The organism is Aerococcus kribbianus (assembly GCF_026805545.1).
GTDB classification, from domain to species: Bacteria; Bacillota; Bacilli; order Lactobacillales; family Aerococcaceae; genus Aerococcus; species Aerococcus kribbianus.
The window spans coordinates 1-56,326 of sequence record NZ_JAPRFR010000004.1 but is presented as its reverse complement, the minus strand read 5'-3'; the positions used below and the strand labels follow the sequence as shown (position 1 = coordinate 56,326).

66 protein-coding genes (1 of these 66 cut by a window edge) are annotated in these 56,326 nt (G+C 38.4%); 56 read left to right on the top strand and 10 right to left on the bottom strand.

Annotated features, from left to right (window positions below):
* The 27 genes from rplP to OW157_RS07230 form a co-directional block, all read left to right on the top strand.
* Positions 1 to 9, top strand: partial view of a 50S ribosomal protein L16 gene (gene rplP, locus OW157_RS07360; RefSeq protein ID WP_268752678.1) — the 3' end only. The gene continues 420 nt to the left of window position 1, outside the view; the window shows 9 of its 429 coding nt (coding positions 421-429); the start codon falls outside the window, past its left edge; it ends in the stop codon at positions 7 to 9.
* On the top strand, positions 2 to 199 hold the full coding sequence (gene rpmC, locus OW157_RS07355) for a 50S ribosomal protein L29 (protein WP_268752679.1): 198 nt from the start codon (positions 2 to 4) through the stop codon (positions 197 to 199). Before rplP ends, rpmC begins: the two co-directional genes overlap by 8 nt.
* A gap of 24 nt (positions 200 to 223) precedes the next feature.
* Entirely contained in the window at positions 224 to 490 is a 267-nt protein-coding gene (rpsQ, locus tag OW157_RS07350; RefSeq protein WP_417882753.1) for a 30S ribosomal protein S17, read from the top strand.
* A gap of 27 nt (positions 491 to 517) precedes the next feature.
* Positions 518 to 886: a 50S ribosomal protein L14 gene (gene rplN, locus OW157_RS07345; protein ID WP_268752681.1), complete on the top strand. Its 369-nt coding sequence runs from the start codon at positions 518 to 520 to the stop codon at positions 884 to 886.
* A gap of 30 nt (positions 887 to 916) precedes the next feature.
* Positions 917 to 1,225 carry a 50S ribosomal protein L24 gene (rplX, locus tag OW157_RS07340; RefSeq protein ID WP_268752682.1) on the top strand — a complete coding sequence of 103 codons (309 nt, stop codon included), beginning with the start codon at positions 917 to 919 and terminating at the stop codon, positions 1,223 to 1,225.
* A 22-nt stretch (positions 1,226 to 1,247) separates the two neighbouring features.
* Entirely contained in the window at positions 1,248 to 1,790 is a 543-nt protein-coding gene (rplE, locus tag OW157_RS07335; protein WP_268752683.1) for a 50S ribosomal protein L5, read from the top strand.
* A 23-nt stretch (positions 1,791 to 1,813) separates the two neighbouring features.
* The gene (locus OW157_RS07330) at positions 1,814 to 1,999 is read left to right on the top strand and encodes a type Z 30S ribosomal protein S14 (protein ID WP_268752684.1); all 186 of its coding nucleotides are present in this window, start codon (positions 1,814 to 1,816) and stop codon (positions 1,997 to 1,999) included.
* A gap of 36 nt (positions 2,000 to 2,035) precedes the next feature.
* Positions 2,036 to 2,434, top strand: coding sequence for a 30S ribosomal protein S8 (gene rpsH / locus OW157_RS07325; protein ID WP_268752685.1), 399 nt, complete (start codon positions 2,036 to 2,038; stop codon positions 2,432 to 2,434).
* Between the two features lie 36 nt (positions 2,435 to 2,470).
* Positions 2,471 to 3,007, top strand: coding sequence for a 50S ribosomal protein L6 (gene rplF, locus OW157_RS07320; protein ID WP_268752686.1), 537 nt, complete (start codon positions 2,471 to 2,473; stop codon positions 3,005 to 3,007).
* 43 nt (positions 3,008 to 3,050) lie between these two features.
* Positions 3,051 to 3,407 carry a 50S ribosomal protein L18 gene (gene rplR, locus OW157_RS07315; RefSeq protein ID WP_268752687.1) on the top strand — a complete coding sequence of 119 codons (357 nt, stop codon included), beginning with the start codon at positions 3,051 to 3,053 and terminating at the stop codon, positions 3,405 to 3,407.
* Between the two features lie 20 nt (positions 3,408 to 3,427).
* Positions 3,428 to 3,940 (top strand): 30S ribosomal protein S5, encoded by a 513-nt coding sequence (gene rpsE, locus OW157_RS07310; RefSeq protein WP_268752688.1) that lies wholly within the window; start codon positions 3,428 to 3,430, stop codon positions 3,938 to 3,940.
* A gap of 13 nt (positions 3,941 to 3,953) precedes the next feature.
* Entirely contained in the window at positions 3,954 to 4,133 is a 180-nt protein-coding gene (gene rpmD, locus OW157_RS07305; RefSeq protein ID WP_268752689.1) for a 50S ribosomal protein L30, read from the top strand.
* Positions 4,134 to 4,164: 31 nt separating this feature from the next.
* Positions 4,165 to 4,605, top strand: coding sequence for a 50S ribosomal protein L15 (gene rplO / locus OW157_RS07300; RefSeq protein WP_268752690.1), 441 nt, complete (start codon positions 4,165 to 4,167; stop codon positions 4,603 to 4,605).
* Positions 4,605 to 5,903: a preprotein translocase subunit SecY gene (gene secY / locus OW157_RS07295; RefSeq protein WP_268752691.1), complete on the top strand. Its 1,299-nt coding sequence runs from the start codon at positions 4,605 to 4,607 to the stop codon at positions 5,901 to 5,903. The genes rplO and secY overlap by 1 nt, the downstream gene beginning before the upstream one ends.
* A gap of 24 nt (positions 5,904 to 5,927) precedes the next feature.
* Complete coding sequence (locus OW157_RS07290) at positions 5,928 to 6,575, top strand: adenylate kinase (RefSeq protein WP_268752692.1); 648 nt, start codon at positions 5,928 to 5,930, stop codon at positions 6,573 to 6,575.
* A gap of 104 nt (positions 6,576 to 6,679) precedes the next feature.
* Positions 6,680 to 6,898: a translation initiation factor IF-1 gene (infA, locus tag OW157_RS07285; RefSeq protein WP_268752693.1), complete on the top strand. Its 219-nt coding sequence runs from the start codon at positions 6,680 to 6,682 to the stop codon at positions 6,896 to 6,898.
* 26 nt (positions 6,899 to 6,924) lie between these two features.
* Positions 6,925 to 7,038 (top strand): 50S ribosomal protein L36, encoded by a 114-nt coding sequence (rpmJ, locus tag OW157_RS07280; RefSeq protein WP_268752694.1) that lies wholly within the window; start codon positions 6,925 to 6,927, stop codon positions 7,036 to 7,038.
* 25 nt (positions 7,039 to 7,063) lie between these two features.
* Complete coding sequence (gene rpsM / locus OW157_RS07275; protein ID WP_268752695.1) at positions 7,064 to 7,429, top strand: 30S ribosomal protein S13; 366 nt, start codon at positions 7,064 to 7,066, stop codon at positions 7,427 to 7,429.
* 24 nt (positions 7,430 to 7,453) lie between these two features.
* Positions 7,454 to 7,843 (top strand): 30S ribosomal protein S11, encoded by a 390-nt coding sequence (gene rpsK, locus OW157_RS07270; protein WP_268752696.1) that lies wholly within the window; start codon positions 7,454 to 7,456, stop codon positions 7,841 to 7,843.
* Between the two features lie 65 nt (positions 7,844 to 7,908).
* Positions 7,909 to 8,853 carry a DNA-directed RNA polymerase subunit alpha gene (locus tag OW157_RS07265; protein WP_268752697.1) on the top strand — a complete coding sequence of 315 codons (945 nt, stop codon included), beginning with the start codon at positions 7,909 to 7,911 and terminating at the stop codon, positions 8,851 to 8,853.
* Positions 8,854 to 8,877: 24 nt separating this feature from the next.
* The gene (rplQ, locus tag OW157_RS07260) at positions 8,878 to 9,258 is read left to right on the top strand and encodes a 50S ribosomal protein L17 (protein ID WP_268752698.1); all 381 of its coding nucleotides are present in this window, start codon (positions 8,878 to 8,880) and stop codon (positions 9,256 to 9,258) included.
* Between the two features lie 325 nt (positions 9,259 to 9,583).
* Positions 9,584 to 11,458: an acyltransferase family protein gene (locus OW157_RS07255; protein ID WP_268752699.1), complete on the top strand. Its 1,875-nt coding sequence runs from the start codon at positions 9,584 to 9,586 to the stop codon at positions 11,456 to 11,458.
* Positions 11,459 to 11,680: 222 nt separating this feature from the next.
* A complete protein-coding gene (locus OW157_RS07250) occupies positions 11,681 to 12,505 on the top strand; it encodes an energy-coupling factor ABC transporter ATP-binding protein (RefSeq protein ID WP_268752700.1) in 825 nt (274 codons plus the stop codon).
* Positions 12,496 to 13,383 carry an energy-coupling factor transporter ATPase gene (locus tag OW157_RS07245; RefSeq protein ID WP_268752701.1) on the top strand — a complete coding sequence of 296 codons (888 nt, stop codon included), beginning with the start codon at positions 12,496 to 12,498 and terminating at the stop codon, positions 13,381 to 13,383. Before OW157_RS07250 ends, OW157_RS07245 begins: the two co-directional genes overlap by 10 nt.
* Positions 13,373 to 14,173: an energy-coupling factor transporter transmembrane component T family protein gene (locus OW157_RS07240; protein ID WP_268752702.1), complete on the top strand. Its 801-nt coding sequence runs from the start codon at positions 13,373 to 13,375 to the stop codon at positions 14,171 to 14,173. The genes OW157_RS07245 and OW157_RS07240 overlap by 11 nt, the downstream gene beginning before the upstream one ends.
* A gap of 12 nt (positions 14,174 to 14,185) precedes the next feature.
* On the top strand, positions 14,186 to 14,998 hold the full coding sequence (truA, locus tag OW157_RS07235) for a tRNA pseudouridine(38-40) synthase TruA (RefSeq protein ID WP_268752703.1): 813 nt from the start codon (positions 14,186 to 14,188) through the stop codon (positions 14,996 to 14,998).
* A gap of 154 nt (positions 14,999 to 15,152) precedes the next feature.
* On the top strand, positions 15,153 to 16,388 hold the full coding sequence (locus OW157_RS07230) for a lipid II:glycine glycyltransferase FemX (protein WP_268752704.1): 1,236 nt from the start codon (positions 15,153 to 15,155) through the stop codon (positions 16,386 to 16,388).
* A 136-nt stretch (positions 16,389 to 16,524) separates the two neighbouring features.
* On the opposite strand, the gene OW157_RS07225 is transcribed toward OW157_RS07230, so the two are convergent.
* Positions 16,525 to 17,880, bottom strand: coding sequence for an FAD-dependent oxidoreductase (locus tag OW157_RS07225; RefSeq protein ID WP_268752705.1), 1,356 nt, complete (start codon positions 17,878 to 17,880; stop codon positions 16,525 to 16,527).
* Positions 17,881 to 18,309: 429 nt separating this feature from the next.
* Between OW157_RS07225 and pepF the strand changes: the two genes are divergently transcribed.
* From pepF to OW157_RS07205, 4 genes are all read left to right on the top strand, one after another.
* Positions 18,310 to 20,118, top strand: a complete 1,809-nt coding sequence (gene pepF, locus OW157_RS07220) for an oligoendopeptidase F (protein WP_268752706.1) — start codon at positions 18,310 to 18,312, stop codon at positions 20,116 to 20,118.
* A gap of 299 nt (positions 20,119 to 20,417) precedes the next feature.
* Positions 20,418 to 20,861 (top strand): 50S ribosomal protein L13, encoded by a 444-nt coding sequence (gene rplM / locus OW157_RS07215; RefSeq protein WP_268752707.1) that lies wholly within the window; start codon positions 20,418 to 20,420, stop codon positions 20,859 to 20,861.
* A 13-nt stretch (positions 20,862 to 20,874) separates the two neighbouring features.
* Positions 20,875 to 21,267, top strand: coding sequence for a 30S ribosomal protein S9 (rpsI, locus tag OW157_RS07210; RefSeq protein WP_268752708.1), 393 nt, complete (start codon positions 20,875 to 20,877; stop codon positions 21,265 to 21,267).
* A gap of 223 nt (positions 21,268 to 21,490) precedes the next feature.
* On the top strand, positions 21,491 to 22,870 hold the full coding sequence (locus tag OW157_RS07205) for a YjiH family protein (protein WP_268752709.1): 1,380 nt from the start codon (positions 21,491 to 21,493) through the stop codon (positions 22,868 to 22,870).
* Positions 22,871 to 22,933: 63 nt separating this feature from the next.
* Here the strand turns inward: OW157_RS07205 and OW157_RS07200 are convergent, their stop codons facing one another.
* A complete protein-coding gene (locus OW157_RS07200) occupies positions 22,934 to 24,304 on the bottom strand; it encodes an NAD-dependent succinate-semialdehyde dehydrogenase (RefSeq protein WP_268752710.1) in 1,371 nt (456 codons plus the stop codon).
* Between the two features lie 507 nt (positions 24,305 to 24,811).
* Between OW157_RS07200 and OW157_RS07195 the strand changes: the two genes are divergently transcribed.
* Genes OW157_RS07195 through OW157_RS07185 form a run of 3 tightly spaced genes read left to right on the top strand, consistent with a single transcriptional unit; the run spans position 24,812 to position 27,644 of the window.
* Entirely contained in the window at positions 24,812 to 25,855 is a 1,044-nt protein-coding gene (locus OW157_RS07195) for a TRAP transporter substrate-binding protein (RefSeq protein WP_268752790.1), read from the top strand.
* Positions 25,852 to 26,340 (top strand): TRAP transporter small permease, encoded by a 489-nt coding sequence (locus tag OW157_RS07190; protein ID WP_268752712.1) that lies wholly within the window; start codon positions 25,852 to 25,854, stop codon positions 26,338 to 26,340. The genes OW157_RS07195 and OW157_RS07190 overlap by 4 nt, the downstream gene beginning before the upstream one ends.
* Positions 26,340 to 27,644, top strand: a complete 1,305-nt coding sequence (locus OW157_RS07185) for a TRAP transporter large permease (RefSeq protein ID WP_268752713.1) — start codon at positions 26,340 to 26,342, stop codon at positions 27,642 to 27,644. Before OW157_RS07190 ends, OW157_RS07185 begins: the two co-directional genes overlap by 1 nt.
* Positions 27,645 to 27,843: 199 nt before the next feature.
* Here the strand turns inward: OW157_RS07185 and OW157_RS07180 are convergent, their stop codons facing one another.
* Positions 27,844 to 28,497, bottom strand: coding sequence for an HAD family hydrolase (locus OW157_RS07180; RefSeq protein WP_268752714.1), 654 nt, complete (start codon positions 28,495 to 28,497; stop codon positions 27,844 to 27,846).
* A 174-nt stretch (positions 28,498 to 28,671) separates the two neighbouring features.
* On the opposite strand from OW157_RS07180, the gene OW157_RS07175 reads away from it, so the two are divergent.
* From OW157_RS07175 to OW157_RS07160, 4 genes are all read left to right on the top strand, one after another.
* Entirely contained in the window at positions 28,672 to 29,604 is a 933-nt protein-coding gene (locus OW157_RS07175) for a metal ABC transporter solute-binding protein, Zn/Mn family (RefSeq protein WP_268752715.1), read from the top strand.
* Positions 29,605 to 29,701: 97 nt separating this feature from the next.
* Complete coding sequence (locus tag OW157_RS07170) at positions 29,702 to 30,679, top strand: NAD(P)H-quinone oxidoreductase (RefSeq protein ID WP_268752716.1); 978 nt, start codon at positions 29,702 to 29,704, stop codon at positions 30,677 to 30,679.
* 238 nt (positions 30,680 to 30,917) lie between these two features.
* A complete protein-coding gene (gloB, locus tag OW157_RS07165) occupies positions 30,918 to 31,616 on the top strand; it encodes a hydroxyacylglutathione hydrolase (protein WP_268752717.1) in 699 nt (232 codons plus the stop codon).
* A 23-nt stretch (positions 31,617 to 31,639) separates the two neighbouring features.
* Entirely contained in the window at positions 31,640 to 32,260 is a 621-nt protein-coding gene (locus OW157_RS07160; protein WP_268752718.1) for an NUDIX hydrolase N-terminal domain-containing protein, read from the top strand.
* Positions 32,261 to 32,448: 188 nt separating this feature from the next.
* On the opposite strand, the gene OW157_RS07155 is transcribed toward OW157_RS07160, so the two are convergent.
* Positions 32,449 to 32,925, bottom strand: coding sequence for an ECF transporter S component (locus OW157_RS07155; protein WP_268752719.1), 477 nt, complete (start codon positions 32,923 to 32,925; stop codon positions 32,449 to 32,451).
* 349 nt (positions 32,926 to 33,274) lie between these two features.
* Between OW157_RS07155 and OW157_RS07150 the strand changes: the two genes are divergently transcribed.
* The 12 genes from OW157_RS07150 (at position 33,275) to OW157_RS07095 (ending at position 46,550) form a co-directional block, all read left to right on the top strand.
* A complete protein-coding gene (locus OW157_RS07150; protein WP_268752720.1) occupies positions 33,275 to 33,988 on the top strand; it encodes a B3/B4 domain-containing protein in 714 nt (237 codons plus the stop codon).
* Positions 33,989 to 34,502: 514 nt separating this feature from the next.
* Positions 34,503 to 35,282 (top strand): dimethylarginine dimethylaminohydrolase family protein, encoded by a 780-nt coding sequence (locus OW157_RS07145; RefSeq protein ID WP_268752721.1) that lies wholly within the window; start codon positions 34,503 to 34,505, stop codon positions 35,280 to 35,282.
* Positions 35,283 to 35,376: 94 nt separating this feature from the next.
* Positions 35,377 to 36,144 carry a dimethylarginine dimethylaminohydrolase family protein gene (locus tag OW157_RS07140; protein ID WP_268752722.1) on the top strand — a complete coding sequence of 256 codons (768 nt, stop codon included), beginning with the start codon at positions 35,377 to 35,379 and terminating at the stop codon, positions 36,142 to 36,144.
* A gap of 117 nt (positions 36,145 to 36,261) precedes the next feature.
* A complete protein-coding gene (gene arcA / locus OW157_RS07135) occupies positions 36,262 to 37,494 on the top strand; it encodes an arginine deiminase (RefSeq protein ID WP_268752723.1) in 1,233 nt (410 codons plus the stop codon).
* A 40-nt stretch (positions 37,495 to 37,534) separates the two neighbouring features.
* The gene (argF, locus tag OW157_RS07130) at positions 37,535 to 38,539 is read left to right on the top strand and encodes an ornithine carbamoyltransferase (RefSeq protein WP_268752724.1); all 1,005 of its coding nucleotides are present in this window, start codon (positions 37,535 to 37,537) and stop codon (positions 38,537 to 38,539) included.
* A gap of 113 nt (positions 38,540 to 38,652) precedes the next feature.
* Positions 38,653 to 39,732 carry an alanine/ornithine racemase family PLP-dependent enzyme gene (locus OW157_RS07125; protein WP_268752725.1) on the top strand — a complete coding sequence of 360 codons (1,080 nt, stop codon included), beginning with the start codon at positions 38,653 to 38,655 and terminating at the stop codon, positions 39,730 to 39,732.
* Positions 39,733 to 39,746: 14 nt separating this feature from the next.
* Positions 39,747 to 41,174: a basic amino acid/polyamine antiporter gene (locus OW157_RS07120; protein ID WP_268752726.1), complete on the top strand. Its 1,428-nt coding sequence runs from the start codon at positions 39,747 to 39,749 to the stop codon at positions 41,172 to 41,174.
* A 13-nt stretch (positions 41,175 to 41,187) separates the two neighbouring features.
* Entirely contained in the window at positions 41,188 to 42,129 is a 942-nt protein-coding gene (gene arcC, locus OW157_RS07115; RefSeq protein ID WP_268752727.1) for a carbamate kinase, read from the top strand.
* A 181-nt stretch (positions 42,130 to 42,310) separates the two neighbouring features.
* Positions 42,311 to 43,927, top strand: coding sequence for an arginine--tRNA ligase domain-containing protein (argS, locus tag OW157_RS07110; protein WP_268752728.1), 1,617 nt, complete (start codon positions 42,311 to 42,313; stop codon positions 43,925 to 43,927).
* Positions 43,928 to 43,967: 40 nt separating this feature from the next.
* Positions 43,968 to 44,666, top strand: a complete 699-nt coding sequence (locus OW157_RS07105) for a Crp/Fnr family transcriptional regulator (RefSeq protein WP_268752729.1) — start codon at positions 43,968 to 43,970, stop codon at positions 44,664 to 44,666.
* A gap of 92 nt (positions 44,667 to 44,758) precedes the next feature.
* Positions 44,759 to 45,772 carry a UDP-glucose 4-epimerase GalE gene (gene galE / locus OW157_RS07100; protein WP_268752730.1) on the top strand — a complete coding sequence of 338 codons (1,014 nt, stop codon included), beginning with the start codon at positions 44,759 to 44,761 and terminating at the stop codon, positions 45,770 to 45,772.
* Positions 45,773 to 45,872: 100 nt separating this feature from the next.
* Positions 45,873 to 46,550 (top strand): LysM peptidoglycan-binding domain-containing protein, encoded by a 678-nt coding sequence (locus OW157_RS07095; protein ID WP_268752731.1) that lies wholly within the window; start codon positions 45,873 to 45,875, stop codon positions 46,548 to 46,550.
* A gap of 111 nt (positions 46,551 to 46,661) precedes the next feature.
* On the opposite strand, the gene OW157_RS07090 is transcribed toward OW157_RS07095, so the two are convergent.
* Positions 46,662 to 47,036: a PH domain-containing protein gene (locus tag OW157_RS07090; RefSeq protein ID WP_268752732.1), complete on the bottom strand. Its 375-nt coding sequence runs from the start codon at positions 47,034 to 47,036 to the stop codon at positions 46,662 to 46,664.
* A 250-nt stretch (positions 47,037 to 47,286) separates the two neighbouring features.
* Between OW157_RS07090 and OW157_RS07085 the strand changes: the two genes are divergently transcribed.
* Positions 47,287 to 47,535, top strand: a complete 249-nt coding sequence (locus tag OW157_RS07085) for a helix-turn-helix domain-containing protein (protein ID WP_268752733.1) — start codon at positions 47,287 to 47,289, stop codon at positions 47,533 to 47,535.
* Between the two features lie 64 nt (positions 47,536 to 47,599).
* On the opposite strand, the gene OW157_RS07080 is transcribed toward OW157_RS07085, so the two are convergent.
* Both OW157_RS07080 and OW157_RS07075 read right to left on the bottom strand, forming a co-directional pair.
* Positions 47,600 to 47,833: a DUF2922 domain-containing protein gene (locus OW157_RS07080; RefSeq protein ID WP_268752734.1), complete on the bottom strand. Its 234-nt coding sequence runs from the start codon at positions 47,831 to 47,833 to the stop codon at positions 47,600 to 47,602.
* Between the two features lie 17 nt (positions 47,834 to 47,850).
* Complete coding sequence (locus OW157_RS07075; RefSeq protein ID WP_268752735.1) at positions 47,851 to 48,048, bottom strand: DUF1659 domain-containing protein; 198 nt, start codon at positions 48,046 to 48,048, stop codon at positions 47,851 to 47,853.
* A gap of 138 nt (positions 48,049 to 48,186) precedes the next feature.
* On the opposite strand from OW157_RS07075, the gene OW157_RS07070 reads away from it, so the two are divergent.
* On the top strand, positions 48,187 to 49,158 hold the full coding sequence (locus OW157_RS07070) for a RecX family transcriptional regulator (RefSeq protein WP_268752736.1): 972 nt from the start codon (positions 48,187 to 48,189) through the stop codon (positions 49,156 to 49,158).
* Entirely contained in the window at positions 49,151 to 50,374 is a 1,224-nt protein-coding gene (gene mutY, locus OW157_RS07065) for an A/G-specific adenine glycosylase (RefSeq protein WP_268752737.1), read from the top strand. The genes OW157_RS07070 and mutY overlap by 8 nt, the downstream gene beginning before the upstream one ends.
* 94 nt (positions 50,375 to 50,468) lie before the next feature.
* Here the strand turns inward: mutY and ntdP are convergent, their stop codons facing one another.
* Positions 50,469 to 51,014: a nucleoside tri-diphosphate phosphatase gene (ntdP, locus tag OW157_RS07060; RefSeq protein ID WP_268752738.1), complete on the bottom strand. Its 546-nt coding sequence runs from the start codon at positions 51,012 to 51,014 to the stop codon at positions 50,469 to 50,471.
* A gap of 155 nt (positions 51,015 to 51,169) precedes the next feature.
* Between ntdP and OW157_RS07055 the strand changes: the two genes are divergently transcribed.
* Positions 51,170 to 52,357: a hypothetical protein gene (locus OW157_RS07055; RefSeq protein ID WP_268752739.1), complete on the top strand. Its 1,188-nt coding sequence runs from the start codon at positions 51,170 to 51,172 to the stop codon at positions 52,355 to 52,357.
* Between the two features lie 66 nt (positions 52,358 to 52,423).
* Here the strand turns inward: OW157_RS07055 and OW157_RS07050 are convergent, their stop codons facing one another.
* Complete coding sequence (locus OW157_RS07050; protein WP_268752740.1) at positions 52,424 to 53,518, bottom strand: FUSC family protein; 1,095 nt, start codon at positions 53,516 to 53,518, stop codon at positions 52,424 to 52,426.
* A gap of 195 nt (positions 53,519 to 53,713) precedes the next feature.
* Between OW157_RS07050 and OW157_RS07045 the strand changes: the two genes are divergently transcribed.
* Entirely contained in the window at positions 53,714 to 54,178 is a 465-nt protein-coding gene (locus OW157_RS07045) for a Fur family transcriptional regulator (protein WP_268752741.1), read from the top strand.
* A gap of 44 nt (positions 54,179 to 54,222) precedes the next feature.
* Here OW157_RS07045 and proC read toward each other — a convergent pair whose 3' ends face one another.
* A complete protein-coding gene (gene proC / locus OW157_RS07040; RefSeq protein ID WP_268752742.1) occupies positions 54,223 to 55,026 on the bottom strand; it encodes a pyrroline-5-carboxylate reductase in 804 nt (267 codons plus the stop codon).
* 77 nt (positions 55,027 to 55,103) lie between these two features.
* Here proC and OW157_RS07035 point away from each other — a divergent pair, with 77 nt between their 5' ends.
* Positions 55,104 to 55,910: a hypothetical protein gene (locus OW157_RS07035; RefSeq protein ID WP_268752743.1), complete on the top strand. Its 807-nt coding sequence runs from the start codon at positions 55,104 to 55,106 to the stop codon at positions 55,908 to 55,910.
* Positions 55,911 to 56,326 lie beyond the last annotated feature (416 nt).

Sequence of the window (56,326 nt, the reverse complement as noted above, 5' to 3'; positions counted from 1 at the left end):
AATGAGTAAATTTACAGAAATTAAAGATCTATCCACTGCTGAACTAAATGCCAAAGAGCAAGAATATAGACAAGAACTATTTAACTTACGATTCCAATTGGCTACCGGTCAATTAGAAAATACAGCTCGAATTAAGCAAGTACGTAAAGAAATTGCTCGGGTAAAAACCGCTTTACGTCAAAGCGAATTAGCGCAATAGTAATCAGTAAAGGAGGAAATTCCAATCATGACAGAACGTAACGACCGTAAAGTTCTTCAAGGACGCGTTGTTTCTGACAAAATGGAGAAAACAATTGTTGTCCAAGTAGATACGTTCAAATTCCACCCAACTTACGGAAAACGTATCAAATACTCAAAAAAATATAAAGCACATGATGAAAACAATTCAGCTAAGAATGGCGATATTGTTCGGATTATGGAAACTCGTCCATTATCAAAAGACAAATATTTCCGTCTAGTAGATATTGTTGAAGAATCAGTAATTATCTAATCACAAACTGGAAGGAGGATACCATAGATGATTCAAACAGAAACTCGCTTAAAAGTGGCAGATAACTCTGGTGCGCGTGAAGTTTTAACAATTAGTGTTTTAGGTGGTTCAGGACGTAAAACAGCTAACATTGGTGATGTGATCGTTGCAAGTGTGAAAAATGCTACACCCGGTGGCGTTGTCAAAAAAGGTGAAGTTGTTAAAGCCGTAATCGTTCGTACTAAGAGCGGTGTTCGTCGTTCAGACGGTTCTTACATCAAGTTTGACGAAAATGCCTGCGTAATTATTCGCGATGACAAATCTCCGCGCGGTACTCGTATCTTTGGTCCAGTTGCACGTGAATTACGTGATAACGACTACATGCGTATCATTTCACTTGCTCCAGAAGTACTATAAGAAACGATCAGAATAGGGAGGTGCCCATTAATGCGAATCAAAACTGGTGATACAGTAGTTGTCATTTCAGGTAAAGACAAAGGCACTGAAGGTGTTGTTAAACAAGCTTTACCGAAACAAGACAAAGTAATTGTTGAAGGTGTAAATATCGTAAAAAAACATGAACGGCCAACTCAATTAAATCCAAATGGTGGAATTAACGAAGTTGAAGCACCAATTCATGTTTCAAATGTTCAATTAGTTGACCCTAAAACAGGGGAAGCCACTCGTGTCGGTGTTGAAGTTCGTGACGGCAAACGTGTACGCGTTGCCCGTAAATCCGGCGAAGTTTTAGATTAATCGGGAAGGAGGACGCATAGTAATGGCTAATCGTTTACAAGAAAAATACAAAAATGAAGTAGTTCCTTCATTAGTAGAAAAATTTAACTATAGCTCAGTAATGCAAGCACCAAAAGTTGAAAAAATTGTTATCAACATGGGTGTTGGTGATGCAGTATCTAACGCTAAAAACCTTGAAGCAGCGGTTGACGAATTAACATTAATTTCTGGACAAAAACCAGTAATTACATCTGCTAAGAAATCAATTGCCGGCTTCCGTTTACGTGAAGGTATGCCTATTGGTACTAAAGTAACCTTGCGTGGTGAACGCATGTTTGACTTCTTAGACAAACTTGTTTCTGTTTCACTTCCTCGTGTTCGTGACTTCCGCGGAATTAGCAAACGTTCATTCGACGGACGTGGTAACTACACATTAGGTATCCGTGAACAATTGATTTTCCCAGAAATCGACTTTGATGATGTAAACAAAGTACGTGGTATGGATATTGTTATTGTAACCACTGCTAACACAGACGAAGAATCAAAAGAATTACTAACTCAATTAGGAATGCCATTCCAAAAATAAGTCTATAAGGAGGCGGAATTAACTTGGCTAAAAAATCTATGATTGCTAAAAGCAAACGTACACCAAAATACTCTACCCAAGCCTACACACGTTGTGAAAGATGTGGACGTCCACATTCAGTTTACCGTAAATTTAAACTTTGCCGTGTTTGCCTTCGTGAACTTGCCTATAAAGGACAAATTCCTGGAGTTAAAAAAGCAAGCTGGTAGAATTTAAAACACAAGACGAAGGAGGGTATACTCGTAATGGTTATGACAGATCCAATTGCTGACTTTTTGACACGTATTCGTAACGCGAACTTAGTCCGTCACGAATCTTTCGAAAGTCCAGCGTCTAAAATGAAAGTAAACATTGCTAAAATCCTTAAAGAAGAAGGATATATCAAAGACTATGAAGTCATTGAAGATGATAAACAAGGTGTCATCCGCGTATTCATGAAATACACTAAAGACAACCGTCGTGTTATCACTAACTTAAAACGTATTTCTAAACCAGGACTACGTGTTTACGCAAACAGCGAAGAAATGCCAAAAGTATTAAATGGCTTAGGAATCGCTATTGTTTCAACTTCTGAAGGTGTAATCACTGATAAAGAAGCACGTGCTAAAAATGTTGGTGGCGAAGTAGTCGCTTACGTTTGGTAATATATAAAAAAAGAGAAAGAAAGAGGTGCAGGCTAGATGTCTCGTATTGGTAATCGACCAGTAGAACTCCCTAGTAACGTAACCTTAGACATTGATGGTAATACAGTTACTGTTAAAGGTCCTAAAGGTGAATTGACTCAGACTTTTAGTCCAGTCATTGAAATGAAAGTTGACGACAACATTGTCACATTCGAACGTCCTAACGATAACAAAGCCGTACGTTCTATCCACGGAACCACACGAGCTTTATTCAACAACATGGTTGTTGGTGTATCTGAAGGATTTACTAAAGAACTTGAAATGGTTGGGGTTGGATACCGGGCACAAATGTCAGGTGACAAATTAGTGGTAAACGTTGGTTTATCTCATCCCGTTGAATTTGAAGTTCCAGAAGGAATCGAAATCGAAGTGCCTTCAAATACACAAATTAAGGTAAAAGGGATCAGCAAAGAAGCTGTTGGCCAATTAGCGGCTGAAATCCGTGCTACTCGCTTACCAGAACCATACAAAGGTAAGGGTGTTCGTTACGTTGGTGAATATGTTCGCCGCAAAGAAGGTAAAACAGGTAAATAATCGCGCCGCCTAAGCGCAATAGTAAAATAAAGAGGTGAAAATTTTGATTAGCAAACCAGATAAAAATCAATTACGTCAAAAACGTCACGCACGTGTACGTAGAAATCTTTCTGGAACAGCAGAGTGCCCACGCTTGAACGTTTTCCGTTCTAATAAACACATCTACGCGCAATTAATTGATGACGTAGCGGGTGTTACGCTTGCAAGCGCCTCTGATACAGAAGAAGCATTACAAGTTGGATCAAAAACAGAAAACGGTGCAGCGGTTGGTAAAGCAATTGCCGAACGCGCTAACCAAGCCAACGTAAAAACTGTTGTTTTTGACCGTGGCGGTTACTTATTCCACGGCCGTGTAAAAGCATTAGCTGATGCTGCACGCGAAAACGGATTAGAATTTTAGGAAAAGGAGGAAGCCAAAACATGGGACAAACATTTCAAGCTTTGAATTTAAATGAAAATGACATTGAAGACCGCGTTGTCGCTATCAACCGTGTATCTAAGGTTGTAAAAGGTGGACGCCGGATGCGTTTTGCCGCTGTTGTTGTCGTTGGTGACAAGAATGGCCATGTCGGCGTAGGTACTGGTAAGGCTAACGAAGTTCCTGAAGCTATCCGTAAAGCGATTGAAGATGGTAAGAAAAACTTAATCGAAGTACCACGTTCAGGTTCTACTATCCCGCATAATGTTAAAGGCCGTTTCAACGGTGGGGATGTCTTGCTTAAACCAGCCCAAGCCGGTTCAGGTGTAGCTGCAGGTGGATCAGTTCGTGCGGTTATTGAGTTAGCAGGAATTGCCGATATCACTTCTAAGTCACTTGGTTCAAACAGCCCAATCAATATTGTTCGGGCAACAATTCAAGCCTTAGAATCTCTTAAACGCCCAGAAGAAATCGCTGAATTACGTGGTAAATCAGTGGAAGAATTACTAGGTTAAGGAGGAAGATAAAATGGCTGAAGTTAAAATCACTTTAAAACGTTCTGTTATTGGACGTCCTCAAGACCAAATTGCAACTGCTAAAGCTTTGGATCTAACTAAACCTAATCGTTCAGTTGTAAAAACACGTAACGAAGCAATCGACGGTATGTTGAAAAAAATCGCTCATTTAGTTGCAGTTGAAGAACTATAATCGTTACAATAGAAAGGGAGGTGCCTATAGAATGAATTTAAATGAATTGCATCCTGCAGAAGGTTCTCGTCACGTACGTAAACGTATTGGACGCGGAACTAGTTCTGGTCAAGGTAAAACATCTGGTCGTGGCCAAAAAGGTCAAAAGGCACGTTCAGGTGGAAAAGTTCGCTTAGGATTCGAAGGGGGACAAACACCATTGTTCCGTCGTATTCCAAAACGTGGTTTTACTAACTTGAACCGCAAAGAATATGCAGTAGTTAACTTAGACGACTTAAATGTTTTCGAAGATGGTCAAAACGTACAACCAGCCGATTTTATCGAAGCTGGCATTGTTAAAAAAGAAAAAGCTGGAATTAAAGTGTTAGGTAATGGTGAACTAGAACGTAAATTAAACGTTAAAGCAACTAAATTCTCAGCGTCAGCCAAAGAAGCTATTGAAGCCGCTGGGGGATCTTGTGAGGTGATCTAATGTTTCAAAAACTGAAAGCTGTTTTTCAGGATAGAGACATTAGAAGCCGTTTACTTTTTACCTCTCTGATGTTAATTGTCTTTCGAATTGGTGCCCATATCACTGTTCCTGGTGTTAATGCGGCATCCATTCAAAGTTTAGCATCGTCAGGTCTATTTGGGCTGTTAAATACTTTTGGTGGGGGTGCTTTATCAAGCTACTCCATCTTTTCATTAGGAGTATCTCCTTATATTACCGCCTCTATTGTGATACAGTTGCTACAGATGGATGTTATTCCTGCTTTCACTGAATGGTCTAAGCAAGGGGAAGTTGGACGCCGTAAGCTTAACAAGTGGACTCGGTATTTTGCTATTGTTATTGCTTTTTTCCAAGCAATTGCTATATCAGTCGGCTTCAACACCTTATCACAATTCGGTTTAATAACGAATCCTAATTTCGTGACTTATGCCTTAATTGCCTTAGTCATGACCGCTGGATCGATGTTTGTGGTCTGGTTGGGTGAACAAATCACTCAGTTTGGGATTGGTAACGGTACATCAATGATTATTTTTGCTGGTATTGTTGCTCGTGTGCCTCAAGAATTAGCCGCCTTTGTGCAAAGTCGCTTTCTTGATGCGCGTCCCAGTGAGTTATCAACTTCATGGATGATGGCAGCTGGTATTGTAGTCGCAGCAATTCTTATTATTATGTTTGTGGTTTATATGAACCAGGCAGAGCGTCGGATTCCTGTTCGGTATTCAAAACGAGCGAATGCAGCTGCTCAAAAAGCGCATTTGCCCCTTAAATTAAATTCCGCTGGTGTAATACCTGTAATCTTTGCTTCCGCTTTGATTATGGTGCCACAAACGATTTTAGGATTATTTGCAGCCAGCCATGGTTCTAAAGACTGGTTCCAAATTTTGTCTAAGGTATTTAACTTGAATGAGCCAATCGGTATTGCAATCTATGCATTAGTGATTATCTTGTTTACCTTCTTCTATGCGCATATTCAAATTAATCCTGAACGAGTAGCAGAGAACCTACAAAAAGCTGGAGGCTATATTCCTAGCGTTCGTCCAGGATACCCAACTGAGAATTACTTGTCGGCAATGCTTAACCGCTTGTCAACAGTCGGATCAATTTTCTTGATGGGAATTGCTACTTTACCATTGGTAGGGTCATATCTCTATAATCTTCCCCAAGGAATTGCCCTGTCAGGAACAAGTCTATTGATTGTTGTTGGTGTGGCTTTGGATACAGCTAAACAGATTGAAGGTCGCTTAATCAAGCGTCAATATGTTGGTTTTATTCGTGAATAGGAAATTTTGACTTGGAGGATTAAGATGAATATTTTGTTAATGGGTTTACCTGGAGCAGGTAAAGGAACACAAGCCGCTAAAATTGTAGATGCTTATGATTTTCCACACATTTCTACAGGTGATATGTTCCGTCAAGCCATTGCTGATGAAACAGAACTAGGTAAAGAAGCCCAATCCTATATGGATGCTGGTGGCTTAGTGCCTGATGAGGTGACTAATGGTATTGTTGATGAACGCTTGCAACAAGATGATACCGCTAAAGGTTTCATGCTAGATGGTTATCCACGGACTTTAAATCAAGCCCAAGCATTGGAAGACATCATGTCCAAGCAAGGTAAAAGCATTGACGCTGTTATCTACTTCGATGTGGATCCAGAAGTGTTAAAGAAACGCTTATCCGGTCGTATTATTTGTCGCGATTGTGGAGCAACTTATAACAAGTTCTTCAATCCTCCTAAAGTTGACGGTGTTTGCGACAAATGTAGTAGTTCAAACTTCTACCAACGTGAAGATGACAAAGCCGAAGTTGTTGAAAACCGAATCAAAGTAAACATGGAACAACAAAAACCCTTGATTGATTTTTATGAAGAACGAGGAAAATTACATCGTGTACCTGGTGATATTGGTATCGATAATGTTTTCGCAAAAGTTCAAGAAATCATTGACAAATAAGTTGATTTCTAGTATTAAACATGTTAAAATTTTAAGGTTGACGAAAATGCCGTTAGCTTATCTGTAGACATAGGACAATGGACCATGCTATAGGAGGGAAAACTGTGGCAAAAGAAGATATGATTGAAGTTGAAGGTACTGTTTTAGAAACGTTACCTAACGCAATGTTCAAAGTTGAATTAGAGAATGGTTATGAAGTATTAGCGCACATTTCTGGCAAAATGCGTGTCAACTATATCCGTATTTTACCTGGAGACCGAGTGAAGGTAGAAATGTCTCCTTACGACTTAACAAAAGGACGCATTACTTACCGCTTCAAATAATGTGTAGCTTCCAAGGAGGTTAAATCATGAAAGTAAGAGCATCAGTTAAAAAGATGTGTGAAAACTGTAAAGTGATTCGCCGTAACGGTAAAGTTATGGTAATTTGTAGCAATCCAAAACACAAACAACGTCAAGGTTAATCATTAAACAAGGAGGTGCCAATTAATGGCTCGTATTGCAGGAGTAGATATTCCACGTGATAAACGTGTAGTTATTTCTTTGACATATATTTACGGAATTGGAACAACAACCGCACAAAAAGTGTTAGCCGCTGCTGGTGTATCTGAAGATACCCGTGTACGTGACTTAACTAACGAAGAATTAGATAAAATTCGTGCTGAAGTTGACCAAATCAAAGTTGAAGGTGACTTACGCCGTGAACGGAACTTAGACATCAAACGTCTACAAGAAATTGGATCATACCGTGGTATGCGTCACCGTCGCTCATTACCAGTTCGTGGTCAAAACACTAAAAACAATGCCCGGACTCGTAAAGGTAAACCAGTTGCTATTGCTGGTAAGAAAAAATAATCATAGAAGGAGGCAAAACATTTTATGGCTAAACGTCAAGTATCACGCAAGCGTCGTGTGAAAAAGAATATTGAATCTGGTGTAGCCCACATTCATTCAACATTCAATAATACTATCGTCATGATTACTGATGAACACGGTAATGCTGTGTCATGGTCATCTGCAGGTGCCCTTGGATTCAAAGGTTCTCGTAAATCAACGCCTTATGCTGCCCAAATGGCATCAGAAGCTGCATCTAAAGTGGCAATGGACAACGGCATGAGAACTGTTGAAGTTTCAGTTAAAGGCCCTGGTTCAGGTCGTGAATCTGCTATCCGTGCTTTACAAGCTGCTGGATTAGAAGTTACTGCAATCCGCGACGTAACTCCAATCCCTCATAACGGTTGTCGTCCTCCAAAACGTCGTCGTGTCTAATCGGCTGATTGCTTGGAAATTATAGCTATATTTTCTTCACGTTTTGAAAGGGGTATTTTGTCGATATGATCGAAATTGAAAAGCCAAATATTGAAACAATCGAGATCAGCGAGGATGCCAAGTTTGGTAAATTCGTTGTTGAACCACTAGAACGCGGCTATGGAACAACCCTAGGTAATTCGTTACGTCGTATTTTGCTATCTTCTCTTCCAGGAACAGCAGTGACATCAATAAAAATTGATGATGTCCTCCACGAATATTCGACAATCCCTGGTGTCCGTGAAGATGTAACGCAAATTGTTTTAAATATAAAGAATTTAGCGTTAAAACTATATGATGTCGAAGAAAAAGAAGTTGAAATTGACATTACAGGACCAGCTAATGTAACGGCAGCTGATATCAATCCTGATGCAGATTTTGAAGTGATGAATCCCGATTTACATATCTGTACACTAGCAGAAGGTGCTCGCTTCCATATGGTGATGACTGTGACTAATGGGCGTGGCTTTGTTCGGGCTGAACACAATAAATCTGATAGCATGCCAATTGGTGTGATTCCTGTAGATTCTATTTATACACCAATTTCTAAGGTAAACTATCAAGTTGAGAACACTCGAATTGGTGAAATCAATGAGTTTGATAAGTTGACCATGGATATTTGGACTGATGGAACAATTTCACCAGAAGAAGCATTAAGTCTAGCAGCCAAAATCTTAACTGAACACTTAGATATCTTCATTAATTTAACTAATGAAGCACGTCAAGTTGAAGTTATGGTTGAAAAAGAAGAGACACAAAAAGAAAAAATGCTTGAAATGACGATTGAAGAGTTAGATCTTTCTGTTCGTTCTTATAACTGCTTGAAACGGGCAGGTATTAATACTATTGAAGAACTAACTGACCGTTCTGAAGCCGAGATGATGAAGGTCCGTAATTTAGGACGTAAATCTCTCGATGAAGTTAAAAACAAACTTGATGCCCTAGACTTATCATTGCGTCAAGATGACTAAAACTACAAAGGAGGATGACTTTTAATGGGTTACCGTAAACTAGGTCGTACTAGCTCACAACGTAAAGCGATGTTACGCGACTTAACAACTGATTTAATTATCAACGAACGTATTGTTACTACTGAAACACGTGCCAAAGAAATCCGTCGTACAACAGAAAAAATGATTACTTTAGGTAAACGTGGTGACTTGCATGCACGTCGTCAAGCAGCTAAATTCGTTCGTAACGAAATCGCAGATGTTCGTGCTGAAGAAGATGACATCGTAGTAGAAACTGCTCTACAAAAATTATTTAACGATTTAGCAGGTCGTTATGAAGACCGTCAAGGTGGTTACACTCGGATTCTTAAAACTGAACCTCGTCGTGGCGATGCTGCACCAATGGTTGTTATCGAATTAGTGTAAGAGATACGATGTATTAGAGTGTTATGATGATGGGAAACCAAGTCTAGCTCTGCTCATGAAGGAGTTTTGCTGTTATAATTTAATAATAGTTAGGCTCCTTCGTGAAATATATCAAATAAATAAATATTGGTTCGGCATATGTGTTTACGCCCTGATAGGTGAGCATATATGCTTTTTTTTGTGTTAATTACAAAGCTTTCTTAAACTTTTATATATTTTTATTTTTGGGCATTGGTTTTTTTAGCTTTTTGGGCTATGATATTGTGGTTAGCTTATGACGAGTTAAGTGGGGTTTCCCGCAATGATTAGTGTTTTGGAGGTAATCATGAACAAGCAACGCTTTAAAGCGGTAGATAGTTTACGTTTCTTAAGTATTATCGCGATTATTTTTTATCATTATACCAAGCATCTATGGCCTGGAGGTTTTTTAGCTGTTGACATCTTTTTTGTGATTTCGGGCTACTTTTTGACACGGTCATTGCTCAGACAAGGCCACTCTCAGGAAGACATTCCTATTTTATTGCCTTTTTTGAATCGGATAAGAAAGCTTGCCTTTCCTATGCTCTTTATGATGGGTATCTGCTTAACGGGAATTTTATTGTTCCGTCAAGACCTGTTAGTTAATCTTGGGCAAATGTTTTTTTCTTCGCTATTATTCGTGAATAACTGGGTACAGATTAGTAACGGGTCATCTTATTTTGCTGAAATGTTACATCCTTCCTTGTTTACTCATCTGTGGTACCTGAGTGTTTATGTGCAATTTATTTTATTTTGGCCAATTTTATTTCGTTTTATCTTACAAAAATTAAAAAATTATCATTGGCAAATTTATCTTATTTTAGCTTTAATTGCTCTATCTTTTATTAGCATGATTTTCTTATTCCAGCCAGGTCAAGACCCTACTCGAGTGTATTATGGGACGGATACCCGAGCGTTTACGTTTTTAATTGGGGTGCTAATGGCCTATGTTGATCTTCCTGGTCTCTTGCGCACCTATATGGAAGACCACAAGTGGTATATGATTGACGGCCTTAACTTGATGACTCTAACAGCAATCATTGCCTTATTTAAGCTGATGACTGATAATGGGACCTTCACCTATTGGGGCGGAATGTTGATTTTCGACTTGTGTGTAGCAGTCTTTTTGGCCGGTATTATGCAAGAAAAATCACTATTAGGACGTTTGTTCGCTTTTAAGCCAATTGTTTATTTGGGTCAAAGATCTTATCCTATGTATTTATGGTATTACCCTATTTTTATTCTCTTCCATATGTCAGCCCACAATAGAAATTGGTTGACAGCTAATATTGGCTTGCAAGTTGTTTTAATTATTTTACTTGGGGTCTTTACCCATGAATTGATTGTTAATAAACGATGGACCGCACCTGTCTTTAACCAAGCACCCGGGACTAGTGTCCGACTCTTTACCGGATTGAAAAATGTCTTTTCTAAGCAAGGCCCTTATTTTGAAAAAATTGTCTTTGCTTTCTTTGCATTAATTTATCTTTGCTCTGCCACAGCTTTAGCTCTATCACCTAGTGCAGAAAACATGAGCGTTCAAGAAAAACAAGCCCAAGAGCAACAAGCTAAAATGAAGGCTTTAAATGAACAAAGAGCCAAGCAAGAAGCAGAGCTCAACAAGGGCTTTGAAAATTATCAATCGCAACTCACAGACGAGCAAAAAGCTTATCAAGCAGGTTTAGATGAGAAAACGTTAAAAAAGGCCTTTGCCTTACCAGTGACCTTTATTGGGGATTCTTTAACAGTTGGGGTGTCAGAAGCGATTTACAGTGTCTTTCCTCAAGCGATTGTTGATGCCCAAGTGGGACGACAATTATATGATAGCCAGCCAGTAGTGGAGCAATTGAAGGCTAACCAACAGTTGGCAGATACGGTTGTGGTAGACTTAGGTGCTAATGGCCCCTTTACTAAAGCCCAATTAGATGAATTTTTAGCAGCTATCGGTAGTGACAAGGAAATTTATTTGGTTAATACTCATGTTGATCGACCTTGGCATGATCAAGTCAACCAATTGTTGGCTCAAGCAGCGGATGAAGGTGGAGACAATATTCATTTGGTGGATTGGGCTAACTATTATGCCACTAATAATAACAATTGGTTGGGTGAAGATGGTGTTCATTTCAACCAAGCAGGAATCTTAGCTTGGATAAATTTTGTTAGTCAGGCAATTACTCAATAATTGAACGGAGCTGTTAAGGAATAAATGGCTAATGGAATCAGCATTTCTTGCACCGTTAAGTAAAATCTAGTAGACTAATAAGGTATGTAGGCGAAATTCACAAGTCTTTTTATATGTGGTATGTTCGTCTGACAAAGTAATAAAAAAGCCCCACAGCTAATTAAATATGATATCAGGAGGCTGCTTTATAACAGTCTCCTTTTTTAGAAAGCGAGGCCGCTAATGGCGAATATAATTACATTTGATCAGGTAGACTTCCGCTATGATGAAGAAGCCGAAGACCTAACCATTGATTCTCTGTCCTTAAGTGTCCAGCGTGGGGAGTGGTTGGCTATAATTGGCCATAATGGCTCAGGGAAGTCAACTTTCTCTAAATTGCTGATTGGCTTACTTGAAGCAGAATCGGGAAGGATTGAGGTCGATGGACTTGAATTAACTGCCGATACGGTATGGGATATTCGGTCACGAGTAGGCCTTGTTTTTCAGAACCCGGACAATCAATTTGTTGGTGCGACAGTGGAAGACGATGTGGCCTTTGGTTTAGAGAATGCAGGGGTTCCTTATGAAGACATGCATGAGCGGGTAGAAGCTGCTCTACGTCAGGTAAATATGTGGGAATTTCGTGACAAGGAGCCAGCTGCCTTGTCAGGTGGTCAAAAACAACGGGTGGCTATTGCAGGTATCATTGCTTTAGGACCAGAAATTATCGTTCTAGATGAATCAACAGCTATGTTGGATCCAGAAGGCCGTGCGGATGTAATGGCGGTTATTAACCAGGTCAGAGAAGAAAGAAACTTAACTGTGATTTCAATTACTCACGACTTACAGGAAGCAGCTATTGCTGATCGTTTGTTAGTGTTTAAGGGTGGACAGGTCGTTGATGAAGGGACCCCTGAGCAAATTTTTGCTAATGGTCCTGCTTTAATGGAAATTGGTTTGGGCCTTCCTTTTGCAGAACAGTTAAAAGCAGCGCTCATAAAACGAGGACTCCCCTTATCCGATGACTACATGACTAAAGAAAGGTTGGCAGACTGGTTATGCAAATAAGTGCTCAAGATATTGCTTATATTTATTCTCCTGATACCCCTTTTGCTAGCCAGGCCCTAAGTCAGGTATCCTTTACCATTCCTGACCGCTCTTATACGGCTATTATTGGTCACACAGGCTCAGGTAAGTCAACCATTACGCGTTTATTAAATGGCTTAATTTTGCCATCTTCAGGTCAATTAAAGGTTGGCGACGTGGTGATAACTCCTGATAGCAGGCAAAAGGATATTAAGATTATTCGTCAGAAAATTGGTATGGTTTTCCAATTTCCTGAAGCACAATTGTTTGAAGAAACTGTTCTAAAAGATGTCATGTTTGGACCACAAAATTACGGTGCTAGCCCAAAAGAGGCTGAAGAAATGGCCAGACAAGCCTTAAAAAGAGTAGAGATTAGTGATGATCTTTTGGATAGGTCGCCGTTTGATTTGTCAGGTGGGCAAATGCGTCGGGTGGCAATCGCTGGTGTCCTGGCTATGGCTCCTGAAGTCTTGATTTTAGATGAACCTACTGCGGGGCTAGATCCTAAAGGTCAAGCGGAACTTATGGGAATTTTTCAAAATCTTTACCAAGAGAAAGCAATGACCATTGTTTTAGTGACGCATCAAATGAATGACGTTGCCAACTATGCTAACCATGTTATTGTGATGGATGCTGGCACTTGTATACAATCAGGTCAACCTCAAGAAATTTTTGCCAATCTGGACTGGTTGACGAGGCATCAACTCGCTTTACCTGACACCCTAGATTTTAAACAAAAACTCCAAGCCATGGATTCAAGCTATGCGAGTGATCGTTTAGAGCTTAGCCTAGAAGAATTGGCTGATTCTATTGCTGAACATTGGCGTGTCAAGAGAAGAGAGGGTGGCTATGAAGGATAACTTAATTATTGGACGTTATATTCCAGGAAATTCTTTAATCCATCGTCTGGATCCGCGCTTAAAATTAGTCGCTATGATTGTCTTTATGGTTTTAATTTTTATGGCTAATTCATGGCCGGCCTATCTGCTTTTGACAGTAACGATTTTAGCTTTGATTTTAATGACCGGTATTTCCTTAGGAGTGTTTATCCGCGGTCTCAAACCCATGCTTATTCTGATTGTATTCACCGTGCTCTTACAGGTCTTATTTACCCATCAAGGCACTGTTTTATGGGAGTGGGGATGGCTTAAATTAACCACAGGAGGAATTTATAATGCGATTATGATTCTGTTGCGGTTTGTTTTGATTATCTTTATTTCAACCATTGTGACTTTAACGACTCAGCCCCTTGCTTTAACGGACGCTTTGGAGAGTCTCTTCTCGCCTTTACGTCAGTTTTTACCAATTCATGAGATTGCTTTGATGTTATCCATTGCCTTGCGTTTCGTGCCCACGCTAATGGAAGAAACCGATAAAATTATGGATGCTCAGCGTGCTAGGGGAGTCGATTTTTCTGAAGGGAACTTAGTGAAAAGACTTCAGGCAATCGTTCCTATCTTAATTCCTTTGTTTATTTCAGCCTTTAATCGGGCTTACGACTTAGCTACGGCGATGGAAGCCCGTGGTTATAAAGGAAGTGAGGGGCGGACAAAATACCGGCAATTACACTGGCAGAGTATTGATACGGTGGCTGCTGTGATGCTAATCATACTATCTATTGCTCTTATTGGCTTAACAATTATAGTGTAGGAGGTCGTCTATGTGACACGGTATAAAGCAGTTATTGAATACGATGGCACGCCCTATGTTGGCTTTCAAGTGCAAAAGAATGGTCCTTCTGTCCAAGAAAGTCTACAGCATGGTCTATATAAAATGTCTAAGGGACAAAAAATTAATGTTCACGGTTCAGGACGGACAGACTCTGGTGTTCATGCTCATGGTCAGGTGGTGCATTTTGACTATCCGGTGGCAATGAAAACAGACAACCTGCTACGCGCATGGAACGCAGTAACCGCTGATAGTATCCGCATTCGTTCGGTGTCTGAGGTGGAAGAGACTTTTCATGCGCGCTACCATGCCCAAGGAAAACATTACCGTTATTGGGTAGACTTAGCTAAGTTTCCTTCGCCATTCCAAACGAATTATGTGCTCCACCATCCTTATCCTTGTGACTATGAGCGGATGAACCAAGCCTTACAAGCGGTAGTTGGTGAGCACAACTTTAAGAGTTTTTGTTCCACTAAAACAGATAAAACAAATTTTGTTCGACGAATAGATAAAGCTCAAGTGACTTTAGATGAGCACACGGGACTTTTGGTTTTTGATTTTATCGGGAACGGATTTCTCTATAACATGGTTCGAATCCTAGTAGGGACTAGTTTGCAAATTGGGGATGGTTTACGCCCTACTGACGAAATGATTCGTTTAATTGCTGCCCAGGACCGTAATGAGGCTGGTCCTACTGCGCCTGGTCATGGGCTTTACTTAGAAGAAGTTTATTATCCCAATCGAAAGACTCGGGACAAGCAATATGCCCAATGGTTGGCTTATCGCCAACAACAGGAGAAAAGTTAAGATTATTTGGTAGATTTTAAAATATCATTAGAAATAGAGGCGGCCGTTGCTTTTTGCTGGCGACTTCTTTATCATTATAAGATGGAGCCACAATAAAAGCAGGTAGCTGATAATTCTTGCTATACACAAATGATGTGATGAATAGGGTGATAAAATGACATACCAAACACAAAAAATTTCGCAAAGTGAATACGACCACTATGTTGCTGCCCTAGCTGGCGAGGTCTACCAAAGTTCAACCTGGGCAGAAGTAAAAAATAACTGGACCCATGACTATGTTGCAGTGAGTCAAGGAGATGACATTAAGGGAGTTGCTCTGATCTTATACCGAAAAATTCCCATGACTAATTTTAAATTGGCTTATATGCCGCGTGGTCCTGTTTGTGACTATAGCCAGTTAGAGGATTTTAAGGCTATTTTAGAAGCCTGCATGCAAGCAGCCAAGGCTAACAACGCCTTTACGCTTAAATTTGACCCTCAGTTATCCCGCGATAAAGGGCAAGAATTAAAAGACTATGTCCTATCTATTGGGGGGCAACATGCCGGGTATGAAAAAGGGATTAAATACAACCAACCTAATTTCCTGATGATTACTGATATGGAAGATGATAAGGACGCACTCTTCAAGCGCTTTTCTTCCAACACTCGTAATAAAATCAAAAAAGCTGGTAAGAATGGCGTTAAGACTATAGCCGTTTCGGATCAAGAAGTATCTAAGTTTGCTAAATTAATGGAAATTACTAGTGAGCGGGATGATTTTGGGGCCCGTCAAGGCGACTATTTTGTCCATCTTCTTGACAGCTTTGGTGACCAAGCGCAACTCTATCTTACTAAGTTAATCATTGCCGATGCTCTAGACCAAAAGCAAAAAGAGCTAAAAAACATCAGCAAAGAGCGTAAAGGAATCGAGAAGAAGTTGGCTAAAATTGGTGAGGAAACCGGTAAAAAGAAAGATAATCTTCTTAACAGCTTAGATATTATTGACAAACGTGAATCTAAAGCTCAAGCCATGCTCAGCGACTTAGAAAGCTTGCAAGCCCAAGGCGAAACAGAAGTGGTCTTATCAGGAGCTATTATGCTTTATTTTGCGGAAACAGCTTACTATGTTTATGCCGCATCATCTAATGATTATCGAGACCTTTTGCCCAATTATCAAATGATTTGGACTATGATGAGTGATGCAATGGATCGGGGCTGTCGCTATTTTGACTTTGGTGGGGTGTCTGGCTATACTTCCGAGAATAATCAAGATGATCCAGAAGCTGGACTTTATGAATTCAAGAAGAATTTTGCTTCTGAACAATTAGAAACCATTAGTGAATTCGACATTGTCTTGAAGCCAATGGTTAATAAAGTCTTTGATACGGCTATGAAATTACGTAAACATTAATCTAAATTTATTGATAGGCCTAGGCATATTTCTTAGCAGATAGTCTAGGCTTTTTAATTAGCAAAAACACCCCAGGGTCTGCCGTGATGGCAGACCCTGGGGTGTTTTATTGATGACTAGTAATCATATTCTTCCACTATTTTTTTGCTTCTTCTTCTTGAGTAAGTGCCGTTTGAGCTAATAAGTTTAAGTAGTTCCATGGACGGTCAAAGTGTGGTTGGAAGAAAAAGTCAACATAAGCTAAGTCTTCAATAGTCATTTGGTTTTGAATGGCTAGAGAGAGGGTGTTGGCTGATTGAGTAATGTCATACTTAGATAATAATTGACCCCCAACAATACGACCCGTTTCCGCTTCATAAACCAATTTCATATAGACTTTTTCATAGCTAGGCATGAACTCTGGACGATGATTGTCTTCGAAGTAAACACTATGCGTTTCTAAACCGAAGTGACCAGCAGACGCATCGTTAACCCCGGTTGAACCAATGTTCCAACCGAAGAGGTGAAGTCCAGAGGTGGATTGTGTCCCACGATATTTCACTTTATCCTCTTTGATATTTTTACCAACTAAGCTACCCATACGAACGGCGTTAGTAGCTAATGGGATATAAGCATGGCCATTGTTAGGATTGTAGTTAACCGCACATGAATCCCCACAAGCAAAGACGTTAGGGTCTGAAGTATGCATGTAATCATCCACAATAATCGCACCGTTTGGCATGGTTTCTAATTTACCATTGTGAAGATCAGTGTTAGGACGGAAACCAACACACAATACTGCCATGTCGCATTGGTATTCACCTTCAGAAGTTTGTACGGCTTTAACATTTCCTTGGTCATCTGGGATAAAGCCTTTAACCATCTCGTTGAGTTGAATTTGGATACCACGTTCACGCATATCCGCTTCAAGAATATCAGTCATTTCTTTGTCAAGGTATTTGTTAAGCACACGGTCAAGACCGTCAATTAAGACAACTTCCTTACCGTCTTCAGCAAAAGCTTCGACTAATTCAATACCGATATAACCACCACCAACAACAACCACACGTTTTTTGTCAGTTTTCTTTTCAATAATGGCTTGAGCATGTTCAAAGTTTTTACATAGTTGGACATTATTTAAGTCTAAACCATCTAATGGTGGAATGATTGGCCAAGAACCAGTCGCGAGCACTAACTTGTCATAGCTTTCTTGGAATTGTTGACCAGTTTCCATATTTTCAACAGTGATTGTTTTGGCATTTTCATCATATGAGAGCACATTATGTTTCATATGTACGTTAGCGCCGAGTGACTCTAATTCGCTAGGGTCAGAATAGAAGAGACCATTAACGTCCTTCACAACGCCTCCTACATAAAGGGCAATCCCACAAGAGAGGAATGAAATATTATCATTACGTTCATAAACAGAAACTTCAACATCATCATTTTCACTTAAAATGGTTTTCACGGCAGCTGTTCCAGCATGGGTACATCCAATAACTGCTACTTTCACTATAAAACACTCCTTAATATTGTTTTCACATGTTATATGACAATGCAAATTATAGAAGAGAAAATAAAAGAATGCAAAGAAATATTATAAATAGGCCATAAAAAACCAATAAAAATCATGTTATTAAAGCGTTTGTGAATAATACAAAAATCGTTCTAATTTGTTCAGACAACAAAAATTACAATCTTTATAATAAGAACAATAAGTGTAAGGATAGAAAATTTGTGAAAAAACAATAAATTAAGGGATGATTTGTGCTTTTGACGAATAGATTGTGAAATATTTTATATAGCATAATTTCTGAAAAAAATGGTAGAATAATATTAAAGCAAAAAATGACAAAATAAAAGCGTCAGCAGAGCTTTAGTGCGCAAAGTCATCTATGAACAATTTTTGTACATGGCTTGTGTTGGTTTAAGGAGGAGTAACATGTTAAATAATAGTTTTCCCACTCGCAATACGGTCAATAAGTCAGAAACTTGGGATATCTCAGCCATATTCACTAGTGAAGAAGATTTTAAAGAGGCAATTAAGCAATTAGAAGGAGATAGTGAAAACTTCGCGAACAAATACAAAAAATGTTTCGATGACCCTAAAAAGATTGTTGAAGCTTTGTATGTCCTGCAAGATATTACTATTCTTAGTTCGCAAATTTCCCATTATGGTTTTTTGCCGGTAGAAACTGACCGTACCGATAGTGATTTAGCAGCGAATCTGCATATAGCAACTCAGGCAGTTAACCGCGCTCAACAAAAGTTGCTTTTCTTTACTAACGCTTTGTTAGAATTATCTGATAAGGAATTAGATACCATAGTGACTGTGTCAGCTGATCTAGACTTATTTATTGAAGAAATTAAACGACAAAAGGCTATAAGCTTAGGTGGTCAAGTAGAAAATGCCTTGTTAGCCTTTCAAGAATCCTTTGACCAACCTTATACTATATACAACCAAGCCAAATTGGCTGATTTAGAGTTTCCTGATTTTACTGTCAAGGGGAAAAGCTATCCGTTGAGTTTTGTATTATATGAAGATTTTTATATGTATAGTGAAGATACTGACTTGCGGCGAGCTGCTTTTGACGTTTTTTCCCAGACCTTATCTCAAGCCAAGCACACTATGGCAGCTACTTATTATGCCCAGGTGTGCCAAGATAAGGCGATGGCTACTTTACGGGGATTTGACAGTGTCATTGACTATCTCTTATATCAACAAGGGGTTAGTCGTGACCTATACGACCGGCAAATTGATGGCTTAATGACTGGTTTGGCACCCGTGATGCAAAAATATGTCCATCATATTAAGGAAGTACGTGGCTTAGAGCAAATGACTTTTGCTGATCTAAAAATTGACCTTGACCCAGATTTCAACCAAGCTATTTACTTTTCTGAAGCTAAAGATTATATCCAAGGGGCTTGTCAAATTATGGGACCGGATTATTTCCAAAGAATTGCACCGGCATTTTCAGAATCCTGGGTAGACTATGCGCAAAATAAGGGCAAGTCAACTGGGGGCTTCTGTACTCAAGCAGCCCAAGTTCACCCCTATATCCTCATGTCTTGGACCGGACTTCTCTCTGATGTTTATACTCTTATTCATGAACTTGGCCATGCAGGTCAAATGATTGCTGCTGAAGAAAATAACTACTATTTAAGTAGTGAACCTAGTCTCTACTTGATTGAAGCGCCATCAACCTTTAACGAGTTATTGCTAACTAATTATTTGTTGAATCTTGCCGATGATGTGCGTTCTAAGCGCTATGCTAAAAGTAAAATGTTGACTAATACCTATTTCCATAACTTTGTGACCCATTTATTAGAAGCTGCCTACCAAAGAGAAGTTTACCGTTTAATTGATGCTGGGAAAGGCTTTAGTGCGGATACTTTGTCTGAAATAAAACAAAAAGTCTTAACAGATTTCTGGGGTGAAGAAGTTGTTATGACACTGGGAGCCGAATTGACCTGGATGCGTCAACCTCATTATTATATGGGCTTATATTCCTATACTTATTCTGCAGGACTTACGATAGCTACCCAAGCCTTTTTAAACATAAAAGCCCAAAAAGAGAGCGCGGTCACTAATTGGCTAGAATTTTTAAAATTGGGTCGGATGCCAATAAACCAGGCTGTCCAGGTTGCGGGTATCGATATCAGTGATGATTCTGCCTTACAAAATTCGATTACTTTCCTTGATCAAACTGTAGATGATATCATAGCTTATAGCCAAAAATTAGGAGAGTAGGTGGTTAGATGTGGCTATTTGTCTTAGCCTATATAGTGATTATTGCCTTGCTTTATTCTTCTTTTTACCTTTATAAGCATCAAGGCTTGAAGCGGTACTTATGGTTTGTTTTCTTAGGCTTATTTTTGTTGATTTTTCTTTCCGCCTTTATAATTTTAATGATGATAGAAGGAATGTAAATTTATTATTGACTTGGCCTCTGATTTGCGGTATCATAGTGGATGGTATTGTTTGCCCCACGATCGGCCCCGGAAACCAATTGTGATCAGACAATCAGACAGAATAACGGAGGAAAAATAATGCGTACAACATATATGGCTAAACCAAATGAAGTTGAACGTAATTGGGTTGTGCTAGATGCAACGGATGTGCCTTTAGGTCGTATCTCAGCAGTAGCGGCAAGCATGTTACGTGGTAAAAATAAACCAACATTTACGCCAAACGTTGACACTGGTGACCAAGTCATCATCATCAACACTGACAAGGTAAAATTAACTGGTAAAAAAGCAAGTGACAAGAAATACTACCGTCACTCTGGTTACCCAGGCGGTATTTACGAAACATCTGCTGGTGAAATGCGTGCACAACGCCCAGATCGTTTACTTGAAACATCAATCAAAGGAATGTTACCTAAGTCTAAATTAGGTCGTAAACAATTCAAACACTTGCACGTGTATGCTGGATCTGAACATCCACATGCAGCACAACAACCAAAAGAACTAGACATCAACGAATTAATCTAAGGAGGGAAAAGCAGTGGCACAAGCACAATATACAGCAACAGGACGCCGTAAGAATTCAACTGCCCGCGTACGCTTAGTACCTGGTTCTGGTAAAATCGTTTTTAACGGCCAAGCAATGGAAGACTATTTACCATACGCTTCACTTTTCGTTATTGTTAAACAACCTTTAGCTGTAACAGAAACTGAAGGTCAATATGATGTATTAATCAATGTTGACGGTGGTGGCTATGCTGGGCAATCAGGCGCAGCTCGTCACGGAATCGCCCGCGCCCTATTAAATGTCGACCCAGATTTCCGTAAACCTTTGAAAAAGGCTGGTCTTTTAACCCGTGACCCACGGATGAAAGAACGTAAGAAACCAGGTCTTAAGAAGGCACGTAAATCAGCTCAATTCTCAAAACGTTAATTATCAGAGATTACGTTTCGAAGCATTCAAGCTTTTATTGCTTGGATGCTTTTTGTTTACCCAAAAATATCGATAAATTGGGCCAAACGGAGTATGTGACTAGCGATTTTGGCTAATTATATTTCGTGAACTTTTTAACTTTATTTGCCTTGCTTGGGGCAGAGTTGTATAATTGTATAAAGTATTTAGTTCCATAGTCAAAAGAAAGAGGTTTCGATTTTATATGGATGAAGAAGTTCAGAAAGAAACGTTTACCTGGAAGCAGAAACTTAATTTTATTATCCCATCGCTATTGGGTGTATTGCTATTAATGATACCTTTTCAAATTAACGGACAGTCAACCGTCTTGGTGTCAGTGATAGCGGATTGGATTAGGGAAACGATTAATAGTATTGTTCCTATCTATTATTTAGTGATTCTAGTTATTACAATTTCTTTCTTATTGGGAATAATTTATAAATTTTTCAAACCGAAATTTATTGAGGAAAACGATTTATTATTAGAAGCTGCTGATGTCTCTAATTTTTGGCTTTTAGTTCGTTTTGTTGGTTTGATTTTAGCTTTTGCTGTTGCTTTTGGCCAAGAGTGGGGCGTTCCTGAGTTAATTTGGGGGCCAGATACTGGGGGATTAATTTTATTTGATTTAATTAATGGTCTATTTATTATCTTCCTAGTTGCAGGATTTGTTTTACCTCTCTTGACAGAATTTGGTTTATTGGAATTTATTGGTGTCTTTCTGACTCGTTTTATGCGTCCTGTCTTTAAATTACCAGGACGTTCAGCGGTTAACTGTGTGGCATCTTGGGTAGGAGACGGAACTATCGGGGTAGCCCTAACCGCTAAACAATATAAGGAAGGTTACTATACCCAACGTGAAGCGGCTGTTGTAGCGACAACATTCTCAGCAGTATCGATTACCTTCTGTTTGGTGGTCGTCCAAAATATCAATATGATGGATAAGTTTGGGATCTTCTACTTGACGGCAGCTTTTGTAGGAGTCGTTTGTGCCTTGATTGTGCCTCGGATTCCACCCCTATCTAGAAAAGATGATACCTATTATACTGGTCAACAACATGAGAATGCCGAACAAGGTATTCCTAATAACTTCAGTAAAATGGAATGGGCCATGCAATCAGCAGTCAAGCAGGCAGAACATAATGGGGACTTCAAACAATACTTAACTAGCGGGGCTGAAACTGTTGCTTCTTTATGGTTAGGTGTTATTCCTACCATTATGGCTATTGGGACAATTGTGTTAATTGTTTCTTATACGACACCCGTCTTTACTTGGTTAGGGTTACCATTTAGACCCTTATTAGAATTAATGCAAGTGCCAATGGCAGCAGAAGCATCTGAAACGATGGTGATTGGTTTCGCCGATATGGTTGTTCCGTCAATTATGGCAGCTGATATACCAAATCAAATGACCCAGTTTATTGTTGCAGCGATGTCAATTGTACAATTAATTTATATGTCAGAAACAGGAGCAGTTATTCTCGGTTCTAATCTAAACGTTTCCTTTATCGAATTGTTTATTATTTTTATTGAACGGACACTGATTTCCTTGCCATTAATTGTACTTATTGCTCATCTGATATTTTGACAGTAATTAAAAGCCTTCCTGAAATTTTCTTCAGGAAGGCTTTTTTGTGTGCTTCTAACTCAATTATTTGGGTGTGTAGATGAGGTGTTCATTAAGGAAAGCATCAAAGCCTAGTTCACTTAACTCTCGGCCGTAACCAGAATTTTTCACACCACCAAATGGTAATTCCGGCAGGGATGCCCAAGCAGAATTAATAAAGGACATCCCGGTTTCAATCTGACTTGCTACTCGTTCAGCGCGTTCTTGATTGCTAGAGAAAATGGTATTTCCTAATCCATAGCTAGAATCGTTGGCTAATTCAATGGCTTCTTCTTCACTATCTACCTTATAAATAACTGCTACTGCACCAAAGATTTCTTGGTCAAAAATAGGATTGTCTTTGGTGATATTAGTTAAAATCGTCGGCATGACGAAGTTACCAGGGTGGTCAATGGCTTCATTTCCATATTCTAATTGTGCACCGTTATCGATAGCAGTTTGAATTTGCTCCAATACGGTTTCTTTGGCTCCTGCTGAAGAAAGTGGTGCTAGGCTAGTAGCTTCATCCATTGGATCTCCCCATTGGACTTTAGCAAAGCTATCTTTGACTAGGGCGACAAAATCATCGTAGTAGTCTGTCATTACGATGAAACGTTTGGATGAGGTGCACACTTGACCAGCATTATAAAGACGAGCAAATGGAATGACTCCCTTTAGTTCTTCCCAATCCGCATCATCTAAAATAAGGAAGGCATCGTTACCCCCTAATTCTAGAGATGATTTCTTCAAGTTTTTACCAGCAACAGCGGCAATTTCTGCCCCACCACGTTCAGAGCCTGTCAAACAAACACCAGCAACTCGTTTGTCAGCGATAATGTTTTCAACTTGATCATAATCAGCAAAGAGGTTAGTGAAGGCACCTTTTTCAATTCCTGCTTTTGCCACTAAATCTTGGAAAGCTTGGGCGGATCCAGGACAGATAGAAGCATGCTTAAGAATCATGGGATTACCCGCCATGAAGTTGGGAGCAAAAACTCGCATAATTTGATAGTAAGGGAAATTCCATGGTTCCACCGCCATAATGACGCCGGTTGCTTGTTTGATATAGTAGGCATCACCGGTATCAGTTTCTAGGGCTTGTGGTTTTAGGAAGTCTTCTGCCTTTTCAGCGAAGTAGTCAGCTATGTTTGCACATAATTCTACTTCCCCCTTGGCTTCACTGAATAATTTTCCCATGTCTTTAGTCATAATTTCCGCATAGTGATTGATATCTTTTCGTAAGAGTTCAGCTATTTTATGGAGTTGTTCTTTACGTGCGTCTAAGTCGTTATCTTTTCGCCATTTTTTATAGAGAGCATGCCCATTTGCTAGAGCCGTTTCAACATCTTGGTCACTTGCTTGCGGATAAGTTTTCAATATTTCATTTGTAAAGGGGTAAATTGTTTGATATGCCATTATAATTCCTCCTTAATTGTAGTATACTTATTATAGCATTTATGGAAACGGATACAATCAATCTGCTTGTGGAGAAAAAAGTACGTCTAGTTTCTTCTTTCTAGATTTAATGCACTGAGTTAAGGGATAACTTGCCAGCAGTAATTCGGAAATTTAGTCGCTTATTGTTTGAGATCGTATTTATTAGCGCTATGAAGGGGAGTTAGACGATGAAGACAAGCAGGATGAAGTCTTATCGCTTAGTAAAGAGAAGCTTACAACTGCAATTAACGCTCACATAGATTGCATATATTAACAAAAGGAAATAAAGGGTATGAATTCCCCCTCCGAAAAGGGGTGATTCATACTCTTTTTTTATGGTGTTTGAATTTATTTTTTGCAAATTATGCTATTTTTTTTGAATTTGTGATTGACTAAACTATCTGTTTTTTATATACTTATCAATGCGGTTTCAGAATACGCTTTCAGTACTGTTCTAACAATTATAGAAGGAAGGTTGTTTAGCCTATGTTTAGAAGAAAATGGCAAAAATTAATCGCCATTATTTTATTTTTATCCTTATTTCTAGTGGGATGTGGTCAATCCTCAGAAAAGAAAATTATTCGTATCGGCCATAATCAATCACAAAACCACCCGACCCATGTAGGGATGGAGGCTTTTGAAGAGTATATTGAGTCAGAGTTAGGGGACAAATATGATGTCCAAATTTATCCGAGTGAACTTTTAGGAACGCAAACAAATATGGTTCAACTCACGCAAACAGGAGCCATTGAAATTACCGTTGCTTCTAATTCTGCTTTAGAGACTTTCAATGATAGTTTTGAAATTTTCAACTTACCATACCTTTTCCCTAATCATGACGCTTATAAGGCGGTAATGAATGATCCGGAGATAGTAGCGCCTATTTTTAATGGGACTTCTGAAAGCGGTTTCGTCACTAAGGCATGGTTAGATGCTGGGATTCGTAACTTCTACGTTTCTACTGGTCCCATTGAAACACCCGATGATTTAGCTGGATTGAAAATTCGTGTTCAACAATCGCCAACTAATGTTCGAATGATGGAGTTATTAGGAGGATCCGCTACACCAATGGGATTTGGGAATGTTTATACAGCCATTCAATCCAAGGTTATTGATGGGGCGGAAAATAATGAACTCGCTCTAACCGAAAATGGGCATGGAGATGTCGCTAAATATTACTCATATACTATGCATCAAATGATTCCTGATGAAGTCATTGTTAATACTGATTTTCTTGATAATTTAGATGATGATGAAAAGGCAATCTTTGATAAAGGCTTTAAAATTATGCAAGACACTCAACACCAAGCTTGGGAAGAAAAAGTTGTTGAAGCCAAAGAAACTGCGGCTAAAGAAAAGGGCGTTCAATACAACTATCCTGATACTGAACCTTTCCGGCAAGCGGTCTTACCATTGCACGATGAAGTCTTGGCTAAGAATCCTAAATTACAAGACACTTATGATAAAATTCAAGCCAAAACTGAATCTTATAGAAAAGCAGAACAAGCAGATAAGGAGGATGCTCAATGAAAAAATTAAGAAACATCCTAGACCGCATTATGCGTGTTGTCATTGCGACGATTCTATTGGCAATTACGCTGCTCACTGTTTGGCAAGTAGTGACGCGCTACTTCTTGGGGCATCCATCAACTTGGTCAGAGGAAGTCGCTGCCTATCTTTTTGTATGGGTAACCGTTCTTGGTGCAGCCTATGTTTTTGGTTTACGGGATCATATGAATATCCCTATTCTTTCTGAACGGGTGAATCCGCAAGTCCAACGAATCTTAGCTGTGATTTCTGAAATTATTACATTAATTTTTGCTCTTACTGTAATGATTTATGGTGGAGTTAAAATTACTGATTTGACCATGGGACAAATGGCCTCTTCAATTCCTGTTGCAATGGGGTACTTTTATTCTGCTATACCGATTTCAGGAGTATTTATAGCTGTTTATAATGTGCTAAATCTATATGACTTATTTACTTCAAATACTATAGAAGAGGAGGTTAAATAATGGCTTTGCAATCATTAATTATTTTAATTGTCATTTTAGCCTTATTACTTATCCTAGGAGCACCCATTGCTATTGCGATTGGGGCAGCCGCCTTGGGAGCGATTTTACCAACCTTGGATGGTGAGGTTGCCTTAATTACTTCAGCGCAACGGATTTTCTCGGGGACTTCTTCCTTTACCCTCTTAGCAATTCCTTTCTTTATTTTAGCGGGGAATATCATGAACCAAGGGGGAATTGCTAAACGCTTGGTCCGTTTCGTTCAAGCCATTGTCGGTAAAATTCCAGGCTCACTCCTCTTAACTAATATTGGTGCCAATGCCTTGTTTGGAGCAATTTCAGGTTCAGCTGCTGCTGCTGCCGCTGCAGTTGGGGGCATGGTTCGTGAAGGGGAAGAAGAAGCAGGTTATGACATGGACTTGGCTGCTGCTACCAATGGGGCTTCGGCACCGAGTGGATTATTGATTCCACCTTCTAATGCCTTGATTACTTATTCCTTGGTGTCTGGTGGGACCTCAGTTGCTGCTTTGTTTGTTGGTGGCTATTTGCCAGGACTTATTTGGACTCTAGCTGCTATGCTAGTAGGATTTATCCTTGCCAAACGTTTAGGTTACCAAGGTGATGCTGGTAAGTTCTCTTGGAAGAATTTAGCCTTGGCAACTTTGGATGCACTCCTGCCACTTTCATTGATTGTGATTGTTATTGGCGGAATCATTCAAGGGGTCTTTACTGCTACTGAAGGATCAGCTATTGCTGTCGTCTATTCCTTGTTTTTAGCTACTGTAGTATACCGGGCGATTTCTTTACAAGGCTTTTACGATATCTTGGTTGATTCGGCTAAAACCTCTGCAATGGTCGTTTTCTTGATTGGGGTCTCTAATATTCTTTCTTGGGTCATGGCCTTTACGGGTATTCCGCAAATGGTAGCCCAAGCCTTAATTACTGTTTCTGATAATCCCGTGATTATCTTATTAATTATCAATATCATTTTATTGGTAGCTGGTACCTTTATGGATGTTACCCCTGCAATATTGATTTTTACACCAATCTTCTTACCATTAGTAACTGAATTTGGTATGGATCCCATTCACTTTGGTCTAGTATTGGTTTACAACCTATGTATTGGTAATATAACGCCACCAGTAGGAAATACCTTGTTTGTGGCAATTAAGGTTGGTAATCGGACCTTATCTAAGGTAATGCCCTATATGTTACTCTATTATGTGGCTATTATTACTGGTTTATTCTTAGTGACTTATGTTCCCTTCTTCTCACTATGGTTACCAGGTTTAGCTGGTTTGCTCTAAAAAGGATGTGAGCAAAAGCGGTAAGAGCGAGAGATTTGATTTAATAAGCAAAAGATATGAAGTAAAATCTTTTAGCCTATTGGACAAATATTCAAGCTTTTGCTTTTGCGAGCTCAACTAAGAGGTAAATGTTATTATATTATGAAGAGGCTGGGACTTTTGTCCCAGCCTCGTTTTTGTGTATGCTATAGTAATTTTATTAATCCTTACTTTGGAGTATGGTGAGAACGTCTGTTAAGGAATTCGCTTTAAAGGCCGTTTGGTCTAATAATTCTTGGCTAGGTTTTTTCATATCTGGTACACATATCGCAGGAATTCCGGCAGCGAAAGCAGCTTGTAATCCTGCTTCGCTGTCTTCAATGACTAGAGTTTTGTCTTTAGGTATTTGGGTTTTACTATGGGCTAAGAGAAAGATATCAGGAGCTGGCTTACCGTGACTGATTTCTGGGCCAAAAGTTAAATGGTCAAAGAAATCAATAATATTATTATCAGTTAATAATTTGACAGCACGGTCCCGAGTGGATGAGGAAGCCAAAGAGATTTCATAATTTTGGTCACGTAAATAGCTGAGTAGCTCATACACACCAGGCATTGTCTCAATACCGGTTTGGATAAACTGCTCTTCAATGGCCGTGACAAAGTCTAATCCTTCCTCTAGGCTAAGGGGCAATTGGTAATTCTTAATAAGGTTTTCCATATTCTGTCTACCGTTCTTACCAGAATAATTTTGGGCATAGTCACTTAAAGTAAAATCGTGCTGGTATTGGTCTAACAATTCTTGATACATACGATAAGAAACGATTTCAGAATTGATAATAATACCGTCCATATCGAAGATAATTGATTGATACATTAGTCGACCTCCTTTATGACTAAGTTACCATAGGAAGATTATTAGTGCTAGTAGGCGATAGAATTTTGTTTATAAGTTATTAAATCGAAATTGTTACTATTTACTTTCTCCCTGGAAATTTGCTATAATGACTGAGCCTTATTAAGTTGGGATTAATGACAAGGAGGAAATAAAATGAAAATACGTCAATACTTACTGGCGCTTGTTTCTTTATTCTTCTTAGCTGCTTGTGGACAAGCTAGCCAAGAGAAGGACGAAAATCAAGGCTTAACAATTGTTACTAGCTTCTATCCAATCTATGCAATAACTCAAGAAGTTGCTGGTGATGAAAATACTGTACAAATGATTCAATCAGGCCAAGGAATTCACGGTTTTGAGCCTTCAGCAAATGATATGCGGGCGATTAACGATGCGGATGTTTTTGTTTATCATTCCAAACACTTGGAATCCTGGGCAGGAAATATGGGAAAAAATTTAGCGGATTCTCAAGTTAAAGTCATTGAAGGGTCAAAAGACTTAGACTTAAAACGAACTCAGGGTTTGGAAGATGTAGAAACGAGTGAAGGAATCGATGAAGCCCAATTGGCGGATGTCCATACTTGGACTGACCCTATTGTGGCTGGCCAAGAAGCGATGACGATTGCCGAACAATTAGCTGAAATCGACCCTGAGAATGCTGATCTTTACCGAGAAAACGCCAAACAATTCCAAGTTGAAGCCCAATCCCTTGTCGACAAATATAAGGATGATTTTGATCAGCTGGATCAAAAAAACTTTGTTACTCAGCATACCGCATTTGCCTACTTAGCCGATCGTTTCGGACTCCAACAGATTGGCATTGCTGGGGCAGATAATACGTCAGAGCCCAGTGCTCAAACCTTATCTGAAATTGAAGATTTTGTTAGTGACTATAATGTGCAAACAATTTACACTGAGGAAAATGTGTCACCTAAATATGCTCAAGTGGTTTCTGATGCCACGGGAGCAGAAATGGATACCTTGAGTCCTCTCGAAGCTGATCCAGAGAATGATAAGACATACCTAGAAAATTTAGAAGCTAATATCAAAGTTTTGTACGATAATATGGCCAAAGAAAACCAAAACTAAATCACTGATCGCTTAACCTCTCTAAGTAGACAAGGCTTATCCTCTTCAGCTACACTTGGGATAGTAGAAAACTTTAAATGACTGAGAGGAGAATTTTATGCAAGCCATACAAGTAAAAGAAGCTGGGGCGTCAGATCAGCTCCATTTAACTGAAGTTGATCGCCCTAGTATCGGGGACCATGACTTATTAGTTCGGGTGAAGGCTACTGGTGTTAACCGCCTAGACACCGTTCACCGCCAACTAGGCACCGGCAACTTTCCTGCCTTAGGTGTGGAAACGGCCGGTGTTGTAGCAGAAGCTGGCGTAAAGAGTAAATTTAAACCGGGAAGTCGAGTTTTTGGTTTAACAACTACAGGATCATATAGCGACTATGCGATTATCCCTGATGACTGGGCTATGGAAATTCCTGAAGACTGGACTTTTATTGAAGCAGCTGCTATTCCTGAGGTTTTTTTAACCGCTTTTCAGACCTTATTTACAATTGGTAAACTATCTACTGATGAGTGTGTATTAATTCATGCCGGTGCTTCTGGAGTGGGAACAGCGGCTATCCAACTCGCTAAACAAGTTGCAGACGCCCAAGTGATTGTTACAGCGGGTTCCCAAGAAAAATTGGACTTCTGTCGTGAATTGGGTGCCGATTATGTTATTAATTATAAGGAAGCTGATTTTGCTGAAGAAATTGAAAAAATCACTGAAGGAAAAGGTGTTAATCTGGTTTTAGACTTTATTGGCGCTTCTTATTGGCAAAAAAATATTGATAGTCTGGGAGTCGATGGCCGTTTAGTCTTGATTGGTACCTTAGGTGGTGTGAAAGTTGACCAAGTCAATCTTCGCGATATAATGGGGAAACGACTCCAAATCACAGGAACCTTACTCAGTCCTCGCAGTTACCAGTATAAGGCCAATCTGGTCGCTGACTTCCAAGCACGAGTTGGCCAACTCTTAGCTCAGAAAGAAATTAAACCGATTATCGATAAGGTTTTTCCATTAAAAGATGCGAAAGAGGCTCATGATTATATGGAAGCCAGTAAGAATATAGGAAAATTAATTTTAACTGTTGATGCCAACTAAGAATAATTAAGATTTTTTATAATAACGGTTTAACAAATTAACCTTGAAAGTAGCTAATTTTGAGAGTCAGATCATTTTCAATTGTGAGATTGAATAGGTCTGGCTCTTTTTTAGTCGTTTGATTAATAAGTAACTTCCTAAGATGATTACAAAGCAAGATAGAAAGAGGGGTAATGGCATCTTTTTTCATTTCCTGCTCAAAATGGTAAACTAAGGATAAGAAAAGGAGTGGATTGAAATGATTACGGCAATTCCCGCCTTAGCGGATAACTATATCTGGACTTATATCGAGGATGGGCAAGCGGTTATTGTGGATCCTGGTGAATCACAAGGGGTTCTCGATTTCCTAGCTAAGGAAGATGTTGACCTAGCTTATATTTTATTGACCCATGGGCACTCTGACCATGTTGATGGGGTGGCTGATTTACGCACCGCTTACCCTAATGTTCAAGTGATTGGACCAAGTGAAGTTGCTGAACAAGTTGATAAGGTAGTCGCAGAGGGAGACACAGTGCCTGTATTAAAAACTGATTATCAAGTCTTCAAGGCAGCAGGTCATACCCAAGAACATATTGTTTATTTATCTGGAGATGTTTTATTTGCTGGCGATGCCTTGTTTGCAGGTGGTTGTGGGCGTGTCTTCACTCAAGATTACCAGGCAGCCTATCAAGGAATGAAGAAATTTAATGCCTTGGCGGACAGTGTTCGCTTGTATGCTGGCCATGAATATACCATGACTAACCTAAAATTTGCTCAAACAATCTTAGGCGACCAGGCTGAATTAGAAAAGGCGATAAAAAGAGCCCAAGATCACTTAGATCAAGGACAGCCGACCCTACCAACGACGCTTGGAGAGGAAAAAACTTATAATGTTTTCTTACAGGCCCAGTCATTAGAAGATTTTATCCACTACCGTAAACAACGCGACAATTTCTAAACAATAGGAGTCTTGATTAGAATATGGAAGAAAAAGAATTATGGTTGGATTGGGCCATTGAGTTACAAGCTTTAGCTCAAGCTGGTTTACATTATACGACCAATAAATTTGATGTAGAACGTTTTGAACGGATTCGCCAGATTAGTGTGGATATGCTAGCAGAGAAAACGGGGATGAATACAGACAAGGTTACGGGTTTATTTGCTAGTGAAACAGGTTATCAGACACCAAAACTTGATTCTCGTGCAGCTATTATCAAGGATGATAAAATTCTATTAGTTCAAGAAGCTGACGGATTATGGGCATTACCAGGTGGTTGGGTAGATGTCAATCAAACCGTAAAAGAGAACTTAATTAAAGAAAGTAAAGAAGAGGCTGGTCGTGATGTGAGTGTTGATCGGGTGATTGCTTTAGAAGACCGTAACAAGCGTAATGCTGGGATTTATGCTTTTGAAATTGTTAAGATATTTGCTCTATGTCATGATCATGGTGGGCAATTCCAAGCCAATTCAGAAACTTTAGCTGCCCAATTTTTCACTCAGGATGACCTACCACCTCTATCTGTCCACAAAACAACTAAAGAACAAATTGACATGTGTTTCTCTGCCTATGCAGATCCTAATTGGCAAGTGATTCTTGATTAAAACTATCGAAAAAAAGTGAGGCTGGGATAAAAGTTCCAGCCTCTTTGTGATATATGAACATTAATCTCCTAGTTGGGTTCCAAAAGTCAGAACAGACTGCCTTTCCCAAAATCTCTTAGATGGCTGTTTGCCATCTTTCGTGTTTTGGTCCAAGGCTTCTGTTCTTAACGACTTTTGTTACCCCCTTTTTATTTAAGGCTAGCTACGAAGCGTTTGCCCAGTAATTCCGTTAATAAAATGGAAAATACAATTTGAATGCAGTTGGCTGGAATAGAGGCCACCCCTGCATACCAATCAAACATGAAGACAGTGGCTAGGGCATAGCCTAATACCATAAAAATACTTGAAGCAAGATAAGCGATAACTTTTTGTTGTTTTAAATAGAGTTTAGCAAAAAGAAAACCTTGAATACCGTGGATAATAGCAGAAAATAATGCCCAATTAGCAGCGCCTGATAAGATGTCTATAAGAAAACCAGATAAGCCACCGACCAATAAGCCGGCTAAGGGACCAAATGCCATCGCAATTAAGTAAATTCCAGCGTCAACAATGGTAACAAAACCATGAGTTGCAGGCACGGGAATTAAAATAAACATGGATGCTGCTACAATAACGGCGGTTGCCATTGCAATCATTACCAAATCTTTGGTAGATAAATTCGACATAATATCTCCTCCCAAATAATAGTGTAATGTCCCTGAATGATTTAGGCAAGCTAAAAATATATTATTAGGTGAATTGTTAAATGTTTAAGAAATAACTAATAATAATTGGCTCGATAAGCTTTAGTTTTTCAAGCAAAGAAGTCTTAATAGAATGATGATTACCGATGATAGAAAATACCCTGACCTATTCTGTCGCTTTAGGCCTAATCTTGGTAGTATTGGGCGGGCAAGTCGTTTTAGTTAAAAGAGAGACAGACTAATAGTAGGATGATGGCGAGTCTAGCCTATTTTCTCCTTAGTTTTTTATCTTACTTATGATAAAATAATAAAAAAGTTAAGGGGTGATTACATGACAAAATTAATTGTTGATAATGAGTTTTGGGACCTTTTTCCGCAAGCAGAAATTTACTTATTGAGGGTAAATGATTTAAATAACGAAATTTCTGATGAGAAGGATGCGGTCATGGCTAATTTGTTGAAACAAGCAGCCAAGGCTGGTGAAAAATTTGTACCTGATGAACCCATCAGCCAAAACGAAGTCATTGCTCAGTGGCGACAAGCTTTCCAAAAATTTAAAACCAAAAAAGGTGCGCGGTCCTCTATCGAAGCCCTCTTAAAAAGGGTACAAAAAGGGAATATCGTACGCCCAATTAATCCTTTGGTGGACTTATATAATGTAGCCTCTATGGCTAATGGCGTTCCCATTGGAGCAGAAGATACCAGTAAAATTACTGGAGACATGCACCTGGGCCTTGCTCAAGGTGGCGAAGATTTCTGGCCATTAGGTGCTGAGGAGAGTGCTGCAGCCTTAGAAGGGGAAATCTGCTACTATGATGACCAGGGAGCAGTGTGCCGGTGTTTTAATTGGCGGGAAGCTGAACGAACAATGATCACTGAAGAAAGCCAACAAGCTGTTATTGTTATTGAAGCTATTAATGCTCAACAAGCGCAACGGGCCCAAGAAGCGCAAACTCAATTACAAAGTTTATTGGCTGAACATTTAGGCGTTCAAGCTGAAGCAGAAATAATTAATATTGAAAATAAAGAAGCAACTATTGCTTAGGGTGAAAATTATAAAGGCATTTTTACTAAATTAGTTTTGTTCTGTTTTAATCTAAATAATTAAACCGATAACTTTAATTAGAGTTGTTGGTTTTTTTAATTAAAGCAATAATACTATTATTTTTGTAATATACAGTTCGTAAATATTAATGTTTAATATTGAAGAATTATAACTAATACTAAGTGGATTAAAACTTGATTAATTAAATATTTTCATTAATTTAATTGATCAGTAAGTTTTTCTATTGCAATCAATAATTGAATTGATAATTATCTAGAGTGTAATTATTAAGATGAAAGTAATATCATAAATAATATGTCACAATAGTATTAAAATAGATTGAAAAGAGCTGACATAAAAAGAATTTAATTGTATAATGAAAGCGTATCCAATATTGTGATTTGGTTTAGTAACATAGTTATTGATTCTATTGGTAAGTAGTAATATGAAAGGAGAGAAATAGGAAGGATTAGCTAGTTATAGTGGTTGTAAAATATTAAGGGGGATTACAATAATGGTAGAATTTACTAATGGAATTGTTAGAAAACCATCAAAATCAATGGTAGAAGGTATTACAACTGGTATGTTTTCTAGTGAAAATCCTAAATATGAGGATGGTTTGAAACAACATGGACAATATGTAAAAATATTAGAAAAATTGGGTTTAGAAGTTCTAGTATTAGAACCATTGGAAGAGTTTCCTGATTCATGCTTCGTAGAAGATCCAGCCGTGGTTACTGATAAATTTGCGATTATAACTAATTCACCTAAAGAGAGTCGTAATGGTGAAAAGGTTGAAATAGAGCCAACTCTTAAAAACTATTTCGATAACAAAGATATATACTATATAGAATACCCGGGTACTATGGAAGGAGGAGATGTTCTTCAAGTTGATAATCATTTTTATGTGGGATTATCAGAACGGACTAATGATGAAGGCGCAAAACAATTTAATGAGTTTGTTTCGAAGTATGGTTTTACATCTTCCACAGTTCCAGTCACTGAAGGGCTTCATTTAAAAGACTTTGTTATATATTTAGATGATAATAATATGTTATTGAGCTCAGAAATGAATAAAGCTTCAGAATTTAAGGATTTTAATCGCTATGTTGTTGAAAAAGATGAATTATATGCCATTAATAGTTTATTTATAAATGGTACTGTTATGGTTCCGGAAGGTTATCCTAAGACTTTAAATTATATAAAGTCTCTTGGTTATCCGGTAGAAGTAGTAAATACTGATGAATTTAAAAAGATAGACGGAAGTCTGACTTGTTTATCATTACGTTTTTGATTTTAATAACTAAAATCAATATTTACATGAGAGATTTTGAATCTTTAGTTTTATAAAATTAATAGATTATATAATTTTAGAAAGAGGGGTATTTATGTTTAATAATGTTATTGTTCGAGTACCAAGTAAAAGTATCTCTGAAGGAATCACAAGTGCACATGAAGGGAAACCTATTTATGAGGTAGCATTAGTTCAACATGAAAATTATGTAAGTGCTCTTACTAAATGTGGAGTGGAAGTTACTGTATTGGAACCAAAAGAAGAGTTCCCAGACTCTTGTTTTGTTGAAGATGTGGCGTTATGTACAAGTAAATGCGCTATTATTACAAGACCAGGCGCTGAAAGCCGAAGAGAAGAGGCGCAATTAGAAGATATGCATCAAGCGTTATCAAAATTTTATGAGAATATTGAAAAGATTGAAGAACCGGGAACAATTGAAGCTGGAGACATTATGATGGTGGGAGATCACTATTATATTGGCTTATCAGAACGTACTAATCAAGAAGGAGCTAATCAAATGATTTCTATCCTTGAGAAGTACGGTCTTTCAGGAGAAACTGTAAGTTTGGATGAAATGCTCCATTTGAAAACGGGTTTAGCCTATTTAGAAAATAATAATTTATTGGTTGCCGGAGAGTTTAAAAATAAAGAAGCTTTTGATAAGTTCAATAAAGTAGAAGTTGAATTAAATGAAGCTTACGGAGCAAACTGCATTTGGGTTAATGATAAAGTTATTGTACCCGAAGGATATCCAAATGTTCAAAGTAAGATTGAAAATTTAGGCTATGAGGTATTAACTGTTGATACTTCAGAATTTAGAAAAATTGATGGAGGATTATCTTGTTTATCACTACGTTTTTAATAAATGTGATGAATTTCTCATTTTGGGTGTCGCCAATTTCGTGATAGCGTTTTCTAGGCTTGGTATAATGAAAATGTAATAAAAAACTAAGAAGTTTTAAGAAAGGTAGGAATTGTAATGTCTGAAATTACACGCCCAATTCATGTGAAATCTGAAATTGGCCCACTTAAGAAAGTATTGTTGCATAGACCTGGTAAAGAATTAGAAAACTTAGTGCCAGACTTCTTGGAACGTTTGTTGTTTGATGACATTCCATATTTGGAAGATGCGCAAGCTGAACACGATGCTTTTGCCGATGCGCTACGTGAAAATGGCATAGAAGTGCTTTATCTTGAAAAATTAGTTGCTGAAGCAATTGATGCCGCTGATGTAAAGGAAGCCTTTGTTGACGAATGGTTAGCTGAAACAGGTGTTCAATCTGAAGCAATGTTGAAAGCATTGAAAGACTACTTGCTAGCAATGGATGATACTTATGAAATGGTATTGAAAACAATGGAAGGTTTCCGTAAAACAGAAATCGAAGTAGAAGGTGGAAAATCATTATCTGATTTATATGAAACTGACTACCCATTCATCGTTGATCCAATGCCAAACCTTTACTTCACACGTGACCCATTTGCAACAATGTACAATGGCGTAACATTGAACCATATGTATTCTGACACACGTAACCGTGAAACATTATATGGTAAATACATCTTTGATCACCATCCAGAATACGGAAATGGTCAAGTAGACCGCTTTTATAACCGTGAAGAATCAACTCGTATTGAAGGTGGAGACGAATTAGTTCTTTCTAAAGATGTCTTAGCTGTTGGTATTTCTCAACGTACTGATGCCCGTTCAATTGAAAAACTAGCTGGTCGTCTATTCGAAGAAACTGAATTCAAACATGTTTTAGCCTTCTTAATTGGCGAAAACCGTAAATTCATGCACTTAGATACAGTATTTACAATGGTTGACTATGATAAATTCACAATCCACCCAGAAATCGAAGGCGGATTGAAAGTTTGGGATATTACTCCAAACGGTGATGGAACAGTTAACATTGAAGAAACTGAAGATAAACTAGAAAACATCTTAGCTGAAGCACTTGGCCAAGAAAAAGTACAATTAATCCGTTGTGGTGGCGGTGACCCAGTTGCAGCTGCTCGTGAACAATGGAACGATGGTTCAAATACTCTAACAATTGCACCAGGTGTGGTAGTTGTTTATGACCGTAACACTGTAACTAACAAGATCTTAGCTGAAGCTGGCTTGAAATTAATCAAGGTTCGCGGAAGTGAATTAGTTCGCGGTCGTGGTGGCCCACGTTGCATGAGTATGCCTTTACAACGTGAAGATATCTAATAGTAACCCAAGCAAATAAAAAATAGGAGTGAAGCATAAAATGTTCCAAGGACGTAGTTTGTTAAAAGAAGTAGACTTTACACCAGAAGAATTAGAATACCTAATCGACTTCAGTATTCATTTGAAAGACCTTAAAAAACGTAATATTCCTCACGAATACTTAAAAGGTCAAAACATCGTATTGCTTTTCGAAAAATCTTCAACTCGTACGCGTTCTGCATTCACTGTAGCATGTAACGACTTGGGAGCAAATCCTGAATTCATGGGTGCTAACGACATCCAATTAGGTAAAAAAGAATCTGTAGAAGACTCTGCTAAAGTATTTGGTTCAATGTTTGACGGTATCGAATTCCGTGGTTTCAAACAAGAAGATGTGGAAGCCTTAGCTAAATATTCAGGCGTTCCTGTTTGGAATGGTTTAACAGACGAATGGCATCCAACGCAAATGATTGCTGACTTCATGACCATTAAAGAAGAATTTGGTGAATTAAAAGGTAAAAAACTTGTTTACTGTGGTGACGGCCGTAACAACATGGCTAACAGTTTATTAGTTGCTGGTTCAATGTTAGGTGTAAGCATTACTGTTGCTTCTCCAGAAGAACTATTCCCAGAACAATCAGTAGTCGATTATGCTGAAAAATTTGCTAAAGAATCAGGATCAACTGTGACAGTTACTTCAGATATCAAGTCTGCAGTTAAAGATGCAGATGTTCTTTATACTGACGTTTGGGTATCAATGGGTGAAGAAGATAAATTTGAAGAACGTATCAATTTATTGAAACCTTACCAAATCAATAAAGAATTGACAGACTTAATTGAAGGTGACTACATCTTCATGCACTGTCTACCAGCTTTCCACGATACTGAAACTAAATATGGAGCTGAAATGAACGAACGCTTTGGTGTAAAAGAAATGGAAGTTACTGACGAAGTGTTCCGTGATGAAAAACATGCGCGTCAATTTGAAGAAGCTGAAAACCGTATGCACTCAATCAAAGCAATCATGGCAGCTACAAACGGTAACCTATTTATTCCAAAAGTATAATAATGTAAAATAGTAAAAAATTAGAGTATTTATCATTAATTGGACCGAATACTACTAACAGAAATACATAAAGACTGTTATTAGTATTCGGTTTTTATAAGGAAGTGAGAATTGTGGGAGAATTTCCAAAGTTAATAATTGATAGTAATAAACTTGAAAATAACGCACGTTGTATGAAAGATGTATTAGATAAATCTGGTATTCATTTAACAGGGGTAGTAAAGGGCGCTAATGGAAATGGTAGTGTGATCGATTCTTTTGTAAAAGGAGGCTTGATTTCCTTAGCATCCTCTAGACTACCACAATTAAAAAAAATAAAAGAAGAGTATCCTGATATATATACATTAGATTTAAGAATACCGATGTTGAGTGAATTAGAAGAACTAGTTGAATGGGCTGATTGTAGTCTCAATTCTGAAATGGCTGTTTTAGAAGAACTAGAGAAACTTTGTTCATCCAAAGGAATTAAGCATGATGTTCTACTAATGTGTGATTTGGGAGATTTACGTGAAGGCTTTTTTAATGAAGAAGATTTATTTGAAGCAGCAAAATATGTAGAAGATTGTGAACATTTATATTTAAAAGGAATAGGAACAAACTTAGGATGTTATGGTTCAATTCAACCAGATACTACGAATTTAACTAAATTAGTGACTTTATCTAAAAATATTGAAAAAATTATAAATAGATCTTTGGATTGGGTCTCTGGAGGTGCTAGCACTAGTCTTCCTTTAGTTTTAAATAATAATATGCCTGATGGAATTAATCATTTAAGAATTGGAAACAATCTTTTACTTCGAGATGTTGAAGAATATAATGATTATACATTTGATGGATTATACGGCGATGCCTTTATTGTTGAAGCTGAAATTATAGAAATTAAAGAAAAACCTAGTTATCCAATAGGAACTATTGCAGTTGATGCGTTTGGTAATAAACCTACTTATACTGATATAGGTATTAGAAAACGTGCTTTATTAGCACTTGGACGCCAAGATGTAGGAGAAATGACTAAATTAATTCCTCAACAGGAAGGTTTAAAGGTAATAGGTGGTAGTAGTGATCATACAATAGTTGATATAACTGAAAATAGGGACAATTTAAAAATCGGAGATATTCTCTCGTTTGAAATGGAATATGAGAATTTATTGTATTTAAGTTCATCAGAACATGTGGGTAAAGAAGAAAGATAAAAGGAAGTGAGAGTATGTCAAATAATTCTGGACAAAATAAAGTTGGATTGGTTGGTTTAACAGCCCTGACAGTTAGCTCAGTACTGGGCGGCGGTATTTTTAACCTTATGTCAGATATGGCTCAGATTTCAGCAGCTGGTCCTTCCACCATTGCTTTGCTAATATCTGGAATAGGGATGGCTACATTTGTTTTTTGTTTACAAAATTTAACATTTCAATATCCAGAACTAGATGCAGGTATTTATAGTTTCCCCGATAAAGCTTTTGGGAGATTTGTAGGTTTTATTAGTGCTGTAGGTTTTTGGTTTTCAATTTTTCTAGGTAATGTAGCTTTAGGAACTTTAGCAATGAGTTCGTTAGCATATTTTTTCCCGATTTTTGGTGATGGACAAAATATATATGCTGTAATTTGTGCTTCTGTTTTATTATGGTTGATGCATTACGTTATTACAAAAGGCTCAGATTTTGCATCAAAAATAAATAATTTTATAACTGTCGCAAAATTAATTCCAGTTGCTATATTCATTATTACTATTATTTTAGCTTTTGATTTTGGAGTTTTTACTACTGACTTTTGGGGAGCTGCATCACAAGGATTTAACGTTTCAGAAGTCGCACCTCAATTAAAGGGAAGTTTAATTGCAACTGTTTGGGTATTTGTTGGTGTTGATGGAGCAGTTACTTATTCTGGACGGGCAAAATCTAAATCAGTGGTAAGACAAGCTACAATTCTGAGTTTCTTAATATTGACTTCAGTTTACTTGCTAGCGACAGTATTGAGCTATGGTATTTTAACGCAACCGGAACTAGCTTCTTTAGAAAAACCAGCTATGGCGGGTGTTTTAGAAAGTGTTGTTGGTTCATGGGGCGCTATTCTAATTAATTTGGGAGTTATTATTTCTGCTATTGGTACCTGGTTTGCTTGTACAATGTTTGCTGGTGAGATTCTTTATCAAGGAACAAAAGACTCTATTTTCCCTAAGTTTCTTGCAAAAGAGAATAAATATGGAGCTCCTGTTAATGCATTATTGGTAAGTGATATACTTGTGCAAATTTTCTTCTTCTCACTCCTTATTAATGCTAGTGCCTATAATTTCACAGCAATTTTAGCTTCAAGTACAATGTTAGTTACTTACTTATTTATTTCTATGGCACAGGTTAAGTTGCCTGGAGAAGTAAGTCAAGGAAAGAATATAACTTTAGGTATAGTATCCTCATTGTATATGGTATTTGCTATTTGGGCGTCAGGAATGGATTATATATTATTAACTAGTTTATTATTTGCGCCGTTTATAGCGTTATATGTAGTAGCTCAACGTGAAGCAGGTAATAAAAAAGTATTCACTAAACCAGAGTGGATCGGTGTGATAATATTAATTTTATTAGCTTTCTTGTCAATTTTTGCAATATTTACGGGAACAATTGATATAACTCAAATGTAATGGAGGTAATAATATGGCAAATCGTAAAATTGTAGTAGCGCTCGGTGGAAATGCTATTTTATCAGATAACCCAACCGCTCAAGCACAAAAAGATGCCTTAAAACAAACGGCTGAGTTCTTAGTGAAATTGATTCAAAACGGTGATGATCTAATCATCACTCACGGGAACGGGCCACAAGTTGGTAACTTATTACTACAAAATATTGCTGCTGATTCTGAGAAAAACCCTGCTTTTGAATTAGATTCATTGGTGGCAATGACAGAAGGATCTATTGGTTATTGGTTGCAAAACGCTCTACAAAACGCTTTGCATGATTTAAACATTGATAAATCAGTTGCTTCAGTTGTTACGCAAGTGGTTGTTGATAAAAATGATCAAGCATTTACTAACTTAAGCAAACCAATCGGACCTTTCTATAGTGAAGAAGAAGCTAAAGCTGAAATGGAAAAATCTGATGCCACCTTCGTTGAAGATGCTGGTCGTGGATGGCGTAAGGTTGTGGCTTCACCAAAACCAGTCGCTATCAAAGAAATTGAAGCAATCAAGACTTTAGTTGAATCAGGTCATGTTGTTGTTGCCGGCGGTGGTGGCGGTGTGCCAGTTATCGAAGAAGACGGCAAACTAACAGGTGTAGAAGCTGTTATCGATAAAGACTTCGCTTCTCAAAAATTAGCAGCTGACTTGGATGCTGATATGTTTATCGTTCTAACTGGTGTGGACTATGTTTATGTTAACTTCAACAAAGCTGACCAAACACGTTTGGAAAAAGTGACTGTTGAAGAAATGAAAGAATACATCAGTCAAGATCAATTTGCACCAGGCTCTATGTTGCCTAAGGTTGAAGCAACCATAAAATTCGCTGAAGAAAATCCAGGTTCTGAAGCAGTCATTACTTCCCTAGAAAATCTAGAGCAATTGATTGAATCTGGTGCCGGAACAATTATTACTAAATAATTAAAGTATAGTTGTTTGGCAGGAGGCACGATGAAATTGTGCCTCCTGTTTTTTATATCGTTTTTAAGGAATTAATAAGACAATGTATTTTATATTGTATAGTTACCCAATAAAAAGATTTACAAAGTCTTATAAAAACGATAACATTTAGGGTGAAGTGTGAGAGGAGAGAACTTTACACATGGATATTGTTCATAGTGTTTACCAGGCGCTCCAATCTGATCGGTTGGATTACTTTAGTCAAGCAAGAGTTGATTGTGCTTTGACTTGGTGTGCTAATTCAGATACTGCTGATTATAAGTTAGATCTAAATCGGCTTATGGCTAATCATTCTGATCTTGATGAAACTAGCATTGTTTCCGAATTAGAGAAGAACTTATCTGACCAATTTGCAACAGTGGTATTGGTTGGTGATCAGATTTACTTGTCGCTATCACGGCAAGACGCCTTAGATCAACTTAATAAGATGGCAGAAGGATCTGACTGGCCTTACTATAATTATCAAGACCAAGAAACTTATACTATCGATATGTCTAGTCCTAACTTAGGCAAGACGATGACCTTGACTCACTTGCGGTCAACAACTATTGGCCAATCCCTTTTCTTGCTTTTAAACAAGATGGGTCAGCAGGCTTTTCGTATCAACCATTTAGGCGATTGGGGTATTCGCTTTGCCCGATTGATTCTTGCTTATGAAACTTGGGGCTTGCCTGATGATTGCGCCAACCCTAATGTTGCTTTTGTTGATTTACAGAATCGTTTTTATGAAGAGTCAGAGTTTAATCCGGATTTAGATACCAAAGCAGCTGTTGTTTTTAATCGCCTTAGTCACCATGACTCAGAAATAGAGGTTATTTGGAAGGAACTTTGCGAGCGTTCTTATCAACAATTTGCGGAACTCTATGATTTGATGGGAGTTAGTTTTGAATCAATTAAGGGTGAGTCAGCCTATAATGAGGAAACGGTGGCATTACGACAGGCTTTGGTAGATTCGGGGATTACCAAACGGGATTTGGACGCTTTAACAGTGACTTTTCCGATTGAATCAGGAATTCCTGCTGCGCTCATTCAGACCCGTGAGAATGATAGTCTGTATCTAACTAGGGACTTGGCTGCGGCTATTGAACGTCAGCGTGACTTCGCTGCTGATTATAATCTGTACATTGTTGGTAATGAACAAGCCACTCATTTTGATCAACTGAAGGGTATTTTAAGCATGCTGGGCTATGATTGGTCTGATAGCATCGATCATTTAGCCTTGGGATTTAATTCTTACAAGGGTCGTCGCTTAATTAATAGTCATGGTGAGGTCATTTCAGTGCGTCGGCTCTTCGACAAGGTCGCCTGGCGTTTAAAGAAATTAGATCCAACTTTAGGTGATGATGAAGCCGTACGTTTAGCCGTAAACCTGGTTACCTTTGAAAGTTTAAAAAATGATCGTTTAGAGCCTTTTGATCTTAATACCAATGACTTAGTTTTCAGCGAAGAAGAAAATATTTTAGATATCCTACAAAGTGTTGAACAAGTGTCATCTATGCGCACTAAGGAAAGAGAAACAGGAGCTGTCATTACTCATGAACAATGGCAGTTTGCTCACTTGGCTTTATCATATCCATATCAAATCAGGCAGGCTGTGGCTAATTTTGAGCCGAGTATTATTGCTGACTATGTGATTTCACTCTATAAGGCGTATGAAGAGCTGCTAGTAAAGCAAATGACTAGCCAGCAGATTGATAATATTTATAAGTCCTTATTGTGTGAGATGTTAACTTTACTGGGGCTACAAGTAGACCTATAGAGAAGTTACCATTAGTCTTGTAGAGAAAGGAATAAGTGTTTTGGTTAATCGTGATTTAGAATTCTACATGGAGTATATGCAAAATGAAGAATTTTTCATACACTTCAGTCCTGAAGAACTAAATGAAATTGAAAACAATGCGGTAATTCATCAATACCGTAAAGGGCAAATTTTATTTTTCCAATCCGACCCCAAAATTTTCGTCTATTATTTATTAAAGGGTTTAGTGAAACTTGAACGATCCGATAGTTCTGGTGACCTGCTCTATGTGGACTATGTTTCAAGTCATTCCTTTTTTCCTTATACGAGCTTATACAATGATGAAGGTTATATGTATAATTGTTATGCTGCCACGGATATTGATATTTTGTTGATTCCTATCAAGTTAATGGAGAAACTGATCCGCAATAATCCTGACCAAATGCTATATATGTTTAAGAAAACTGCCCAAACGGTAACTTTTTTAGAGAAACGCATCCAAGTCACCGCAATTTCTTCTGCCAAGGAAAGAGTTGAGCATATGTTGGGTCTGTGGAAATATGATATGGCTCGTCCTGTGGCTGAAGGGGAGATAATTCAGTATCCCTTAACTATTAATGAGTTGGCGATTGTGTCGGGAACTACTCGTGAAACAGCAGGTAAAGTTGTTCGTGATTTGACCCAAGAAGGGAAACTAAAATTTACGCGTAAGGCGATCTATTACTATAATCTCGACTTCTTTAATATGATGATTGAATAAGGAAAGTCCTAAATCTTTAGGGCTTTTTAAGTTTTCTAGGCTATGTTTTATGTTAGGATTAGACTAATAAGAAGAAGGAGTGGAGTGATTGTATGGCTATTTTAGTAACAGGTGGAACTGGTTTTATTGGTTCCCATACCATTGTTGAACTATTAAATGAAGGCTATGATGTCGTTGCAGTGGACGACTACTCTAACAGTAAACCCTTAGTATTAGATCGCATCAAGGAAATTACAGGTAAACGACCAACATTCTATGAGTTAAATGTTCTTGACAAGGATGATCTGCGAGAAGTCTTTCAACAAGAAACAATTGAAGCTGTTATTCACTTTGCTGCCTTTAAAGCAGTTGGGGAATCTGTAGCTAAACCTCTGGATTATTATCACAATAATTTGACAGGTTTATTGACTGTTCTACAAGTAATGAAGGAATTTGCAGTTAAAAATATTGTTTTTTCTTCTAGTGCTACAGTTTATGGTATGGATAATCAATCGCCTTTAACTGAGGACCTACCAACTTCAGCAACTAACCCCTACGGCTATACTAAAGTGATGAATGAGCAAATTTTACAAGACTTATTTGTTTCTGATAATGATTGGGCTATTATGTTATTGCGTTATTTCAATCCTATTGGAGCCCATCCCTCTGGGTTAATTGGAGAAGATCCCCAAGGAATTCCTAACAACATTATGCCTTATATTACCCAAGTTGCTATAGGTAAACGGGATCACTTGTCCATTTTTGGTGATGATTACGATACTCCAGATGGTACAGGCGTTCGTGACTATATCCATGTTGTTGACCTAGCTAAGGGACATGTGGCAGCAATTGCTTATGCAATGACTCATAAAGGGGTAGAAAAGGTTAACCTAGGAACTGGCCAAGGATATTCAGTATTAGATTTGGTTAATTATTTCCAAAAGGCTAATACTATTGAAATTCCTTATCAAATTACTGATCGACGTCCAGGAGACGTAGCTACTTGTTATGCTGATGCCTCTTATGCCAAAGAGTTATTGGGTTGGCAAGCTCAGTACAATTTAGAAGACATGTGCCGTGATGCTTGGAATTGGCAAGAAAAGAATCCCCAAGGCTATGTGGATTAAAATAAATCAATTTTGGCTAGAGCTTGTAGGCTCTAGCTTTTTTAATGGGTTTTGATATAATTAAATAAAATCAAGTCTTAGAAAAATGGGTGGAGAGACAATGAAAGAAGACTATCAAAAAATAAAAAATAAAATAAGTAAGTGGTGGCAGCCGGTTGGTGGAAAAATTCAATCAGGATGGCAACAACTTTCTACACCACTGAAGTTCTTGACCGCAGTTTTAGGAGTTATTTTGCTTTTTTTATTGACTTTGCCGTTTGGTATTAATGGAGAAGAAGGAAATCCCTTAGGTTTGTCTGCAAAAGAACAATCATCACAAGGGAAATCGTCTTATTCCGCAGTAGCCATCTCAGGAGAAGAAAAAGTTACGAGTGAAAAAGGCCCCTTTAAGGCGCAAGTGTCATCTCTGGCACCAGAACAAGTTTCTGATACTACTGATGGGATAAAATGGCCTAGTGTTGGGGATCTAGAGTCCCAATATGCTGAGCGGGAAGGAGCTAATAGTCAAAATAGAAGTTCGACAAGTTCTAGTCAAGCTTCTGAAAGCGATAGCGCGGATCAAGAAAGTCATTCAGCTAGTGAGGAGTCGAGCCAGGCCCCTGACTTAGAAAACCAAGAAGAGAGTCAAAGCCAAGGTACGGAGACTTATACCGTGCAAAGTGGCGATAATTTGTATCGGATTGCTATCAATCATGGCATGACCTTAGAAGAGATAATGGCTTTAAATGGTATGAGCGAACCTTATATTAGTCCGGGGATGACCATTCGTGTGGAGTAGAATTATAGAGGCAAAAAGGAAGCTGGACTTCAGGTCTAGCTTCCTTTGCTTTTTGTGAAAAATTTTTGATCCAAAATTTCTGTTCTTTGCGGCTCTTGTCGGGCCATTATTTTATAAGACGGCTTGGGCGAGGGCTTGTTGGACTTCATAGATAGTGTCCTTGCCTTGGAATTCTAAAGCAGCTACGGGCTCTTGAGCTGCGGAGATGTAGATATCTAGTTCACTATCTAAGTCAAAGTTTCCGGCAGTTTCTACCGTGAATCGAGAAATTGAACGATAGGGGATGGATTGATATTCTTGCTTTTTACCAACTCCTTGAATATCAATAATAATCAAACGATGGCTAGTGAAGATTACCTTGTCTCTAATTAATTTATAGGCTAATTCCACAGTTTCATTAGGAATTAAAATTTGGTTGAGTTCTTTTTTGGCATCTTCTAAATTCATTTGTGAGGCATTGCCCATTATTCCAGAAAATAGTCCCATATATACCACTCCTTTTTCCTTTAGTATAACATCATGTGGCATTATTATTAGATGAATATATCAATTTTATAAATAATATAATAATTTTTAAAGAATTTAAAAAAACCAAGTGTAAGCGCTAGCAAATTCTAAAAAAAGTGATATAATAAAATTAATAGAGAGCAGAAAAATCAATTTTAATATGCTTTTTAGGGAAGATGCCACTATAGTTGTAGCCATATTTATGGTGAAAAGGAAGGGAGTTACTTGCATGATGGAAGGATTATCGAGCAGCCAAAGAGAGATGGCTAGACAACAAGCAACTGAAAAAGCTTCAGCAATTTTATTGAAAATTCGTCAGGAAAAGAATTTGTCACAGGCACAACTCGCAGAAATATCTGGTCGCAAGCAAAGTTATATCTCACGTGTGGAATCAAAGCAACAAAACATTAGCTTAGGAACCCTCGAAGAAATCGTAGCTTCCGTAGATGGAACCCTACATATGGAAATTGAACTTTAATAACAAAAAACAGGTAGCTCTTTCTGACATGGAAGAGCTACCTGCTTATTTTTATTAATTAAGCTTATTCTGCACTATAAATAAGGTCAACTTGACGACTAACATAGCGTCCGGCTTTGGCTTTTTGATAGAGGATACGACCATCTTCATCTTTAAATGCTTGGTTATTAGCAATCATATTTAAGGTTGTTTGAGCTTGATCACTGGTGATATTAGCTTTAGGATTACGAATAGTAATCGTTTTGTTTTTGTTGTCGGCAGTTAAGAATTGTAATTCAAAAACGGTACTTTTTTCCATGGATTATCCCCCTCTAATTATAAATAATCGTAGTGTTCAATAGCAGTCACATTGCTGATAGGATCTTGGATAATACCTGCTAAGGCAGTTTGAATAGTTGCGACATCCTCATCTTTGGCATCCGCAGCAAGTTGATTGAGTGTTAAAGTGATATCTTTATCATTGTCAGTGTCATGAGATATAATTTGTAGTTTGGCAGAGTTAAATTGTTTCATTGTAGGACCTCCCTATTTTTCTGCAAGCTGACCGGTCTGCTTACACCTATACAAACGTTTGGCTAGCCTCAATGTAAAGCTCTCAAACGAAATAAATCCAAAATTATGCTATACTAACATGTCGAAGGTGGTGTCAAAATGGCAAAAGAACCCATGCGTTTATCTGAAATTGAAACGGGAAAGAATACCAAAACCAAGCAAGTACAACCGTCAGGAAATGCTAGAGAAATAAATTTTTCCAAGGGAAATAAGCCCTTACTTAAAGCAGAATCAAAAGAAGTTCACCAAGCACAAGAAACTGGGCAAGTAACGGCTATTGCGGTTCAAAAAAAGAATAAAGAACGTTTTAATCTCTTTGTAGATAATCGTTTCGCTATCGGGATATCTGAGTCCACTTTGGTTCACTTTGCCCTTACCAAGGGGCAAACAATTGACCAGAATCTTCTAGAAGCGATAAAAAATTATGAAGAAAATGACCAGGCCTACCAGTCGAGTTTACGTTATTTAAGCCAGCAACTTCGCTCCGAAAAAGAAGTCAAAGATAAGTTAATTTCATTAGATTACCCGCAAGTGGCTATTGAATTTGCTCTTGAACGCTTGAAAAAACTAGATTTACTGAATGATCTAGCTTATGGTCAGGCTTATGTACGAACAGCTATGCGAGTCAATAAAAAAGGGCCCCAAGTCATTCGTCGTGATTTAAAGCAGAAGGGGCTAAATCAAACGACTATTTATCAGGCCCTTGAAGAATATTCTGATCGAAATGAAGAAGAAAATGCTTATTCAATAGCCAAAAAATATTACTTGAAGCAACAAGGCAAGTATTCCGCTTATCATTGCCAACAAAAGCTACAAACATACTTATTGTCCAAGGGCTATTCTCATGATTTAGCGGCACAATTGAGTCGTCAAGTGAGTGAAGAACTAGCTGATTCAAGTCAAGATTACCAAGCCTTAGAAAAACAAGCCCACCGTTATTGGCGCCGTTACGCTAAATTAACCAGCAAGGAACGGCACTATAAAGTTAAGGGATTATTGCTGTCTAAAGGATTTGAGGGCGAGGCAGTGACACAAGTACTTAAACAAATAGAGGATGACAGTAATGACTAATGATTCAAGAGAAGAAGTTCAAGCGATTGTTATCGAGGATTGGTTGGGGAAATCAGCTATCCTTGACTTAGGACCCAATATACAAGGGGTTCAAGTTTGGGGCCCCCAAACCAATGCCAACTTTCAGGCGGATTTGTTGACCTGGTATGATCAGAATAAACGTCAATTACCTTGGCGGATGGACCCGACACCTTACCATGTTTGGGTATCGGAAATCATGCTCCAACAAACTCAAGTTGATACCGTAATTCCTTATTATCAACATTTTTTACAGCGTTTTCCTACTATTGAATCTTTAGCCGAAGCTCAGGAAGCCGATTTGATGAAAGCTTGGGAGGGGCTAGGTTATTATTCGCGGGTGCGTAACATGCAAACAGCTGCTCAGACCGTTGTTAAGGAATTTGCAGGCCAATTTCCCCAAACCTACGATGAAATTATCCAGTTAAAGGGCATTGGGCCTTATACGGCTGCTGCCATTGCTTCCATTGCTTTTAATGAGGCTAAAGCCGCTGTTGATGGCAATGCTATGCGGGTTTATTCTCGTCTTCTAGGGATTTCAGCTGATATAGCTAAGAGTAAACATCATAAATTATTTTTTGCTATAGGCGATTATTTAATTGCTAAAGACCGACCAGGTGATTTCAATCAGGCCATTATGGATTTGGGGTCTTCCTTTGAAACGGCTAAGGCAGCTATGCCACTATTGAGCCCAGTAGCTGACTATACTTTGGCTACTTTAACTGGACAAACAGAAGCATTTCCAGTGAAATCCAAAAAGAAAAAGCCTAAAGTCTACTATTACGATGCCTTAATTATAAAAAACCAGCAAGATCGCGTTCTCATCCAACAACGAGACCAAGACCAACTATTGGCTAAACTATGGACGGTTCCCTTGTTCTCTCACCCAGAGAAGAAGGACCAAGAAGTCTGGACTAATTTGGTGGCTGAAACCAAGGCAAAATATGATTTTTCCCCAGTTGTCGCCAAGCAAGCCATCGGACAGGTCAAACATGTCTTTAGTCATCAAGTATGGTATATCACTATTTATCTAGCTTATGTTAAGGCAGAAGACGCTAATTTCATTAGGGACTTGGATCAAAAGTCGACCAAGTCTGATTGGGTGTCCGCTTATGATTTAAGTCGTCACGCCTATCCAACAGTTCAGATGAAAATATGGCAAGCTTATCGTGACTATCTCACAGATAAGAATCAATAAAAAAGAGAATGTAACAAAAGTTTTAGTTTCAATAAAAAAGAACCCAGGAAAATTTTTCCTGGGTTCTTTTCTTTTGACACCACAGTCGAGTGAGCTAGTGTCGTTTGCGTCGATAGGTCAGTTGACAATAGCGTTCGTACCATATATTGACGTAAGCTTGTGAAAATGGGCCCTTACCCTCATTAATCCAGCGGACTAATTCTTTGACGTTTGCCTTTAAGATGGAATCAATCTCTGGGGAATAACCCATTAACGCGCGATGATCTTTATATTCGTCGACATCGAGTAGGCGTTTCTTGCCATCAGGGAATACTTTGATATCTAAATCGTAGTCTATGTATTTCAACGCCTCTTCATCTAAGACGAAGGGGGAGGCTAAATTACTATAATAGGAGATTCCCTTGGGCCGAATCATGGTGACGATGTTAAACCAGTAACGCTTGTGGAAGTATAAGAGCGCTGGTTCCCGAGTGACCCAGCGGCGACCATCAGACTCAGTTACTAGAGTATGGTCATTACAAGCAATAATACTCTCGTCACTGGTTTTGAGGACCATGCAATCACGCCATGTGCGATGTAAAGACCCATCATGTTTATAGCTTTTGACTGTGATGTATTCTCCTTCCTTGGGATTTTTCATCACATTTCCTACTTTCTAAGTCAGTTAATACTGAAACCTTAATAATTATAGCACAAGGCTAGGCAAAAAAATAGCTAACCGTGTTATAAATAGGCAGAAAAAAGCGAAGAGTGTGGTAGAATAGGGGTAAATTGTACTTGTCAAGGAGTGAAAAGATGCAAAAGAAAAAAAGACCGATTTGGCCTTTTGTAGGAATAATCTTGGCATTGATCTTAGTGATCGGTGCATATTTTTATAGTAGCGCCAAACAAAAAGATCAATTGACTAATGATGCAGATAATTTTAAGGATGTCCAGGTTGAGAAGGGGGGGCAAAAACAAGGGTCTAATACAGAACAGATTGTTGCTGATTTTCTAGAAGACCGTAGTCAGGCTAAGGCTTTAGATTATTTACTTTATGTGGCTAGTGAAGACCAAGAAGTCAATGTTGCTGCTTTAGTTGACCAGGCAGCCTTAGCGAATGGCCAAGAAGAAGCTGTTAACCAACTCACTGAGAATAATCTTGAATCAGTAAATTATCATGCCTATGATTACAGTGAGCAAACCACTAGTCAGTTAGTGGAAGCAAGTAGTGAACAAAACATTAATGAAGCTAATCCACAACTAGTTCTCTTACCCACTTTCTCCGAAAATGATTATAGTGCAGGAATCAGTAGTGAAGATCACTTAGCTAATTTAGAAACGATTTATCAAGAACAAAGAAAAGCAAATCCAACGGCCTTGATTATTTTCTTGATCCAACCGGCAGTTAATGAAGAGTATCGTAATGACGAGGATTATCAAGCTTACCTAGAAACCGTAGAAGAAAAAATGACAGAAGAGTCTTGGAATTATTATTCTCTCCAACAATCAGTGACAGATGACAGTCATTTCACTGAAGAAGGTTTGAGCGAAGATGGACAAAATGCTTACCAAAAAGCTCTTTACAAACACTTAATAGACACCGATATTGATGCTAGTGATGGTTTCAATGGTAACAATGAAGATGTATCTGCTGCTCGCGAAAGCGAAACAGCTGAAGCCGAATCTGAGGCGCAAGCTCAGGCAGAAGCAGAAGCCCAAGCGCAAGCAGAGGCGGAATCACAAGCCCAAGCCGAAGCTGATGCACAAGCTCAAGCAGAAGCAGAAGCCCAAGCTGCAGCTGAAGAAGAAGCAGCCCGTCAAGCGGAAGCAGCTCGGCAAGCTGAGGCACAAGCTCAAGCTGAAGCTCAAGCAGCTGCAGAATCTCGAGCTCAACAAGCAGCACAGCAACAGCAACAAGTACCAGCACAACCTGCACCTGATAACCAACAACCGGCTAATAATGGTCAAGCTACTAATGACCAAAACGGTGAAGGACAATAAAAATCTAGTTTTAACTAGTATTAATAAAGCAAAAAGCTGGGAAAATCCCAGCTTTTTGCTTTATTCTTATTGGTTATGACCACTTAAGCTATCTGCTTGATAATCATCGTCTTCGTGGTGGAGACGGTAGCTACGCACCAGCATATTAAGATGGATTAAGGCTTCTTCATAATTAATCATGGCCGAAGTAATCAGCATTAAGGTGTTACTCCGTTCAAAATCTTCACGACTGGCGCCTCGACCAACTTGAGATTCTAAATAAATATTATCTAACAATTTTTGCCGGTATTCCATGGTAGATTTGAAGAAGTTAACTTCTTCAGGAGAGATTCGCCCGTCAAATTTTAAAAAGATTTGTTCATGGGCAGCACATAGGGTTTCGATACGTTCTCTGATACGTAAGCGTAGGTCATATGGCAGTTGGAAAACATCATTGGTGTGGGAGTGAATAATGATTAATAGATTCAAAGCTTCCTCTAATGATGTAATAAAACTGCGGAAGACAACAATTTTACGTTTTAAACCAACACGTTTGGTTTTTACCCAAACTTGTTCATCCATAAGCAGTTGGTATTGGGATTTGACATTTTTTAAGCGATCTTCCGCCCAAGAAATATCTGAGCTTAGGGAAGAATATTCCCCATTTTTCCGTAAAATAGCGCGTAAACGAATTAGTATTTCTGTTGTAGTTGAGTTCACTTCTTCATAGAGCATGGTGTCGTATTTAGGCGGCAAGATAAAAACATTAACAATCAAGGAAACAAATACTCCTAACATGTTTTCGATGACACGGGCTACTGCGGAACGAACCATGACATCGCGGTCAGCTAGCATAATAACCACTATAGCAATACAAGCTAGAGTAATTACATTAGTCATCTTAAGGGCATTCATAATCCCAATGAAGAGGGTAATGGTAATGCCGATAATGAGTGGATTGTTTCCGAAAAAGTAATACATAAAGACGGCAAAAACGCCACCAAGAAAAGCTGCTATCATTCGATCAAAGAAAGTGTTCAACGATCGTTTTGGCGTTTGCTGTAAACCGATAACAGCAGTCAATCCGGGCATGGCAGGTTGGACAAAAGGAAGCCATTGGGCAATTGAAATTGTCAAGGCGACACCAATCCCGGTTTTTAACATACGAGCGCCTAGTTTCATATTTAATACCTCCGAAATATCTTGTCCCTATTATCATACTATGATTCGAAAAATATGACAGCCAAAATGATTAATTAAATGATAAATTGTTTTCAACTAGAAGAAGCCAAGGGAAAAGAGTATAATTAAGTTTGAATATAAACTAACATTTAAATAGAAAATACAGGATTTGGATTGCTGTAGATTGGGGGGCCTATGAAAGCAAATAATGAAAAAATTAAACAAGAGTTTGACCACAGCATTCAACTGCTGCGACAAAAGAAGATTCGTATTACTCCACAAAGGAAAGCGGTCCTCAGTTATTTGATTGCTAGTCAAGATCATCCGACTGTTGAAGAAATCTATAGGGACTTAAAACCACAAGCTGCAGATTTTTCCTTAGCCACGGTCTATAATAACGTGAATTTGTTGGTTGACCAAGGCTTGGTCCAAAAGATTGTTTCCAGTGATGGGGCAACTCATTATGACTACCCACTTGACCATCATTATCATCTACGCTGTCGAGAATGTGGTAAGCTTGTTGACCTTTTTTACCCGCCACTTACTGAAATTGAAGAATTTGCTCGGCAAGTGAGTGATTTCCAGATTGAAGGTCACCATTTGGAAGTCTATGGTCTGTGCCCAGATTGCCAAGATAAATTGACAAATGAAGCCAATTAAGACTAAAACTTCATTGAATGCTGATAATGTTTGACCCATGTGTTTTAAGAGAGGCTGGATGATTTATCAATAGCAGCAATAATTGCTTCTTGAACAGTTGAGCGGAAATTATCTTTTTCTGCTTGCCGAACAAGGTCGATAGTGGTTCCAGCTGGGGTACATACTCGATCCTTTAAAACTTCAGGATGAAGATTTTCCTGACTAATCATAGCGGCAGAACCAGCAACTGCCTGGCTAGCCAACTTCAGGGCTTGATCTCGACTTAAGCCTTTGTTAACACCGGCATCAGCCATCGCTTCAATCATCATAAAAATTAATGCGGGACTTGAACCAGAGAGACCAGTGATGGCATCAAGTTGTGTTTCAGCAATGATTTCAACTAAGCCTATGGTAGCAAATACACTTTGGATGAATTCTAAGTCGTCAGCACTGATATTATGGTTGGGTGCAAGTGCTGAAACTCCTTGGCCGATTTGAGCGGGAAGGTTAGGCATAACCCGAGCAAATTTGATTTGGGAACCCAAATCTTTTTCCGCTTGCTGCAAAGAGTAGCCAGTTGCAATTGAAACAAGAAGACAATTTGCTTTTAAATGTGGTTTAATTTCAGTAATCACTTCATCTAATTGATAAGGTTTGACAGCTAAGATAACTAAGTCAGCTTCTGTGACTGCTTGGCAATTATCGGTATATGTCGTGACGCCTAAGTTTTCTTCCAAGTTTTTGGCATGACTTTCAGTATGTACAGAAATAGTAATTGATTGGGATGAAAAGTTTTGACTATTAAGGAGACCAGTAAGGATGGCGCCTCCCATATTCCCAGCACCAATTAAGGTAATTTTTCTTGGCAATGTCATCAGCTCCTTTTATAATGTAGTATAGCATAAGCCAAGGCATTTCTGATGATTAGCAAGGAAAGTAGGTAAAAATGTTTCTTATCAATTATATTCGCGCTATCTTTAGTCGCCAAGCCATCTTCCACTATCATTTTCATATGACTTGGCTACGTTCAAGTCTTGTTTTTACTTTGTGGACATTGTTGGGTGTTTTAGTAATGGCAATTCATTTTCAACCCATTAACAATTCTGACGCTCAAGAAGCTATCTTAACCATTGAAGACGAGATTGATGCTTCAATGCTCAACTTTTTGAGTCAACAAGAAATTAGTAATGGACAATTTAGTGAAAATAATCCCAGCAAGAGCTTGAGTAATAATCAAATTACCCTAGCATTCCTACCTTCAGCAGATGTGCTTGATCCCTTATTGAGTGATTCGAAAAATGTGTTATTGATTATGCCAGAAGGGTATACCTACAAAAACTCAAAAGGACAGTATACAGCTAATTTTTCCGATAATTTAGTCGATAGTTTAGAAAATCCTCAGACTTTTGCTACTATGTTAAATCAAACTTATCAAGACGAGTTTCGGAAAAATCAACAGTTAATCTATCTATTAGGTCGACACGCTGTCTTCTTAATCTTTGGCATTGGGGGATTGTTTGTTATGGCCTCTTTCTTTAAACGGATGCAAGACTATTATCATTTTGATATCTATAACTTTGAAGCGACAGTCGGACTTTTTGCCTTAGCAATGGGCTTCCCCAGTTTATTAGCAACAGTCGCTGGTCTCTACTGGCCTAATATCCTAATGATGTTGGCTATTATGCATATAGGAACTATATTGACCTTAATTGCTGTGTACTTTGAAACAAACTTTAAAGAAGAACGAAATTAGCTTGACAAAAAGTATAGTCCTTGCTATGATTTTATCTATCGACAAAACAAGAAAAGTGAAAAATGTATTGACAAAAATATTGTTTTGCTGATATACTAATTGAGTTGCTTCAAGAGAGCAACGGAGGGCAAAAAGCTCTAAAAATATTTTTTAAAAATCTATTGACAAGTATTTATCGCTTGTGATATGATGTAAAAGTTGCAGCAAACGCAACGACATAGACCTTTGAAAACTGAACAAAGAAGACGAACCAATTTGTGTAGGGAGTTAACAGAAGTTAACAACCCAAACAATTCAAAGTAGTGCGAACTACTATAAATAAGTCAGCAATAAAATGAGCTAGAAGCTCATGAAACAATCTTTCATGAGAGTTTGATCCTGGCTCAGGACGAACGCTGGCGGCGTGCCTAATACAT

What these genes read in the sequence shown, in the direction of transcription:
- rplO (WP_268752690.1), top strand. Translation starts at nt 4,165, where the DNA reads ATGAATTTAAATGAATTGCATCCTGCAGAAGGTTCTCGTCACGTACGT.
- rpmC (WP_268752679.1), top strand. Translation starts at nt 2, where the DNA reads ATGAGTAAATTTACAGAAATTAAAGATCTATCCACTGCTGAACTAAAT.
- OW157_RS07205 (WP_268752709.1), top strand. Translation starts at nt 21,491, where the DNA reads ATGGATGAAGAAGTTCAGAAAGAAACGTTTACCTGGAAGCAGAAACTT.
- OW157_RS07230 (WP_268752704.1), top strand. Translation starts at nt 15,153, where the DNA reads ATGACATACCAAACACAAAAAATTTCGCAAAGTGAATACGACCACTAT.
- OW157_RS07045 (WP_268752741.1), top strand. Translation starts at nt 53,714, where the DNA reads ATGAAAGCAAATAATGAAAAAATTAAACAAGAGTTTGACCACAGCATT.
- OW157_RS07050 (WP_268752740.1), bottom strand. Translation starts at nt 53,518, where the DNA reads ATGAAACTAGGCGCTCGTATGTTAAAAACCGGGATTGGTGTCGCCTTG.
- OW157_RS07175 (WP_268752715.1), top strand. Translation starts at nt 28,672, where the DNA reads ATGAAAATACGTCAATACTTACTGGCGCTTGTTTCTTTATTCTTCTTA.
- rplX (WP_268752682.1), top strand. Translation starts at nt 917, where the DNA reads ATGCGAATCAAAACTGGTGATACAGTAGTTGTCATTTCAGGTAAAGAC.
- OW157_RS07080 (WP_268752734.1), bottom strand. Translation starts at nt 47,833, where the DNA reads ATGGAAAAAAGTACCGTTTTTGAATTACAATTCTTAACTGCCGACAAC.
- mutY (WP_268752737.1), top strand. Translation starts at nt 49,151, where the DNA reads ATGACTAATGATTCAAGAGAAGAAGTTCAAGCGATTGTTATCGAGGAT.
- OW157_RS07265 (WP_268752697.1), top strand. Translation starts at nt 7,909, where the DNA reads ATGATCGAAATTGAAAAGCCAAATATTGAAACAATCGAGATCAGCGAG.
- OW157_RS07070 (WP_268752736.1), top strand. Translation starts at nt 48,187, where the DNA reads ATGGCAAAAGAACCCATGCGTTTATCTGAAATTGAAACGGGAAAGAAT.
- rpsE (WP_268752688.1), top strand. Translation starts at nt 3,428, where the DNA reads ATGGGACAAACATTTCAAGCTTTGAATTTAAATGAAAATGACATTGAA.
- OW157_RS07195 (WP_268752790.1), top strand. Translation starts at nt 24,812, where the DNA reads ATGTTTAGAAGAAAATGGCAAAAATTAATCGCCATTATTTTATTTTTA.
- rpsM (WP_268752695.1), top strand. Translation starts at nt 7,064, where the DNA reads ATGGCTCGTATTGCAGGAGTAGATATTCCACGTGATAAACGTGTAGTT.
- OW157_RS07255 (WP_268752699.1), top strand. Translation starts at nt 9,584, where the DNA reads ATGAACAAGCAACGCTTTAAAGCGGTAGATAGTTTACGTTTCTTAAGT.
- arcC (WP_268752727.1), top strand. Translation starts at nt 41,188, where the DNA reads ATGGCAAATCGTAAAATTGTAGTAGCGCTCGGTGGAAATGCTATTTTA.
- OW157_RS07250 (WP_268752700.1), top strand. Translation starts at nt 11,681, where the DNA reads ATGGCGAATATAATTACATTTGATCAGGTAGACTTCCGCTATGATGAA.
- OW157_RS07095 (WP_268752731.1), top strand. Translation starts at nt 45,873, where the DNA reads ATGAAAGAAGACTATCAAAAAATAAAAAATAAAATAAGTAAGTGGTGG.
- OW157_RS07085 (WP_268752733.1), top strand. Translation starts at nt 47,287, where the DNA reads ATGATGGAAGGATTATCGAGCAGCCAAAGAGAGATGGCTAGACAACAA.
- rpmD (WP_268752689.1), top strand. Translation starts at nt 3,954, where the DNA reads ATGGCTGAAGTTAAAATCACTTTAAAACGTTCTGTTATTGGACGTCCT.
- OW157_RS07180 (WP_268752714.1), bottom strand. Translation starts at nt 28,497, where the DNA reads ATGTATCAATCAATTATCTTCGATATGGACGGTATTATTATCAATTCT.
- rplQ (WP_268752698.1), top strand. Translation starts at nt 8,878, where the DNA reads ATGGGTTACCGTAAACTAGGTCGTACTAGCTCACAACGTAAAGCGATG.
- rplN (WP_268752681.1), top strand. Translation starts at nt 518, where the DNA reads ATGATTCAAACAGAAACTCGCTTAAAAGTGGCAGATAACTCTGGTGCG.
- OW157_RS07145 (WP_268752721.1), top strand. Translation starts at nt 34,503, where the DNA reads ATGGTAGAATTTACTAATGGAATTGTTAGAAAACCATCAAAATCAATG.
- OW157_RS07290 (WP_268752692.1), top strand. Translation starts at nt 5,928, where the DNA reads ATGAATATTTTGTTAATGGGTTTACCTGGAGCAGGTAAAGGAACACAA.
- OW157_RS07075 (WP_268752735.1), bottom strand. Translation starts at nt 48,048, where the DNA reads ATGAAACAATTTAACTCTGCCAAACTACAAATTATATCTCATGACACT.
- pepF (WP_268752706.1), top strand. Translation starts at nt 18,310, where the DNA reads ATGTTAAATAATAGTTTTCCCACTCGCAATACGGTCAATAAGTCAGAA.
- argF (WP_268752724.1), top strand. Translation starts at nt 37,535, where the DNA reads ATGTTCCAAGGACGTAGTTTGTTAAAAGAAGTAGACTTTACACCAGAA.
- rplM (WP_268752707.1), top strand. Translation starts at nt 20,418, where the DNA reads ATGCGTACAACATATATGGCTAAACCAAATGAAGTTGAACGTAATTGG.
- rpmJ (WP_268752694.1), top strand. Translation starts at nt 6,925, where the DNA reads ATGAAAGTAAGAGCATCAGTTAAAAAGATGTGTGAAAACTGTAAAGTG.
- rplF (WP_268752686.1), top strand. Translation starts at nt 2,471, where the DNA reads ATGTCTCGTATTGGTAATCGACCAGTAGAACTCCCTAGTAACGTAACC.
- OW157_RS07170 (WP_268752716.1), top strand. Translation starts at nt 29,702, where the DNA reads ATGCAAGCCATACAAGTAAAAGAAGCTGGGGCGTCAGATCAGCTCCAT.
- OW157_RS07140 (WP_268752722.1), top strand. Translation starts at nt 35,377, where the DNA reads ATGTTTAATAATGTTATTGTTCGAGTACCAAGTAAAAGTATCTCTGAA.
- OW157_RS07150 (WP_268752720.1), top strand. Translation starts at nt 33,275, where the DNA reads ATGACAAAATTAATTGTTGATAATGAGTTTTGGGACCTTTTTCCGCAA.
- OW157_RS07055 (WP_268752739.1), top strand. Translation starts at nt 51,170, where the DNA reads ATGCAAAAGAAAAAAAGACCGATTTGGCCTTTTGTAGGAATAATCTTG.
- OW157_RS07120 (WP_268752726.1), top strand. Translation starts at nt 39,747, where the DNA reads ATGTCAAATAATTCTGGACAAAATAAAGTTGGATTGGTTGGTTTAACA.
- OW157_RS07240 (WP_268752702.1), top strand. Translation starts at nt 13,373, where the DNA reads ATGAAGGATAACTTAATTATTGGACGTTATATTCCAGGAAATTCTTTA.
- OW157_RS07090 (WP_268752732.1), bottom strand. Translation starts at nt 47,036, where the DNA reads ATGGGACTATTTTCTGGAATAATGGGCAATGCCTCACAAATGAATTTA.
- rpsK (WP_268752696.1), top strand. Translation starts at nt 7,454, where the DNA reads ATGGCTAAACGTCAAGTATCACGCAAGCGTCGTGTGAAAAAGAATATT.
- OW157_RS07160 (WP_268752718.1), top strand. Translation starts at nt 31,640, where the DNA reads ATGGAAGAAAAAGAATTATGGTTGGATTGGGCCATTGAGTTACAAGCT.
- OW157_RS07035 (WP_268752743.1), top strand. Translation starts at nt 55,104, where the DNA reads ATGTTTCTTATCAATTATATTCGCGCTATCTTTAGTCGCCAAGCCATC.
- secY (WP_268752691.1), top strand. Translation starts at nt 4,605, where the DNA reads ATGTTTCAAAAACTGAAAGCTGTTTTTCAGGATAGAGACATTAGAAGC.
- OW157_RS07200 (WP_268752710.1), bottom strand. Translation starts at nt 24,304, where the DNA reads ATGGCATATCAAACAATTTACCCCTTTACAAATGAAATATTGAAAACT.
- OW157_RS07190 (WP_268752712.1), top strand. Translation starts at nt 25,852, where the DNA reads ATGAAAAAATTAAGAAACATCCTAGACCGCATTATGCGTGTTGTCATT.
- OW157_RS07185 (WP_268752713.1), top strand. Translation starts at nt 26,340, where the DNA reads ATGGCTTTGCAATCATTAATTATTTTAATTGTCATTTTAGCCTTATTA.
- gloB (WP_268752717.1), top strand. Translation starts at nt 30,918, where the DNA reads ATGATTACGGCAATTCCCGCCTTAGCGGATAACTATATCTGGACTTAT.
- OW157_RS07155 (WP_268752719.1), bottom strand. Translation starts at nt 32,925, where the DNA reads ATGTCGAATTTATCTACCAAAGATTTGGTAATGATTGCAATGGCAACC.
- argS (WP_268752728.1), top strand. Translation starts at nt 42,311, where the DNA reads ATGGATATTGTTCATAGTGTTTACCAGGCGCTCCAATCTGATCGGTTG.
- rpsH (WP_268752685.1), top strand. Translation starts at nt 2,036, where the DNA reads ATGGTTATGACAGATCCAATTGCTGACTTTTTGACACGTATTCGTAAC.
- rplE (WP_268752683.1), top strand. Translation starts at nt 1,248, where the DNA reads ATGGCTAATCGTTTACAAGAAAAATACAAAAATGAAGTAGTTCCTTCA.
- ntdP (WP_268752738.1), bottom strand. Translation starts at nt 51,014, where the DNA reads ATGAAAAATCCCAAGGAAGGAGAATACATCACAGTCAAAAGCTATAAA.
- galE (WP_268752730.1), top strand. Translation starts at nt 44,759, where the DNA reads ATGGCTATTTTAGTAACAGGTGGAACTGGTTTTATTGGTTCCCATACC.
- OW157_RS07245 (WP_268752701.1), top strand. Translation starts at nt 12,496, where the DNA reads ATGCAAATAAGTGCTCAAGATATTGCTTATATTTATTCTCCTGATACC.
- arcA (WP_268752723.1), top strand. Translation starts at nt 36,262, where the DNA reads ATGTCTGAAATTACACGCCCAATTCATGTGAAATCTGAAATTGGCCCA.